This is a genomic window from Wocania arenilitoris, from assembly GCF_021728535.1.
Classification (GTDB): Bacteria; Bacteroidota; Bacteroidia; order Flavobacteriales; family Flavobacteriaceae; genus Wocania_A; species Wocania_A arenilitoris.
This window is the reverse complement of sequence record NZ_JAKKDU010000004.1, coordinates 90,524-148,194: the sequence shown is the minus strand read 5'-3', so window position 1 is coordinate 148,194 and position 57,671 is coordinate 90,524. Positions and strand designations below refer to the sequence as shown.

At 32.4% G+C, this 57,671-nt stretch carries 43 protein-coding genes and 1 tRNA gene (1 of these 44 cut by a window edge); 20 read left to right on the top strand and 24 right to left on the bottom strand.

Annotated elements, in window-relative coordinates; genetic code table 11:
- The first annotated feature begins 21 nt into the window (after positions 1-21).
- The 6 genes from L3X37_RS04565 to L3X37_RS04540 all read left to right on the top strand — a co-directional run bounded on the left by L3X37_RS04565 (position 22) and on the right by L3X37_RS04540 (position 13,011).
- Positions 22-1,602, top strand: coding sequence for an arylsulfatase (locus L3X37_RS04565; RefSeq protein WP_237238986.1), 1,581 nt, complete (start codon positions 22-24; stop codon positions 1,600-1,602).
- 30 nt (positions 1,603-1,632) lie between these two features.
- Complete coding sequence (locus L3X37_RS04560; RefSeq protein ID WP_237238985.1) at positions 1,633-3,342, top strand: DUF3472 domain-containing protein; 1,710 nt, start codon at positions 1,633-1,635, stop codon at positions 3,340-3,342.
- 55 nt (positions 3,343-3,397) lie between these two features.
- Positions 3,398-8,152, top strand: coding sequence for a PKD domain-containing protein (locus L3X37_RS04555; RefSeq protein ID WP_237238984.1), 4,755 nt, complete (start codon positions 3,398-3,400; stop codon positions 8,150-8,152).
- Complete coding sequence (locus tag L3X37_RS04550; RefSeq protein ID WP_237238983.1) at positions 8,149-8,859, top strand: fibronectin type III domain-containing protein; 711 nt, start codon at positions 8,149-8,151, stop codon at positions 8,857-8,859. The genes L3X37_RS04555 and L3X37_RS04550 overlap by 4 nt, the downstream gene beginning before the upstream one ends.
- A 52-nt stretch (positions 8,860-8,911) precedes the next feature.
- Complete coding sequence (locus tag L3X37_RS04545; protein ID WP_237238982.1) at positions 8,912-10,327, top strand: sulfatase; 1,416 nt, start codon at positions 8,912-8,914, stop codon at positions 10,325-10,327.
- A 71-nt stretch (positions 10,328-10,398) separates the two neighbouring features.
- Positions 10,399-13,011: a metallophosphoesterase family protein gene (locus L3X37_RS04540; RefSeq protein WP_237238981.1), complete on the top strand. Its 2,613-nt coding sequence runs from the start codon at positions 10,399-10,401 to the stop codon at positions 13,009-13,011.
- Positions 13,012-13,165: 154 nt separating this feature from the next.
- Here the strand turns inward: L3X37_RS04540 and L3X37_RS04535 are convergent.
- From L3X37_RS04535 to mraZ, 15 genes are all read right to left on the bottom strand, one after another.
- A tRNA-Arg gene (locus tag L3X37_RS04535) sits at positions 13,166-13,239 on the bottom strand.
- Positions 13,240-13,278: 39 nt separating this feature from the next.
- Positions 13,279-13,728: a GatB/YqeY domain-containing protein gene (locus L3X37_RS04530; protein WP_237238980.1), complete on the bottom strand. Its 450-nt coding sequence runs from the start codon at positions 13,726-13,728 to the stop codon at positions 13,279-13,281.
- 193 nt (positions 13,729-13,921) lie between these two features.
- Complete coding sequence (gene ftsZ / locus L3X37_RS04525) at positions 13,922-15,925, bottom strand: cell division protein FtsZ (RefSeq protein WP_237238979.1); 2,004 nt, start codon at positions 15,923-15,925, stop codon at positions 13,922-13,924.
- Positions 15,926-15,978: 53 nt separating this feature from the next.
- Positions 15,979-17,283 carry a cell division protein FtsA gene (gene ftsA, locus L3X37_RS04520; protein ID WP_237238978.1) on the bottom strand — a complete coding sequence of 435 codons (1,305 nt, stop codon included), beginning with the start codon at positions 17,281-17,283 and terminating at the stop codon, positions 15,979-15,981.
- Between the two features lie 3 nt (positions 17,284-17,286).
- Positions 17,287-17,979, bottom strand: coding sequence for a cell division protein FtsQ/DivIB (locus L3X37_RS04515; RefSeq protein WP_369409871.1), 693 nt, complete (start codon positions 17,977-17,979; stop codon positions 17,287-17,289).
- Positions 17,980-17,995: 16 nt separating this feature from the next.
- Positions 17,996-19,348, bottom strand: coding sequence for a UDP-N-acetylmuramate--L-alanine ligase (gene murC, locus L3X37_RS04510; RefSeq protein WP_237238976.1), 1,353 nt, complete (start codon positions 19,346-19,348; stop codon positions 17,996-17,998).
- Entirely contained in the window at positions 19,349-20,443 is a 1,095-nt protein-coding gene (murG, locus tag L3X37_RS04505) for an undecaprenyldiphospho-muramoylpentapeptide beta-N-acetylglucosaminyltransferase (protein WP_237238975.1), read from the bottom strand.
- On the bottom strand, positions 20,444-21,637 hold the full coding sequence (locus L3X37_RS04500; protein WP_237238974.1) for an FtsW/RodA/SpoVE family cell cycle protein: 1,194 nt from the start codon (positions 21,635-21,637) through the stop codon (positions 20,444-20,446).
- A 9-nt stretch (positions 21,638-21,646) separates the two neighbouring features.
- Positions 21,647-22,984, bottom strand: coding sequence for a UDP-N-acetylmuramoyl-L-alanine--D-glutamate ligase (murD, locus tag L3X37_RS04495; RefSeq protein WP_237238973.1), 1,338 nt, complete (start codon positions 22,982-22,984; stop codon positions 21,647-21,649).
- Positions 22,985-23,027: 43 nt separating this feature from the next.
- Positions 23,028-24,269, bottom strand: a complete 1,242-nt coding sequence (gene mraY / locus L3X37_RS04490; protein ID WP_237238972.1) for a phospho-N-acetylmuramoyl-pentapeptide-transferase — start codon at positions 24,267-24,269, stop codon at positions 23,028-23,030.
- Between the two features lie 23 nt (positions 24,270-24,292).
- Positions 24,293-25,756 (bottom strand): UDP-N-acetylmuramoyl-L-alanyl-D-glutamate--2,6-diaminopimelate ligase, encoded by a 1,464-nt coding sequence (locus L3X37_RS04485; protein ID WP_237238971.1) that lies wholly within the window; start codon positions 25,754-25,756, stop codon positions 24,293-24,295.
- The gene (locus L3X37_RS04480) at positions 25,753-27,714 is read right to left on the bottom strand and encodes a PASTA domain-containing penicillin-binding protein (protein ID WP_237239071.1); all 1,962 of its coding nucleotides are present in this window, start codon (positions 27,712-27,714) and stop codon (positions 25,753-25,755) included. The genes L3X37_RS04485 and L3X37_RS04480 overlap by 4 nt, the downstream gene beginning before the upstream one ends.
- A 63-nt stretch (positions 27,715-27,777) precedes the next feature.
- Positions 27,778-28,095 carry an FtsL-like putative cell division protein gene (locus tag L3X37_RS04475; RefSeq protein ID WP_237238970.1) on the bottom strand — a complete coding sequence of 106 codons (318 nt, stop codon included), beginning with the start codon at positions 28,093-28,095 and terminating at the stop codon, positions 27,778-27,780.
- Positions 28,096-28,101: 6 nt separating this feature from the next.
- Entirely contained in the window at positions 28,102-28,998 is an 897-nt protein-coding gene (gene rsmH / locus L3X37_RS04470) for a 16S rRNA (cytosine(1402)-N(4))-methyltransferase RsmH (protein WP_237238969.1), read from the bottom strand.
- Positions 28,985-29,455 (bottom strand): division/cell wall cluster transcriptional repressor MraZ, encoded by a 471-nt coding sequence (gene mraZ, locus L3X37_RS04465; protein ID WP_237238968.1) that lies wholly within the window; start codon positions 29,453-29,455, stop codon positions 28,985-28,987. The genes rsmH and mraZ overlap by 14 nt, the downstream gene beginning before the upstream one ends.
- 295 nt (positions 29,456-29,750) lie before the next feature.
- On the opposite strand from mraZ, the gene L3X37_RS04460 reads away from it, so the two are divergent.
- The 7 genes from L3X37_RS04460 (at position 29,751) to L3X37_RS04430 (ending at position 37,232) form a co-directional block, all read left to right on the top strand.
- Complete coding sequence (locus tag L3X37_RS04460) at positions 29,751-30,515, top strand: alpha/beta fold hydrolase (protein WP_237238967.1); 765 nt, start codon at positions 29,751-29,753, stop codon at positions 30,513-30,515.
- A gap of 31 nt (positions 30,516-30,546) precedes the next feature.
- Positions 30,547-31,158: a ribosome biogenesis GTP-binding protein YihA/YsxC gene (gene yihA / locus L3X37_RS04455; RefSeq protein ID WP_237238966.1), complete on the top strand. Its 612-nt coding sequence runs from the start codon at positions 30,547-30,549 to the stop codon at positions 31,156-31,158.
- A gap of 192 nt (positions 31,159-31,350) precedes the next feature.
- Positions 31,351-31,563, top strand: a complete 213-nt coding sequence (locus L3X37_RS04450) for a hypothetical protein (RefSeq protein WP_237238965.1) — start codon at positions 31,351-31,353, stop codon at positions 31,561-31,563.
- Between the two features lie 144 nt (positions 31,564-31,707).
- Positions 31,708-31,950, top strand: coding sequence for a hypothetical protein (locus tag L3X37_RS04445; RefSeq protein ID WP_237238964.1), 243 nt, complete (start codon positions 31,708-31,710; stop codon positions 31,948-31,950).
- Between the two features lie 819 nt (positions 31,951-32,769).
- Positions 32,770-33,726 (top strand): glycoside hydrolase family 2 protein, encoded by a 957-nt coding sequence (locus L3X37_RS04440; protein WP_237238963.1) that lies wholly within the window; start codon positions 32,770-32,772, stop codon positions 33,724-33,726.
- Between the two features lie 50 nt (positions 33,727-33,776).
- Positions 33,777-35,768, top strand: a complete 1,992-nt coding sequence (locus tag L3X37_RS04435) for a beta-galactosidase small subunit-related protein (RefSeq protein ID WP_237238962.1) — start codon at positions 33,777-33,779, stop codon at positions 35,766-35,768.
- A gap of 258 nt (positions 35,769-36,026) precedes the next feature.
- Positions 36,027-37,232 (top strand): C40 family peptidase, encoded by a 1,206-nt coding sequence (locus L3X37_RS04430; RefSeq protein ID WP_237238961.1) that lies wholly within the window; start codon positions 36,027-36,029, stop codon positions 37,230-37,232.
- Between the two features lie 76 nt (positions 37,233-37,308).
- Here the strand turns inward: L3X37_RS04430 and L3X37_RS04425 are convergent, their stop codons facing one another.
- Positions 37,309-39,444, bottom strand: coding sequence for a carboxy terminal-processing peptidase (locus L3X37_RS04425; RefSeq protein WP_237238960.1), 2,136 nt, complete (start codon positions 39,442-39,444; stop codon positions 37,309-37,311).
- A 197-nt stretch (positions 39,445-39,641) separates the two neighbouring features.
- Here L3X37_RS04425 and surE point away from each other — a divergent pair, with 197 nt between their 5' ends.
- The 5 genes from surE (at position 39,642) to L3X37_RS04400 (ending at position 44,543) form a co-directional block, all read left to right on the top strand.
- The gene (gene surE / locus L3X37_RS04420) at positions 39,642-40,412 is read left to right on the top strand and encodes a 5'/3'-nucleotidase SurE (protein WP_237238959.1); all 771 of its coding nucleotides are present in this window, start codon (positions 39,642-39,644) and stop codon (positions 40,410-40,412) included.
- 3 nt (positions 40,413-40,415) lie between these two features.
- Positions 40,416-40,697, top strand: coding sequence for a hypothetical protein (locus L3X37_RS04415; protein ID WP_237238958.1), 282 nt, complete (start codon positions 40,416-40,418; stop codon positions 40,695-40,697).
- Positions 40,698-41,813 (top strand): lipid-A-disaccharide synthase, encoded by a 1,116-nt coding sequence (gene lpxB / locus L3X37_RS04410; RefSeq protein ID WP_237238957.1) that lies wholly within the window; start codon positions 40,698-40,700, stop codon positions 41,811-41,813.
- A gap of 1 nt (position 41,814) precedes the next feature.
- Positions 41,815-42,315 (top strand): C40 family peptidase, encoded by a 501-nt coding sequence (locus tag L3X37_RS04405; RefSeq protein ID WP_237238956.1) that lies wholly within the window; start codon positions 41,815-41,817, stop codon positions 42,313-42,315.
- A 188-nt stretch (positions 42,316-42,503) separates the two neighbouring features.
- The gene (locus L3X37_RS04400; protein ID WP_237238955.1) at positions 42,504-44,543 is read left to right on the top strand and encodes a ComEC/Rec2 family competence protein; all 2,040 of its coding nucleotides are present in this window, start codon (positions 42,504-42,506) and stop codon (positions 44,541-44,543) included.
- 4 nt (positions 44,544-44,547) lie between these two features.
- Here the strand turns inward: L3X37_RS04400 and L3X37_RS04395 are convergent, their stop codons facing one another.
- The 4 genes from L3X37_RS04395 to L3X37_RS04380 all read right to left on the bottom strand — a co-directional run bounded on the left by L3X37_RS04395 (position 44,548) and on the right by L3X37_RS04380 (position 50,844).
- A complete protein-coding gene (locus L3X37_RS04395; protein WP_237238954.1) occupies positions 44,548-45,096 on the bottom strand; it encodes a thioredoxin family protein in 549 nt (182 codons plus the stop codon).
- A gap of 88 nt (positions 45,097-45,184) precedes the next feature.
- Positions 45,185-46,960 carry a peptide MFS transporter gene (locus L3X37_RS04390; RefSeq protein WP_237238953.1) on the bottom strand — a complete coding sequence of 592 codons (1,776 nt, stop codon included), beginning with the start codon at positions 46,958-46,960 and terminating at the stop codon, positions 45,185-45,187.
- 66 nt (positions 46,961-47,026) lie between these two features.
- A complete protein-coding gene (locus L3X37_RS04385; protein WP_237238952.1) occupies positions 47,027-48,583 on the bottom strand; it encodes a peptide MFS transporter in 1,557 nt (518 codons plus the stop codon).
- 29 nt (positions 48,584-48,612) lie between these two features.
- Positions 48,613-50,844, bottom strand: a complete 2,232-nt coding sequence (locus L3X37_RS04380; protein ID WP_237238951.1) for a S9 family peptidase — start codon at positions 50,842-50,844, stop codon at positions 48,613-48,615.
- Between the two features lie 149 nt (positions 50,845-50,993).
- On the opposite strand from L3X37_RS04380, the gene L3X37_RS04375 reads away from it, so the two are divergent.
- Positions 50,994-52,316, top strand: coding sequence for a hydroxymethylglutaryl-CoA reductase, degradative (locus L3X37_RS04375; RefSeq protein WP_237238950.1), 1,323 nt, complete (start codon positions 50,994-50,996; stop codon positions 52,314-52,316).
- Between the two features lies 1 nt (position 52,317).
- Complete coding sequence (locus L3X37_RS04370) at positions 52,318-53,253, top strand: GYDIA family GHMP kinase (protein ID WP_237238949.1); 936 nt, start codon at positions 52,318-52,320, stop codon at positions 53,251-53,253.
- A gap of 51 nt (positions 53,254-53,304) precedes the next feature.
- On the opposite strand, the gene L3X37_RS04365 is transcribed toward L3X37_RS04370, so the two are convergent.
- From L3X37_RS04365 to lptC, 4 genes are all read right to left on the bottom strand, one after another.
- On the bottom strand, positions 53,305-55,464 hold the full coding sequence (locus L3X37_RS04365; RefSeq protein ID WP_237238948.1) for a peptidylprolyl isomerase: 2,160 nt from the start codon (positions 55,462-55,464) through the stop codon (positions 53,305-53,307).
- Between the two features lie 247 nt (positions 55,465-55,711).
- Entirely contained in the window at positions 55,712-57,001 is a 1,290-nt protein-coding gene (locus L3X37_RS04360) for a hemolysin family protein (RefSeq protein WP_237238947.1), read from the bottom strand.
- Positions 57,002-57,196, bottom strand: a complete 195-nt coding sequence (locus tag L3X37_RS04355) for a hypothetical protein (protein WP_237238946.1) — start codon at positions 57,194-57,196, stop codon at positions 57,002-57,004.
- Between the two features lie 69 nt (positions 57,197-57,265).
- Positions 57,266-57,671, bottom strand: partial view of an LPS export ABC transporter periplasmic protein LptC gene (gene lptC, locus L3X37_RS04350; RefSeq protein ID WP_262910785.1) — the 3' portion only. 182 nt of this gene lie beyond the right edge of the window; the window shows 406 of its 588 coding nt (coding positions 183-588); its start codon lies beyond the right edge, outside the window; it ends in the stop codon at positions 57,266-57,268.

Genomic DNA, 57,671 nt, shown 5'->3' with positions numbered 1-57,671 from the left:
TTGGTATAGCACATTATTTTTATGAATACAAAAAACTACTTAATAAAAATCCTAATAATTGGTTTCGTGCTAGCACTTTCATTTTCATGTAAAGAACGTGCAGAAAAAAATAAAACCCAAACTAAGCCAAATAAACCAAACATCATCTACATTTTAGCTGATGATTTAGGTTATGCCGAAATTGGGGCTTACGGTCAGGAAAAAATAGAAACACCCAATATTGATGCACTAGCTAAAAATGGTGTTTTGTTTACACAACATTATACCGGTACACCCGTCTGTGCACCCGCACGATTTAATTTTTTAACAGGGAAACATTCTGGGCACTCCTATGTTAGAGGCAATGACGAATGGGCAGAAAGAGGTAATGTTTGGAACTACAAGGCTGCCATTAAAGATTCTACATTAGAAGGACAACGACCCATTCCATTAAAAACAATAACAGTAGCAAACAAGCTTAAAGAAAGTGGGTATGCTACGGCTATGGTTGGAAAATGGGGATTAGGTGCTCCACATACAACCTCCATTCCTAATAATTTTGGCTTTGATTACTTCTTTGGGTTTAATTGTCAGAGACAAGCTCATACCTATTATCCTGTTCATCTATATGAAAATGATAAGCGATACCCACTTGCTAATGATACAATTGCTCCTGGCACCAAGCTAGCAAAAGACGCTAACCCTAATGATGAAGCCAGTTATTCTAATTACAATTTAAAAGAATACGCATCAGAAGTGATGTTTGAAAAAATCACCCAATTTGTTGATACTAATAAAGACAAACCCTTCTTTATGTATTGGGCCGACCCAATACCACATGCTGCATTACAAGCACCTAAAAGATGGGTAGATTATTATATAAATAAATTTGGAGAAGAAGAACCTTATTTAGGAGACAAAGGATATTTCCCAACAAAAAACCCAAGAGCTACTTACGCAGCAATGGTTTCTTATTTAGATGAGAACGTAGGGAAATTAGTTGCTCAGTTAAAAAAAGAAGGCATTTATGAAAACACCATTATTATGTTTACCTCGGACAATGGACCAACTTACAATGGCGGTTCAGATTCTTCATGGTTTGATAGTGCCAAACCATTTAACAGTGAATATGGTTATGGAAAAGGCTTTTTAAACGAAGGAGGTATTCGCGTACCAATGATTGCTTCATGGCCAGACAAAATTAAAGCCGGTTTTAAAACCAATTTAATTTCTGCACATTACGATGTTATGGCAACTTTTTGTGATATCATCAATCAAAAAGCTCCCACTAGTACAGATGGTAATAGCTTCTTACCAACGCTTTTAAGTAAACCGGAAGAACAAAAAATACATGACTATTTATATTGGGAATACCCAGAATATAATGGACAAGTAGCTATTAGGATGGGCAAATGGAAAATACTCTGGAAAAACATCAAAAAAGGAAATAAAGAGATAGAGTTATACAATTTAGAAGAAGATTTAGCAGAAACCAGAAATATTGCCTCTCAGCATCCAGAAATAGTAGAAAAATTATTTGAAATAATAAAAAAAGAACATAGCACACCAGAAGTTGAAAGGTTTAAAATAGATGCTTTAGAAGAAATATATAATACAAAATAAAACAGTTTCTTAATTAGAATACCCCACATTATGATATTAAAAAAATATTTTATAAATCTAAGTTTATTATTACTATTTACTAATTCAATTGCCGCTTCTTGTTCAAAAAGTGACGCCCCGGTAACTCCACCTATTGAAACTGAGGAAGAAGAAAATGAACCCACAGAAAATGAAGACTATGAAACACTTGTTTTAACACCTAATGAAAGTTTCTTTTCCCCAACAGGTACCTTATTAGCTAATCTAAGAGATAAAACAACTGGAAATGAGTATAATAAAAATGAATACTACGATTATATAACTAATTGGGAAGTATTAACCGATACCATCGTTTTTGGTATAAACATAAAAACAGCCGGAAATTTAATTATTAAGCCAGAAATGGGAATTCCTGCAAATCAAGAAGGTTCCAAAATACTAATTTATTTAGACGATGTGAGTAAAGAATTACCTTTAACTTCAACAGGATCAGAGAATAACTATGTAGTTCAAGACGAAGTAATTTTTGAAAATGTTACAACAGGTTTTCATATAGTAAAACTGCAATTAAAATCGCTTACTAATCCAGGTTCGAGTGTAGGGCGCTTAAACAACCTTCATGTAACAGGTCCAGCTGCTAAAGATGCTGAAAGTGTAATGCGTCGCTATCGAGCTAAAGCAGTTCATTGTAAGTGGGCTACTGAAAGTACAAACCCTATCGAAATTAGTGTTCATGAACTTACTATTATAAGCAAATCACAGGATTTTTATCAACCCATAACAACACCGTTTGGGTACACAGGTTCAACATGGGATAAAGACACCCAAACATTTGGAGGTTATAATTTTTCGCTTTGGTCTTATGGTCAAAACGATCCTGTTCCACCATTCTACCAGGAAAGTCATCTCATTGCTGTCGGACCCGGGCTCGAATTTGGGTCTTATGGCCATGAAGGTACAGGTGTAAAACCAAGAGGCAATCACCCATATATAGGTATTGATACAAATGTTCAAACCATTGCCGTGCGTAAAGTTCCCGGAGAAACATATGACACATATTGGAGTTACTACTTAGACCCTGTAGATGGACATTGGAAATTGTACGGTTGTGGTAAAAAATTTAATAAGAATGGAAATATCGAATATTTAACTACAGGGGCATTTGTAGAAGTCCCAGGAGGTGCGCATAAGGTGAGAAATGGAAATGTAACAAGCGAAACACAATATAGAGGCTGGCAGATGGACACATCTGGGAATTGGTATCCTATAAACAAAATGATTGGAACAACTGGACAGAATAATCTAAGCTATAGAGATTGGAAAACAGTCAACAATAAATTTTCAATGCAAATGGGAGGCTGGGGAGAGCCTGGAATTGAAAAGAAGACACTCACACTTAACAACCCTGATCCTGTCCCTGACTATCTTAAAGGAGCTTATTTAGATGAACTTTATAAAATGCCTGCAAGCTTTGTAGATAACTCTCCAATAGAAATTTTAAGCACATCAGCAAAGCTTAGTTTTAATGTCTCAAATTTAGGCACAAATGCTTCAGCAGAACTTTTTTGGGGAACTGAAGAAGGGCTTACTAAAGAAAGCAAATGGCAAAATAGCATGTCTATCCCGATTAGTGCGGAGGCTAATACTATAACATTAAATGACCTTGAAAACGATACAAATTATTTTTACAGGATAAAAATAAAGAATGATGAAGGCATAACGTGGTCATTGGATACGCAGAAATTTAAGACATTAAATTAACACATAATAATATCAATATTCTGTATGCCTTTAAAATTATAATAACTAAGAAACAATGAAAAATAATAAATCAAAATTCATACTTCTAATAAGCATTTTATTGCTAGGCTTTATTTATAAAAGTATTGAGAAAAAAAGCCACTCAATAAATGAAGAAAATTATCCTGTTTGGATAGATATGATGGAACAACCATCTGTAAATTTAGAAGAAGCTCGAACAGCTTTTGATACTTATTGGCAGCATAACACACATTTTAAAGGAGATCGTTCTAAGCAATTTGAGCGTTGGTACACCAGAAACTCTAAGCGTTTGGATGCTTATGGAAATGTAGTGCCTTATACTCATATAATAAGTGAATTTCAAAAAATGCGCTCTTCCTTAGCTTTTGAACAAAAAGGACAATGGTATAATTATGGTCCAGTAAACGTAGGGCGAAAAACTAATGGAGACCCAAAAAATGGAGGTCGTGTAAAAGATATTGAGTTTCACCCAACAGACCCAAATACTTATTATGTTTCTACTTTCAAAGGGGGGCTATTTAAAACAACAGATGAAGGTAATACATGGATTCCTATAACAGATCATTTGCCAGAACAGGTTTTTATATCGAAAGTACTCCCATCTAACCCAACAACGATATTTATAGGAACAAACGCTGGTGTTTTAAAGTCTACTGATGCTGGTGCAAATTGGAGTTCAAACTTGTCGGGGTTACCATCAAATAGTACAAATGCTCTTTTAATAAAGCCTGACAATGAAAGTATAATTATTGCAGGGAATAATACTGGCATTTACAGATCCACTAATGGAGGAACTTCGTTTACACAAGTACAATCGGCAAGTAAAGTTTCAGAATTACGTGTGCATCCAACAAATCCAGATATTATGTATGCCGGTACAAACGGAACTACATCGCAGTTTTTTAGGTCAAGTGATGGAGGCATTACCTGGGTAGAAAATACTACTGATTTTGGGCAAGGCGCCTTTATGAAAATAGCTGTTACACCAGCACAACCAAATTATGTATATGTTATAAATTCTAGAGATCATCTAGATCAAGATTCTTTTGAAGGTGTTTACCAATCAACAGATTCTGGAGTAACTTTTACTAAACAATCTGGAGGAACACCATGTATAACAGGATATAGTGATAGTGGCTCTATTTCAAGAGGACAGCCAAATTATAATTTGTTTATAGTTGCAGATCCAAACAATGCAGATATACTCTATGCTGGCGGTGTAAAATCATGGAAGTCCATAGATGGTGGAGTAAATTGGACTCAAGTATTTAATAATGTTACTGCTGATGGGTATGGATTACATTTAGATCAATTAACTTGGGCATATTCTCCATTGACTGATAGACTATTTGCTGTAAATGACGGTGGTATTTGGTATTTAAATTCAGATGATAAATTTCAAAACATAACAGACGGTTTACCAATAGCCGAAGTCTGGGAATGTACCCAGAGCCAACAGAACCCTACTAATGTAGCCGGCGGGACTTTTCATTGCGGGGTAAAGTTAAATAGAGATGGTGTATGGTATTCACAATGGGGAGGCGATGAATCTACAGTATTATTTGATTATTCAGATGACACCTATGCATACCATTTTAAATATGAAAAAATAAGCAGATCTGTAAATGGAGGTCTTACCTTTCAAAGAATTAACTCATCCTCAGCAGATAGAGGCGAATATACTGGCACCGGTGTTTTAGATAAAAGCGATGTAAACACATTGTTTGTGGGCTTGTTTGAGGTAGAACGAATTAATAATGCCAGAACTGCTACTTCATCTACGGCTTGGACAAAAATTTCATCTTTTGGAGGTAGCACAAAAATTAAAAAGATTGAACAGAGTGATGCGAACCATAACATCCTATATGTATCTAGAGGAAGCGGATCTTTTTACAGATCGGACGATGTTAGAACCGCCTCTCCTTCTTTCATCAATTTAACATCTAACTTACAAGGTTCCGGAACAATTAACGATATAGCAACACATCCAACAGATGAAAATTTAGTCTATATTTTAAGAGGTAGTAAAGTTTATAAATCAACAGATAAAGGAGAAACTTGGACAGATATCTCTAATGGATTGCCAAGTATTCCATTACTAGAAATGGTATACGATAGCTCCAGCGATGAAGGGATTTATATAGGAACGGATTTAGGTGTTTATTATAAAGATGCAACCTTATCAAATTGGATAGATTACTCAAACGGATTACCAGCCATACGTGTTTCAGGAATGGATATTTATTATGGAGCAACTAGAGAAGATAGTTTTTTAACAGTTTCTACAGATGGTAGAGGATTCTGGAGAACGGCTCTAAATGATATTTCTTTGCCAGCACCTACTGTCAATTTTAACTCAGATAAAGCAGAGGTTTTTAAAGACGGGCAGGTTCAATTTACAAACGAATCTTCAAACGTTCCCGTTGGATCTTTTATATGGACTTTTGAAGGTGGTACCCCTGCGACAAGTTTAGAAGAAAACCCTATAGTAACATATAATACCGAAGGGACATTTGCTGTAACACTGTCTTATACAACAGATTCCGGTATAGAAACAAAATCTGTAGCTAATTATATAACAGTTATTCCATTACCTGCTCCTGTTGCAGATTTTACAGTAGATTCTCAAACTGTATCTGAAGGTAATTTGATTAATTTTACAGACTCATCTTTGAATGAGCCGGCTTCATGGAACTGGACTTTTGAAGGTGGCACTCCAGCTAATAGTACAGACCAAAATCCAAGCATAACATACAATACTATAGGAACTTACAAGGTTTCGTTAACTGTAACTAATAATACAGGATCTGATACGAAAGAGGTTGTTGATTATATAACAGTAACAGAAAATATGGGGTCGGGTACGTTACAAGCGCATTACAACTTTGATGAAAATTTGAATGATGACTCATCATATGGCAGAAACTTATCTGTAATTGGAGGTTTTACTCCAACTTATGTCGATGACCATAATGCCAATCCTAACAGTGCTTACCATAGTCCCGGGGCTTCAAATAATTATTTAACGAATGGTTATAAAAGTATTGGAGCTGATGGGGAACGTACAGTAACAGCATGGATAAAAACAACTGCTGCGGGTAGCAGGAAAACCATAGTTTCTTGGGGCACAAATTCTTCTGGACAAATGTTTAACGTTATGGTGGAGAATGGAAATATTAGAGTAGAAGGAGGAAGTTGTAATGTTCAAAATGATGACTCAAGTGTAGCAAGATTAGATGGTAATACATGGCGACATATAGCAGTAACCTATGATCCTGCAGATGGAGATAAAGCATCAGATGTGAAACTTTATATTGATGGTGTGTTTTATGCAAATCAACCAGATAGTGGCGATTCATTTAATTCGGAAGCTACAGTTATAAATACAGATAATACCATAAATAATTTACAAGTAGGTAATGCAAATTATAATGCAAATTATTATTGGCAAGGCGATTTAGACGACGTTCGAATTTATTCTGAAGCATTAACTGAACAAGAAATTCAGGATATTATGAATGATGCACCTCCTGTACCTCCTATAGCAGATTTTAGTGCAAATGTTACTACAATATTACAAGGAGATGAGGTTAGTTTTACTGATAATTCTTCTGGTAGCCCAACCACTTGGTCATGGATATTTATTGGTGCGGATACTGAAAGTTCTAATGAAGAAAATCCTACTATATCTTATTCTACAGCCGGAACTTATACAGTATCACTAACAGTAACTAATAGTGAGGGGTCTGACACTAAAACAATTACAGATTATATTACGGTAAACACACCTCCTCCTCCGGTTGCAAATTTCTCTGCTGATAAAACCATCATTTGGGAAGGAGAACAAGTTAGTTATACTGACACTTCAACGAATAACCCTACATCTTGGGCTTGGACTTTTGAAGGTGGAACACCAGACACAAGTACAGATCAAAATCCAACAATAACTTACAACACTGAAGGCTCTTATAAAGTAATACTGGAAGCTACCAATATACAAGGATCTGATAGTAAAGAAATAGTAGATTATATTACTGTAAAAAAACCTTTAGATGTTAACTTATCTATCGATAATTATACTGTTTCTAGCACAAGTGAAACATGTAGAAATAGTAATAATGGAAAAATTAATATAATACCAAAAGCAGATTACCCATATAATGCAATTATTACAGGGGAAGGTTTTAACCAAACAAGTAGTTTTAGCTTAGCTTCTCCTTTAAATTTAGAAAACCTATTAGCTGGTACATATAGTATTTGTATTACCATCGATGAAGCCCCTTATTATGAACAGTGCTTTACGGTAGTTATAAACGAACCAGAAAACTTATCCGTGTTTTCAAAGGTTAATAATTCTAAAAATACCGTATCATTAGAATTATCTGGTGCAAGCTCTTATACTATTAGTTTAAACAAAACAGAAATTGTAACAACAAAAAGTAAGGTAATACTCAACTTACAACCTAATATAGCAAATGATTTAAAAGTATCTACCAATAAAACTTGCCAGGGGCTATATCAAGAAACCATTATTTTAAGCGGAAAAGATTTGTTTTACCCTAATCCAACATCTAACGAACTTAATATCCTGTTAGGATCTATGATGGAAAATAATAAAGAAGCTAAAGTTTCTATCTATACTTCCTTAGGACGTTTAGTTCGTATTCAAAAATATCCAAGTGCTAATCAAAAAATCAAATTAGATACAAGTGATTTGCCTAAAGGGTCGTATATAGTTTCTGTTGAAGTTGGCGAAAATTTCATTAACCATAAAATGATTAAACAATGAAAAAGTTAATATTAAATATATCTGTTTTATTATTAATATTGGGTTGCAGTAGTGGAGGTAATGATGAACCAAATCCACCTGTAGTTGAACCACCTAAAAAGCCAGTGGCAGCAGCGCTTAGTTTTCCTAATCAGAACTCAGAATGTACAGAAGGCACTAATATAACAGATACAAATAGTACGGTTTTATTTAAATGGAATGCCAGTGCCAATACAGATTCCTATGAATTAGTTTTAAAAAACTTAGAAAGCGGTGTTAGTACAACTCATACAGCGGCTACAAATGAAAAAAGTATTGAGTTATTACGTGCTACCCCATACTCATGGTACATAATTTCAAAGTCCACTGAGGTTTCAGAAACTGCTATAAGTGCCACATGGAAATTTTATAACGCAGGCGCAGGCGTTGTGAATTACGCACCTTTTCCAGCGACTGTAGTAGCACCTGCTAATAGCACGAATATAGCAGCTACAACAAGTACAACTTTAGAGTGGAGTGCTAGTGATGTTGATGATGATATAGCAACTTACGACGTGTATTTTGCAATTTCTGGAGAGACATTAATTGAATTATCTAGTGGATTAACAAATACGAGTCTAGCTGGTGTAACAGTATCTTCTGGAACAAATTATAAGTGGTATGTTATTACTATAGATGCACATGGAAATAGCTCAACATCAGAGGTTTTTGAGTTTACAGTAGATTAAATTAAAACAGTTGTCTTTGTTTGGGAATGATCCTTAAAATATTAAAGTAAAAATGACAAAATCAAAAATTAAAATAGCATTGGTGTTGGCTTTCTGTATAACCCTTTTTGGATGCCTTACTAAAAGCGATAAAAAAGGGGGAGCGGTAACCAAACCAAATATTCTTTTCATTTTGGTAGACGACCTTGGTTGGAGTGATACCGGTTTTATGGGGAATCCAGTTTATGAAACCCCTCATTTAGATAAATTTTCTAGTGATGCTGTGATATTTAGTAATGCTTATGCGCCAGCGGCAAACTGTGCCCCAAGTAGAGCCTGCATCATGTCTGGTAAAAATACACCTAGACATGGTATTTATACGGTTGGTTCTTCTGAACGCGGTAAATCTAAAAATCGAAAATTAGTACCTACCCCAAATACAATAACCTTAAACGATAATTTTATTACACTCGCCGAAGCATTAAAAAGTAATGGTTATACTAATGCATCAATAGGAAAGTGGCATCTGGGGGAAAATCCTAAAACACAAGGTTTTGATGTAAACATTGCAGGGTCGCATGCAGGACATCCAAAGTCTTATTTTAGTCCATATAAAAATCCTGCTCTTGAAGATGGAAAAGAGGGCGAGTATTTAACCGACAGATTAACAAATGAAGCCATTAGTTATATTAATAAAAATAAAGCCCAGCCATTTTTTCTATACCTTCCATATTTCACAGTTCATACACCTTTACAAGGAAAAGATAGTCTCGTTCAAAAATATACCTTAAAATTAAATGGTGATGAACGATTTAACGCTAAATATGGTGCTATGGTTGAATCTATGGATACTAATATTGGAAAAATTTTAAAGACACTTGATAAACTCAATATTTCAGATAATACGTTAGTTATTTTTATGTCTGATAACGGAGGGTTGGCAAGTGTTTCTTCACAGTTTCCATTAAGAGGTGGTAAAGGGTCTTATTACGAAGGGGGGATACGAGTTCCTTGTATTATAAAATGGCCAAATAAAATAAAAACTTTTAGAAAAGACGATACACCTATTACAGGCTTGGATATATTTCCAACCATTATGGATGTTGTAAATGATAAAACAAACTATAATTTTGATGGCACTTCAATTTTGCCACTTTTAGTAGAAAACAAAAAGATAGAAGAACGCTCATTATTTTGGCACTTTCCTATTTATCTTCAAAGTGTTAAACCAAAAAAAGAAGAAGCTAGAGATCCTTTCTTTAGAACTAGACCAGGAAGTGTTATACGAAAAGGAAAATGGAAACTGCATGAATATTTTGAAGATGGTGATTTAGAACTTTACAATTTAGATACCGATTTAAGAGAACAAAATAATATTTCAAATGAAAACCCTAAGATTGTAAAGATGTTACATAAAGAACTTATAGATTGGAGAGCAAAAACCAATGCACCAGTTCCAACCGAATTAAATAAAGACTTTGTTAAATAAAGTCGAATAATCAATATATGATTAAACAAAACCCTGATTATAAAAAACTTTCTGAAAATTTTTTTCAATAAATGAATCGTAGAAATTATATAAAAACAGTCTTATTAGGCTCAGTAATCCCTGTAGCTTCTGGCTATGGCATTAAAAATATTTCGGCTATGGGGTTTACCAATCAAAAACCTTTGGCATTTAAAAGCAAATGGCATTTATGGCAAAACATGAAATGGATTGGACCTCAATATTGGGGTAATAGACTCCAAGATTGGGAATTAAAGAACGGACAAGCTATCTGTGTTGTAAAAGGTAAAAATAGAAACTTACATTTACTAACTGTACAAAACCCAAAAGGCAGTGCGGAATTTGAGACAAAAGTTACTATAAATATTTTAGACGATGACATTAAGAATTCTGAAAATAGTTTTTATGGTATTAGGCTTGGAGTCAAAGGAAGATTTGATGATTACAGATCATCTGCTGTATTTGGTAAAGGCTTAGATATAGGACTAAATTTGAAAGGCAATCTGGTTTTTGGTAATAAAATTCATAAAACCAATTTAAATAAAATACCAAAAAATTATACTTTACATGTTACTGTAAAAAATGCTGATACTAATAAGCAATTACTTAGCATTTCGATTATTGATACACTTAATAGTGTAATATTTAACTTAAACGACATAGAGGTTTCTAATAAAACCCTAAAAGGTGGTTTTGCTTTAATATCAAATATCGATACCAAAAGAAATAATAATTACAAACCCCTAGTGGGATTTGAAAATTGGAATATAAATTCAAAATCTTTGTATTCTAATGAAGAAAACATTTACGGTCCTATTTGCTTCTCTCAATACACCTTAAATCGTAAAAAGCTAAAAATAACAACTCAATTATCTCCAATTGAAGACATTAAAGGTCACAAAGTACTTTTACAATTTAAAAAAGATAATAATTGGAAGACTCAAGAAGAACAAGTGATTACACATGCAGGTCGCGCTATAAATTTTTCAGTAGATAATTGGAATGCTATTACAAATACGCCCTATAGAATTCGCTTGCAAATTCCTTTGGTAAACGAACTTCATCAATATGATTATAACGGTACTATTTTAGCAGAGCCAAAAACCAAAGATACACTTAAAGCAGCTGTGTTTAGCTGTAACTTCGACTATGGTTTTCCCGATTCGGATGTAAATGAAAATGTGTCAAAATTAAATCCTGATATTTGTTTATTCCTCGGAGATCAATTTTATGAAGCCACTGGTGGTTATGGAGTACAATTTTCTGGAGATTTCGATAAAATGTGTTTAGATTATCTAAGAAAATGGATGATGTTTGGTTGGTCTTATCGCGAATTATTCAGACACCGACCATGTGCTATCATTCCAGACGATCATGATGTTTACCATGGAAATATTTGGGGAGAAGAAGGGAAATTAGCAGACAATAGTGATGGATACGGAGCATCATCACAAGATAGCGGTGGTTATAAAATGACACCTGAATGGGTAAATATGGTGCAATTTACCCAAACTAGTCATTTGCCAGATCCATACGATACGACATCTGTAAAAAACAATATTGGGGTTTATTATACCCATTGGAACTATGCAGGTATTAGCTTTGCTATTTTAGAGGATAGAAAGTTTAAGTCGGCACCTTCACATGTCTTACCCAAACAAGCAAAAGTGTATAACGGATGGATTATGGCCGATAATTTTGATATTAAAAAATACAGAGATTTAGACGCCGAATTGTTAGGGTCTAGACAGGAAGATTTTTTAAAGTATTGGGTGCAAGATTGGTCTTATGGTGCACAGATGAAAGCAGTATTGTCTCAAACCAATTTTGCTACGGTTGCTACCTTGCCCGAAGAGGAAAAAACAGGTGCTGTTGTACCTAAACTTTATGTTCCAGAGATAGGAGAATACATTCAAGGAGACAAGCCTACAGTAGATATGGATTCTAACGGTTGGCCTGCAAAAAAAAGGGATAAGGCGGTTGAAATCATTAGAAAAGGATTTGCATTTCATATAGCTGGAGACCAACATTTAGGTTCTTTTATTCAATATGGTTTAGATGAATTTGAAGATAGTGGATTTGCCTTTGCTGGCCCAGCTTTAAATAACATTTGGCCTCGACGCTTTTGGCCACCCGTAGACAGTTCAAATCACAGCTATGATAACCCTGCTTATACTGGTAACCACATCGATGGGTTTGGTAATAAAATGACAGTGAAAGCAGTAGCAAACCCACATAACATGCATAAAGAACCTAAGGTTTTGCATAATAGAGCTGTGGGCTATGGTATAGTGACCTTTAATAAAAAAGATAGAACTATAAAAACAGAATGCTTTAAGCGTTTTATAGACCCTGAAGAAAAAGATGCCCAATATCCAGGTTGGCCTCAAACAATTACACAAGAAGATAATTATGGCCGTAAAGCTGTTGCATATTTGCCACAAATCAAAATTAAAGGGCTAAAAAAACCTGTGATTGAAATTATAAATGAATCAACTAAAAAAGTAGAATATACATTGCGTATTAATTCTAAAGTATACAAACCTAAAATATTTGAAAAATTAAATTATTATACAATAAGAGTTGGAGATCCAGATAAAAATATTTGGAAAGAAAAAAAAGGCGTTAGTATAAAAAGCAAGAAAATTACATTTAAATTCTATTAGTCTCACATACTTTCTTTTAATCAAGCACTATCAAATCAAAGAACAAATGCTATTGATAATTCAAATTATAGCTAAAATGACACAAAAGATATTAAAGCAAAACCCCACAGTCCCTAAAACTGCGGGGTAATGAATTTATTTGAAAGTATTCTAGTGACCGCGAAGGGATTCGAACCCCCAACCCTCAGAGCCGAAATCTGATATTCTATCCAGTTGAACTACGCAGCCATTTATTCCTACCAAGGCAGGTATCTCTTTATTTTGTTTTTAAGATAATTTCGCTTTTACAATATTAGAAATAGCTTTTCCATCGGCTCGTCCTGCTAACTCTTTACTAACAACACCCATAACTTTACCCATATCTTTCATACCTTCAGCACCAACAGATTCTATAGTCATAACTACAACTTTTTCAATTTCTTCTTCGCTTAAAGCTTCTGGCAAAAACTGAGAAATTACATCGGCTTCGGCAATTTCTGGAGCAGCTAAATCTTGTCGCCCTTGTTCTAAGTAAATTGCAGCACTATCTCTACGTTGTTTAACTTGCTTTTGAAGAATTTTAAGCTCTTGTTCCTCTGACAATTCTTCTTTCGCGCCACTTTCTGTTTGTGCTAATAAAATAGCAGATTTAACTGCACGTAAGGCGGTTAAAGCCGTTTGATCTTTAGCTTTCATCGCTTCTTTTAAAGCTATCATTACATTTTGTTGTAAACTCATGACTTATTTTTTGAGATGCGAAGATATAAAAAAGTATGCAGTCTTCAGTTTACAATCTCGGGTTAAAAATCATTTATAAAAAGAAATAAATAAATCTCTTTATTTGGGAGAAAAGAAAGTATAATAATAAAAAAGCCCAAAAAGCTGAGGGAACTTTTTGGGCGCACAAATAAGTAAGTTCAGTATATATAATTTAATCTACATTATCGTGTAAAAAAGAATTATTATTTCTTAATTGGATATCATCATTATCATCTAAACCAATTGCTGTTCTAGACATATCAGTTTCTGAAGAATGCTTTGCTTCTTCTAAATTAACGCCTTGTCGCTTGTAGGCTGGCTCTTTTTCGATATCGTCAATCTTAGCTGTATTAAATTTATAGTTAAACTCTTTCATTTTAAGCCTACGTTCTTCTGCACGCTCTTTCAAGAGTTCAGAAATTGGACTATACATTGGGTCTACTTCTTCAAGAGGTGTTTTTTCAATGTTTTCTTTTGATAAAACTTTCTTTTCAAAAACAATATCACTATCTAATTCTTTGACAGCCTCTTGAGGTTCTGATGCCTTTTTGTTCATTGCAGACTCAACTTCATAATAGTCATCTAAAGCGTAACGAATATCTCCTTTTTCACTAGTTTCTGTTACAGGTATTACCTCAATAAAATCATTAACTGAAATATCCTTAGTATCTTCTGTTAATTGATGAGAAATAACATTGTCCTCTTTTACTTCTTCATTAGTATTGGTAGATAAAGGTAAATCGAACGTTAATGTAATTTGTTGTTCCTCTTCTATATAATCTGAGATAACTTCTACATCAGTTATATCTTCAACATCCTCAGACATTCTTGTTACAGGTTTGATTATAAAATCTTCGTCTTCAACTATATTAGCTTTAACCTCATCATAAACTACTTCTATATTTTTTATAATTTCTGATGTTGGAATTAGATTTATATCTTTTGAAAAATCATCAACAAAATTATCTTCAACATCTTCTTTTACAATTGTTCCTATTTCGGCTTGATTAACTGATTCTTCTATAGATTCAATATCTAAAGTATGCCTAACGATTGGTGTTTCTTTCTTTTCTTCTAATTCAACAATAGGCTCAATAATAACTGGCTCTTTTGCTTTTAAAGTAACGTCCTCCTCTTCACTTAAAGAATGTACTACTTTCTTGGTTTCTGTATTAGAAATTTCGTCTTGTTGTTCTACATTAAATCCTGTAGCAATAATAGTAACTGCTATAGATTCTTCTAAAGCCTCATCTTCTCCAACACCCATAATAATATTTGCACCATGACCTGCTTCAGTTTGAATATGATCATTAATTTCTCCTATTTCATCAATAGTTATTTCATGCGAACCAGAAACAATTAACAGCAATACATTTTTAGCTCCAGTGATTTTATTATCGTTTAGTAATGGAGAATCTAAGGCTTTACGAATAGCATCTTGAGCTCGGTTTTGACCAGAAGCTAATGCAGACCCCATAATAGCTGTCCCGCTATTACTTAATACTGTTTTTGCATCACGTAAATCGATGTTTTGCGTGTAGTGGTGTGTAATAACTTCGGCTATACCACGAGCAGCAGTGGATAGCACTTCGTCTGCTTTTGAAAAACCTGCTTTAAAACCAAGATTCCCATAAACTTCGCGAAGTTTATTATTATTTATTACGATAAGAGAATCTACAACATCTCTTAATTTTTCAATTCCTTTTTGAGATTGTTCAATACGCATTTTACCTTCAAAAGCAAATGGCATTGTAACGATACCAACAGTTAAAATGTCTAAATCTTTAGCCATTTTAGCAATAATTGGAGCAGCTCCAGTTCCTGTTCCACCACCCATTCCGGCAGTAATAAATACCATTTTGGTATTGGTATCGAGCATTGTTGAAATATCATCGAAACTTTCGACTGCAGATTGCTCACCAATATCTGGGTTAGCCCCAGCTCCTAATCCTTCTGTTAGATTAACACCTAGCTGAATTTTGTTTGGAACACCACTATTTTGGAGTGCTTGCGCATCGGTATTACAAACGTAAAAATCGACTCCTTTTATACCTTGTTGAAACATGTGGTTAATGGCATTACTGCCGCCACCGCCAACACCAATAACTTTAATAACATTTGATTGGTTTTTTGGCAAATCAAATGCAATGCTTTCGAATTCTTTTTTGCTGCTCATAAATTCTGTTTTACCGGGGTTTTATACTTTTTATTTTTTATTTCTATGGATTATCACTCTGCGTTATCTAAAAAATCTTTAACACGCTCTGTTAATTTATCAAGAAATGATCGTCGCTCTTTTACAGGTTTTTCCTTTATCTCTTCTTGTTTTTCTTGTTCTTCAGCTTCATTTTGCTGTTCCTCTACTTTCTTTCTTTCTTGGCGCTTTAAACCATCTAAAACCAAACCAACTGCTGTTGCGTATAGTGGGCTTGTAATATCCTCATCACTATCGCCAGCTAAATGCTCGTTTGGATACCCAATTCTAGTATCCATTCCTGTAATGTATTCTACTAATTGCTTTAAATGTTTTAATTGACTCCCTCCTCCTGTTAAAACAATACCTGCTATGAGTTTTTTCTTTTGCTCTTCGTGACCATAATTTTTAATTTCTACATAAACTTGCTCAACAATTTCAACCACACGGGCATGAATTATTTTAGACAGATTTTTTAGAGTAATTTCTTTTGGCTCTCTACCACGTAACCCCGGAATAGACACTATTTCGTTATCTTTATTTTCTCCTGGCCATGCTGAACCAAATTTTATTTTTAAAAGTTCTGCTTGTTTTTCTATAATGGAGCAACCCTCTTTTATATCTTCAGTAATCACATTTCCTCCGAAAGGAATTACTGCTGTATGGCGTATAATACCATCTCTAAAAATCGCTAAATCGGTTGTTCCGCCACCTATATCAATTAATGCCACTCCAGCTTCTTTTTCTTCTTGACTCAACACTGCATTTGCTGATGCCAAAGGCTCTAACGTGATGCCTTCTAAATTTAAACCTGCACTTTGTACACAACGTCCAATATTTCTTATAGATGACACTTGCCCAACAACGACATGAAAATTAGCCTCTAGCCTACCGCCGTACATGCCAATAGGTTCTTTTATTTCGGCTTGTCCATCAACCTTATACTCTTGAGGTAATACATGAATAATTTCTTCTCCTGGAAGCATTACCAATTTATGTACTTGATTAATAAGCCTATCAATATCATTATCATCAATAACCGTTTCTGAATTCGATCTTGTGATATAATCACTGTGTTGAAGGCTACGTATATGCTGCCCTGCGATACCTACAGTTACACCAATAATTTTCATATCGGCAGCAACCTCTGCCTCTTGAACAGCTTGTTGTATAGATTGAATTGTTTGTGTAATATTATTTACCACACCGCGATGCACCCCTAAACTTTTAGATTTGCCAATACCCAAAATTTCTACTTTGCCGTATTCGTTTTCACGACCAATCATAGCCACAATTTTTGTGGTTCCTATGTCTAATCCTACTGCTAAATTATGTTCCATAGTTTAAATTTTGGTACATACTACTTGGTTTTCAAATTGCAAATTGACTTTGCTGTAATTATTTAGTGTTTTTTCTTTTTGACTTTTTTTATAAAACGCCTTTAGGTTATTAATTTTCTTATCTAAAAAACTAACATGACCTAATTGAACTAAAAATTTACACTGCCTAAGCTTTAAGTGTATTTTTTTATTAGCACTTTGATGAATTTCTATAACATTCTTTTTTAGAAAATTGTCTTCACTAATTTTAAGTGCTACTTTATAGACATTTTTTAAATTATTTTTTTCAATATAACCAGTAACTAAAGGTACTCGCACTGAATAATTATTTGACAACGGCATGTACAAACCTTCATCATCTATATAATAAGACGCATTAGTACTTACTCTTGCGATAGGTGTTTTTTGTTCAATTTCTGCACTAAGTATACCATTTACAGCAACATACACTTCTGCAGCTTTTATCATTGGATTAGATTTTAGGGCATTTTCTAATTCATTCAAAACTAAAGTTTCTTTATGTACATTTTTAGCTCCTTTAGAATTTTGTATTAACAATTTACTAACAGTTTCGTTTGTAATAAAAAGGTTGTTATCACCAATAAATTTTACTTGCGGTTTAGTAATGGCTCTTTGCTTATTTTTACTTGATGAAAAGGCAAATAAAAAGACTACTAAGCTTAGTAGAAATATCATTTTTATGTAACTCCAGTTAACTCGCAAAACGCAATCCTTTTTTAATATGTTTTACTTCTTCTCCTATATCGCCAGCACCAATGGTTAAGACCACTTGTGCATCGCTTTTTAGTATTTTTGAAACAATTTCAGACTTACTTATAAGCTGTTTATTTTGGTTGTTTATTTTTTCTAATAGCCAACTCGATGTCACGCCTTCAATAGGTAATTCTCTTGCTGGATATATATCTAATAAAATAATTTGATCAAATTCTGATAAGCTTTTAGCGAAATCATCTATAAAATCACGTGTTCTAGTATATAAGTGAGGCTGAAAAATTGCCAACACGTTTTTATCTGGATACATTTCTCTAACCGCTTGGTGTACTGCATTAATTTCTTCTGGATGATGTGCATAATCGTCAATAAAAACCAAATCATCAGTTTTTATATGATACGTAAATCGTCTTCTCACACCTTTATAAGATGTTAAAGCATTGGCGAGCTGCTGGTTAGAACAACCATATTCTACAGCCATCGCCAAGGCTATTAATGCATTCAACAAATTATGTCTCCCAGGTAAGTTAAATTGTAAATTTTCTAATACTGTTTTTGGTGTTTTCACATCAAAAATATAAGTACCGTTTTCTATTTTTATATTTTGAATGGTATAATCTGAATTATCTTCAATACCATAGGTAATACCCTTTAGTGGCAGTCCATTTTTAACAAATAACTTTCCATTAGGTTTTATTTTTTTTGAAAATTCTTTAAAAGAATTTATTAATTCTGAAGCCTGTCCATAAATATCTAAATGATCAGCATCCATTGAGGTTATACACGCTAAATCTGGAGACAGTGTTAAAAATGAACGATCAAATTCATCAGCTTCAACAACTGAAACTTTTGTTCCTTTTAATATTAAATTAGAATTGTAATTTTCGCTAATTCCTCCTAAAAAGGCTGTTAATTCTACACCACATTCATACAATAAATGCCCAAGAATACTTGTTGTTGTTGTTTTACCATGTGTACCTGCAACTGCTAAACAAAATGTATTCTCTGTTATTAAGCCTAAAACTTTAGATCGTTTTAAAACCTGAAAACCGTTTGCTTTAAAGTAATTAAATTCTGTATGACCTTCTGGAATAGCTGGTGTATAAACGACCAGTGTGTTTTTAGGATTTAAAAAATTAACATCTATCTTTTCAATTGAATCTTCAAAATGAATATCAACACCTAGGGCTATTAACTCATTAGTAATTGAAGTTTTGGTTTTATCATAGCCAGAAACCTTTTTATTATTAATATTAAAATAACGCGCCAAAGCACTCATACCTATGCCACCAATGCCTATTAAATATATGTTATGTATCTTGCTTAAATCCATTTATTTTTTTAATAGTTTTTCTACTTCGTCTACTATTTCTTTTGTGGCATTAATCAATGCCTGTTTTTTTATATTTCTTCCTAATTCTTTTTGTTTGTCTTGTGAAGCTATGAGCTGAGAAAATGTGTTCTCAAAATCTACATCCAAATCTTCTTCTTTAATCAATAATGCAGCATTTTCATTAACTACGGCTAAAGCATTTTTAGTTTGATGATCTTCGGCAACATTTGGTGATGGAATAAAAATTACGGGCTTACCTACAATGCATAGTTCAGAAACCGAAATAGCACCGGCCCTAGAAATAACAATATCTGCTGCTGCATAGGCAAAATCCATATTATTTAAAAACTCGTAAACTTGTATACCGTCTGTATTATTATAAATCTTGTATTGTTGATAATATAACTTACCACATTGCCAAATTATTTCTACATTTTGGGTGTCTAAAAAATCTAGTTCCTTTTCAATAAGTTCGTTTATTCGTCTTGACCCCAAGCTCCCTCCAATAACTAATAACGTGTATTTTCCATGTTTTAAATTGAAGTGGTTTTTAGCCTCAACTGTTTTAGTATCAATATCTAATAAATCTTGACGTACAGGATTTCCTGTTTTAATCATTTTTTCTTTTGGGAAAAACCGTTCTAAATTATCATAAGCCACACATATTTTATCTGCTTTTTTTGCTAATAACTTATTGGTAATCCCTGGATACGAATTTTGTTCTTGAATTAAACTTGGTATTTTATTTAAAGTTGCTACATGTAATAATGGTCCACTAGCAAAACCACCCGTACCAATAGCTACATTAGGTTTAAATTGTTTTACTATTTTTCTCGAATTCCACAAACTACTTATTAGTTTAAACGGAAACATTACGTTTTTTAAAGATAGTTTTCGCTGTATTCCAGATATCCACAAACCTTTAATATTATATCCCGCCTGTGGCACTTTTTCCATTTCCATTCTATCCTTAGCTCCAACAAATAAAAATTCTGCATCTGGAAAACGAGATTTTATTTCGTTTGCAATAGCAATGGCAGGATATATATGACCTCCTGTTCCTCCTCCAGATAATATGATTTTGTATTTGCTCATCTAAATTGTTTCAGATAAAATTTCTAACGGGTTATCTTCACTACTTTCTTGTTCTTTTATTTCTTCTCGTTTTGCACTAACACTTAGTATAATTCCAATAGCTAAACAAGTCATCCAAATAGATGTTCCTCCACTACTAATTAGTGGCAATGTTTGCCCTGTAACTGGAAATAACTCTACTGCAACCGCCATATTAATTAAAGCTTGAAAAACAATGGGCAACCCCACACCAAGCACTAAAAGTTTACCAAAAATAGTATCGGATTTTTGTGCAGCAATAACGATTCGAAACAGCAACCACATATACAAAATCATTATTGTGAAACCACCCAACAATCCATATTCTTCAATAATAATGGCAAAAATAAAATCGGATGACGACTGTGGTAAAAAATTCTTTTGTATGCTTTTTCCTGGACCAACACCTTGAATTCCTCCAGAAGCGATAGCTATTTTAGCTTTTTCAATTTGATAATCGGCTTTTGTATCCTCAGGATCTGAAAAGTTTTCAATTCTACTCATCCAAGTATCAATTCTATTAGGCATCATATCTGGAAATGCTTTTGCTACCAAAACAAATAACACTAAAACCAATATGCCTGAACCTATAATTACAGCTAAATATCGAATTGGATATCCTCCTAAAAAAACCAACATTACAACCATTAAAAACATAATAGCTGAAGTTGAAAAATTAGCTGGAAGAATAAGAACCAATATGAGAAAAACAGGAACCCAAAGCGGTAATATAGACTCTTTAAAGGTTACTGTTTTGTCTTTTATTTTAGACATATACCTAGCTACATAAACCATTAGCACCACAGATGCTAAAGTTGATGTTTGAAACGACATTCCTACTATAGGTATTTGAATCCATCTACTAGCATTTGCCCCTTCGATAGTTGTTCCTTGCAACATGGTAACACTCAATAATACCAAAACTATCGGAATCATTATTAATGATAAACCCCTAAAATATCTGTACGGAATTTTATGCACACCATACATTATGGCAAACCCTAAAAACAGATGCATAAAATGCTTTACAAAAAAGGCAAAAGTATTACCATTGCCTCCTCTATATGCCAAATTACTTGCAGCACTATAAACTGGCAAAAATGATAGAATAGCTAATAAAGCTACAATTGCCCAAATTAAACGATCTCCTTTTATGTTTTTAAATAGTGTTTGCACTTTTTCTTCTTATAAATTTCTTACGGCGTTTTTAAATTGACGCCCTCTATCTTCGTAATTTTCAAACAAATCGAAACTAGCGCATGCAGGTGACAACAATACATTATCTCCAGCTTCTGCTAGTTTGTAAGCTATCTTTACAGCTTCACTAACAAATTGAGTTTCAATTATAACATCTACCATTCTTCCAAACGTATTAATAAGTTTTTCGTTATCTACACCCAAACAAATAATAGCTTTAACTTTTTCATTTACAAACTGAAATAACTCTTCGTAGTTATTACCTTTATCTACACCACCAACAATCCAAACGGTTGGTGCATCCATACTTTCTAAAGCAAAATATGTAGCGTTAACATTAGTTGCCTTAGAGTCGTTTATATACTGTACTTTATTAATTTTTAATACGTGCTCTAAACGATGTTCTACACCCTGAAAGTTCTCTAAACTCTCTCGAATAGTTTGTTTTCTAATTTTTAATAAATGCGCAACAGTAGAGGCCGCCATTGCATTTTTTATGTTATGTTTTCCTTCTAATGTTAGGTTTGTTGTTGGCATAATTATTTGGTTGTTATCTATTGTTATTTTTATTTTATCGTTATCTAAATACGCGCCATTTTCAATAGTTCTTCTTAATGAAAACGGTAATAATGTAGATTGAACTGGATGATTCATTAAATAATTTGTTATAACCTTATCATCGGCATCATAAATCAAGTAATCGCTTTTTGTTTGATTCATGGCTATTCTAAATTTAGAAGCGACATAATTTTTAAATTGATGATTATATCTATCTAAATGATCTGGTGTTATATTAGTAATAATCGCTATTTCAGGTTTAAAATCAACAATATCATCTAATTGAAAACTGCTAATTTCTAGCACGTAATTTTCAAAATCATCTTCTAAAACCTGTTTCGCAAAACTATCTCCAATATTTCCAGCTAACCCAACATTCAATTCTTGCTTTAAGATGTGATGTGTTAAGGTTGCCGTAGTTGTTTTACCATTACTTCCTGTAATCCCAACAATGCAAGCTTTGGTAAATTTTGATGCAAATTCAATTTCAGAAACTACAGTAATTCCTTGCTTACGAATTTGTTTTACCAGTGGCACATTATCTGGAATTCCAGGGCTTTTCATAACGATGTTTGCATTTAGAATTTTATTTTCAGAATGCTTCTCATCCTCCCATTCAATCTCATTATGTATAAGAACTTGTTTATATTTTTCTTTTATTTTTTGGTTGTCCGAAACAAAAACTTCGTATCCTTTCGCATTTCCTAAAAGCGCTGTACCTATTCCGCTTTCTCCTCCGCCTAATATGACTAGTCTTTGTTTTGTCATGTTATATTTTGAGATGCTTCGACTAAACCAAGCATAACAACTATTATCTAATCTTCAATGTTACAATTGATAGTATTGCAAGCAAAATCCCAACAATCCAAAATCGAGTAACTATTTTACTTTCGTGATATCCTAATTTTTGATAGTGATGATGTAATGGTGACATTTTAAAAATGCGGCGTCCTTCTCCATACTTCTTTTTGGTATATTTAAACCAACTGACTTGCATAACCACTGATAAATTTTCCGCTAAAAAAATACCACACAGCACAGGGATTAACCATTCTTTACGAACTGCAATAGCTATTACCGCTATTATTCCACCAATGGTTAAACTACCTGTATCTCCCATAAAAACTTGTGCTGGATACGTGTTGTACCATAAAAACCCAATAAGTGCACCAACAAATGCAGCGATATAAATTGTTATTTCCTCAACCCTTGGTATATACATTATATTAAGGTATTCTGAGAAAATAATGTTACCCGAAACCCATGCAAAAATCCCTAAAGTGAGTACTATTATTGCTGATGTTCCCGCAGCTAAACCATCAATTCCATCCGATAAATTAGCACCATTTGAAACTGCTGTAATGATGAAAATTGAAATCAATATGAAAATAATCCAAGCGTATTTTTCTAAACTAGGACTTATCCAAGTAATTAATTTTGCATAGTCAAATTCGTTTCCTTTTACAAAAGGAATGGTTGTTTTAGTTGATTTTATTTCGTCTTGAAATAGCTTTGAAGCTTCTATATTTGGATTTGCAGCCAACAAAACACGTTGCTCTTCAATTGGTAACTTCTCTTTCATAGTGACATCATTATGAAAAAATAAAGTTGCGCCAACAATAATTCCTAAACCTACTTGACCTAAAACTTTAAAACGCCCTTTTAAGCCTTCTTTATCATTTTTAAACTTCTTTAAATAATCATCAATAAAACCAATAACTCCCATCCAGAGGGTGGTAACAATTAATAAAACAACATATATGTTTTCTAGTTTAGCAAGTAATAACACTGGAATTAACGTAGCAAGAATAATAATAATTCCTCCCATAGTTGGTGTTCCTGCCTTTTGCGCTTGTCCTTCTAATCCTAAATCTCTAATAGTTTCTCCCATTTGTTTTTTCTGAAGAAAACGTATTATTCTTTTTCCATAAATAGTAGAAATAAGTAATGATAAAATCATAGCCAAAGCCGCTCGAAATGTTAAGAATCCGAAAAGTGTTGCCCCTGGAACTTGGAATTGTTTTTCTAAATATTCAAATAGATAATACAGCATTTATAGTGTTTTTTGCTTATTCTTTATTTCTGTAATTGTTTTAAAAACTCTTGTACTATTTTATAATCATCAAAATCAAAGCGTTCTCCTTTAATTTCTTGATAGGTTTCATGCCCTTTTCCTGCTATTAAAATAATGTCGTTAGGTTGCGCCAACTGACATGCCATTTTAATTGCTTGTTTTCTATCTGAAATGGTTACTATTTTTTTAAAGTTTTGAGGCTCGACACCTTTTTCAATCTCTTCAAGAATAGCCTCTGGTTTTTCGCTTCGTGGATTATCACTTGTAAAAATTACTTTTGTACTTAACGCTGATGCGATATGCCCCATTTTAGGGCGTTTTATTTTATCTCTATCTCCACCACAACCTACCACGGTTATTAATTCTTCGTTTTTAGTACGAATACTATTAATGGTTTCTAGCACATTTTTTAAAGCATCAGGTGTATGAGCATAGTCAACTATTGCCGTTATTTTTTCATCTGAAATGGTGTATTGAAACCTTCCACTTACGCTTTCTAACTCGCTAATCATTCTTAAAATTTCAACTTTTTCTAATCCTAACAACTCTGCAGTAGCGTAAATCGCTAACACATTATAGGCATTGAAATTCCCAACAAGACGTGTCCAAACCTCACTATTATTTAGCTTTAACAACAAACCTCCGAATTGATTTTCTAAAATTTGTGCTTTATAATCGGCATAGCCTTTTAGTGCATAGGTGTATTTTTTTGCCTTTGTATTTTGCAGCATTACCAATCCGTTTTTATCATCGGTATTTACAAGCGCAAAAGCTTTAGCTGAAAGCCCATCAAAAAACGCTTTTTTCACATCTCGATATTCTGCAAATGTGTTATGATAATCTAAATGATCGTGAGACAGATTGGTAAAAATACTACCTTCAAAACACAATCCTTCAATTCTGTTTTGGTGAATACCATGCGAGCTAACCTCCATAAAACAGAACTCAACACCAGCCTCATTCATTTCCTTTAAATACTTATTTATAGTTAAAGAATCTGGTGTTGTATGCGTTGCTTTATGTTCTGTATTATCAACAATTATTTTAACTGTTGAAAGCAACCCAACTTTATATCCTGCTTTTTTAAATAATTGCCATAATAGGCTTGCTATAGTGGTTTTCCCGTTTGTTCCTGTAACCCCAACTAGCTTTAAATTTTCTGATGGTGAACCGTAAAAATTTGATGCGATTATTGCCAAAGCTTTAGTAGAGCTATCAACCTCAATATAAGAAACACCTTCGACTAAGTTTTTTGGTAATGTTTCACAAATAATTCCTGTTGCTCCACTTTTTATAGCTACATCAATGAACTTATGACCATCAACCACACTACCTGTAACAGCTACAAACAAATCGGCTTTTTTAATGTTTCTAGAATCAAAATGAATATTATTAATAGACACGCCAGTACTTCCAACAACAGTGTTGAGAGTTACTTTATATAATATGTCTTTTAATATCATCATGATGCTTTTAAAACAATGGTTTGATTGTTTTTAAGTTTTACATTTTTATTAATTGATTGCTCTTTTATAATACCTCTGCCATCAAGTTTTACTTTTACATTTACATCCATATTTTCTAACAATACTAAGGCATCCATTGCTGGTAAGCCTACCACATTTGGCATAATAGTTTTGTATGTTTGTGCTATTTTATAAAAGCTTTCGTATTCTTTTTCAGTTGATACTCTTTTAACTTTTAATGATTCAACCTCATCAATAATGGGTGTATCTGTAAATATTTTTTGAGCTATTTTTTTAAATACTGGACCAGATACATCGGCACCATAATAACCAATACCTTTTTCCGGCTCATGTATTACAACAATGCAAGAATATTTGGGGTTATCAGCTGGGAAATATCCAGCGAAAGATGAAATATAATTTAGCTTTTCTTTATCTCGATAATCTTTTTGACAAGTTCCTGTTTTACCTGCCATCGAAAAGTTTTCAGAATACAACCTATGTCCTGTTCCATGTTTCTTTTCAACTACATTTTTAAGTAATTGCTGCACTTTTGCAACGGTTTCTTTAGAGCATACTTGTTTGTTTATTACTTCTACTTTATAAGGCTTAACAACTCTATCAAATTCTTTTACTTCTTTTAAAAATTGAGGCTTTACCATAACACCATCATTTGCAATAGCATTATAAAATGTTAAGGTTTGCAGAGGCGTAAATGAGACACCGTAACCAAACGCCATCCATTGCAATGCAATACCGCTCCAACGTTTATTTTTTATTCTTGGGTCTGGAATAATTGGACTTGATTCACCAATAATTGGTAATCCCAACTTTTCATTCAAACTCATATCATAAAGCCTATCAACAAACTTGCTAGGCTTTTCTTTATAAGCATGATCTATAGCCGTTACTATACCAGTATTAGAAGATAACTCAAAAGCTTTAGACACGGTTATTTTCCCATAACCTTTATGATTCGAATCGTCTACATGTTTACCGTAAAAAGTTAATCTTCCTTTTTTTGTATCTACTACATCACTTGTATCTATAACTTTATCTTCAAGAGCTGCCGCAAGCGCCATTAACTTAAAAGTAGATCCTGGTTCATGCGATTCCCATACAGCATAGTTTCTCCTTTCATAATAATTACCAAGTGAATTTCTACCTAAATTTGCAATCGCTTTTACCTCACCTGTTTTAGTTTCCATAACCACTACACAACCGTGGTCTGCTTTGTATTTTTCTAACTGCTCTAAAAGTGCATGATGCGCTATATCTTGAATATTTACATTAATAGTTGTGTAAACATCCTTACCATCTTTGGGTTCAACTTCGTTTGCATCACTTAAAGGTTTCCATTGCCCTTTTCCTATTTGTTGTTTTTTTCGTTTACCTGGTTTACCACGTAAATATTTTTCACCAAATGCCCCATCAATTCCTGGACGTGTTACATTCCCTTTTTCATCAAAACGTTCATAACCAATTGTTCGTTGCGCTATTCCACCCATAGGGTGTTCTCGCTTTGTGGTTTGCTCTTCTATCAATCCACCTTTAAAAGCGCCAAGATTTAACAATGGAAAGTTTCTAATCCTGATATAATCTGAATAGCCAATATTTCTAGCCAACAAATAGTATCTGTTTTTATTTGCTCTAGCTTTTCTGATTTCTTTTTGATAATAACTCGAAGATTTTCCTGAGTATTTTGAAAGGGAATCGCTTAGTGGCTTTAAATATTTCTCGAAGGTTTTTAAGGTTGGCGTAATAGCATCAATCCTAATATCATATTTAGGAACGGATGTTGCCAATAAATTACCATTAGCAGAATACACATTACCTCTGTTAGCAGGAATAACAACATCTTTAACAATGCGCTCCTGTGCCATAGCCCTATACTTGTCGCCTTGCAAAAATTGAATACTCAACAATTTAAATACCACAGCAACGCCGAAGATGAACATACATCCTGCTATAAAATACAATCGGTTTAATATGCCTTTCTCGTTTACTGCCAAGGTCTACCTTTAATTTTGAGATTTAACTTTTATTTTTTTTGGTGGAATCACCGATGGCGACAATCCTTTTTCTTTCATTTTACCAACTACAGCAGACTCCATTTTTAGTTGCATCAGTTTCGATCTACCATCAATAAATGCTGAACGCATTTCGTTAACTTCATTTTTTAATCGTGCAGTTTCATATACTTTTTTATCGGCACTATGCGAACTTGCAATCATTACTATAGCTAATCCAGATATAAAAAGAATCATGCGCCAATTTTTAAACGAATCGTCGCTCACTAAAAATGTTCCTTTTAATATGCTATAGATGTTTTTTCTCAACTTTAATTATAACTTTTCAGCAATTCGAAGTTTTGCACTTCTTGCTCTATTGTTCACTGCTATCTCTTCTTTTGTTGGCACAATTAGTCCGCTTACTTTTTCTAGTGGCACTTCAAAATTCCCAAACATATCTCGCTCTGGTTCACCTTCAAACAATCCATTTCTTATAAAGCGCTTTACTAATCTATCTTCTAGTGAGTGATAGGATATAAAACTTAAACGACCGCCTACTTTTAATATATCTGGTGTTTGCTGTAAAAACTCTTTTAACACCTCTATTTCTTGGTTCACTTCAATCCGAATAGCCTGATAAATTTGTGCAAGCACTTTATTTTCGTGTCTTGGTGGCAAAAACTTTTTTAACACTTTTTTCAGCTGTTCGCTGGTTTTAATTGTTTCAGTTTCTCTGTACTCAACAATTAATCTTGCCATAGCTGGTGCAGCTCTTAACTCACCGTACTGTAAAAACACTTGTTTTAATTGTTCTTCTTCATATTCATTAACCACATGAAATGCAGATAAATCATTTTCTTGATTCATTCGCATATCTAAATCTGCTTCAAAACGAGTAGAAAACCCTCGCTCAGCTACATCAAATTGATGCGATGAAACACCAAAATCTGCCAATACACCATCAACTTGCTTAACACCATGAAATCTTAAGAATCGTTTTACGTACCTAAAATTCTCATGAATTAGTGTAAACCTGTCATCATCAATTGTATTTTTAAGAGCGTCTAAATCTTGATCAAAAGCAAACAGCCTTCCGTTTTTACCGAGACGTTTTAATATTTCTTTACTATGCCCTCCTCCACCAAAAGTCACATCAACATAAACACCATCTTCTTTAATATTTAAACCGTCAACGGTTTCTTTTAATAAAACAGGATTATGATATGCCATGGTCTTCATCATCTTGTCCCATAACTTCTTCAGCTAAATCTGCAAAATCAATAGCAGCATCATCAATAGCCTGCTCATACATGTCTTTATCCCAAATTTCAATAATATTTACAGCTGGAGAAATCACTATGTTTTTCGAAATACCTGCAAAACCAATAAGATCTTTCGGGATTAATAATCGGCCACTTCCATCAATATCAACCATTCTAGCACCTGCATTAAAACGTCGAATAAAATCGTTGTTCTTCTTTTTAAACCTGTTTAGCTTATTTACTTTTTGCATTACTGTTTGCCACTCGCTCATTGGATACAACTCTAAACAAGGTTGAAAAACAGAACGTCTTAGCACAAACCCATCTTCTAAAATAGCTGCCAATTGCTTTTTCATGCCAGCAGGCATCATCAGCCTGCCTTTCGCATCTACTTTACAATCGTATGTTCCTATTAATGAGTTCAAAGCGAATAATACTCGTTTTTCGGTTTAAGTTTCAAATATATTGAAAAATATCCCACATTTTACCACTTTACTACACTTTGTTAATAAATTTCCGACTAAACGCACTTTTAAATAGATTATAAATGATTGAAAATACTTTAACAACTCGCTATCAGACTATTACATAAAAATCAAATTCTATAAACACATTGTTAACATCTTGATTAGAAAACAATTATTTTAGACTTTAATTAAAATGACCGAAATATGAATGAAATAACTATATTTGTTTTTAACGAAAAAGACTAACTAATTAATGACGCATCGTTTAAAAAAAGAAAAGGATTATAGTTATATTGAAGTTGGAGAAGGCAAACCCATTATTATTTTACATGGTTTAATGGGAGGATTAAGTAATTTTGATTCTGTAACTACATTTTTTAGCGACAAAGGATATAAAGTTATTATTCCTGAATTGCCAATTTATACTATGTCTTTACTTAAAACCAACGTAAAAAGTTTTGCTAAATATTTGCACGATTTTATTGATTTTAAAGGTTTTAAAGATGTAATTTTATTAGGTAATTCTCTTGGTGGACATATTGCTTTATACCACACCAAATTATTTCCTGAGAAAGTTGAAGCATTAGTAATTACAGGAAGTTCTGGTCTTTACGAAAGCGCCATGGGAGGAGGCTACACAAAACGTAGTGATTATGAAGTGATTAAAAAGAAAGCACAAGATGTATTTTACGATCCTGCAATTGCTACAAAAGAAATAGTAGACGAGGTTTACGAAACCGTTAACGACCGTAACAAACTTATAAAAACATTAGCCATTGCAAAAAGTGCCATTAGACACAATATGGCTAAAGATTTACCAAAAATGCAAACTCCAACCTGCATTATTTGGGGAAGGAACGATACTGTTACACCACCTGAAGTTGCTGAAGAATTTAACGAACTTTTACCAGATTCTGAGTTATTTTGGATTGATAAATGTGGGCATGCAGCTATGATGGAACACCCTGATGAGTTTAACCAAATTCTTAGTGGCTGGTTAACTAAAAGGAATATCTAAAAAATTAAGACCACCATTTTTTACATCGTAAATGAAAATTAAATCTGCCGAATTTGTAATGAGCAATTCTGATGCTGCAAAATGCCCAAAAAGCATGTTACCAGAATATGCATTTATTGGTAGAAGTAACGTTGGTAAATCGTCGTTAATTAATATGCTAACTAGCCGAAAAAGTTTAGCTAAAACTTCTGGAAGACCTGGAAAAACACAACTTATTAATCATTTTTTAATTAATAAAAACTGGCATTTAGTTGATTTACCGGGTTATGGTTATGCGCGCGTTTCAAAAAGCGCAAAAAAGGTTTTTCAAAAATTTATAACTCAATATTTTGCCTTACGTGAGCAATTAGTTACCGCTTTTGTTTTAGTTGATATTAGACACAAACCACAACCTATCGATTTAGAATTTATGCAATGGCTTGGAGAAAATGGCATACCGTTTTCAATCATTTTTACTAAAGCCGATAAGCTAAAACCCAAAGCTATACAGAGGCATATTGAAGCCTATAAAAATACACTTTTAGAAACTTGGGAAGTAATGCCTAATTACTTTATAACCTCATCATCTACAGCGATTGGAAAAGATGAAGTTTTAAGATATATTGAGGATTTGAATTGGAATATGGATTTGTCTTCTAATTAATTTTTCCATAATATATTAATTAATACATATTTTATTTTGTCAGAAAAAATGTCAAATTTCGTTTAACAGCTAATATAAATACCTGTACCAAGCGCAGTCGAAGTGTTAAAACGGGTGCATATCTGTTGAGCACTATACTCTACAAAATCAGAAACGAATATGATAAAAAATGGGTAAAATAGTTAACACAATTTGTGTAATACTGTTTTTTATACCAAATTAATTTTTGGTCAGCCGGTGTCCAAAGATATTGTTAGTGACGATAGAATAAAGTTAACTGCAAACGATACAATAAGATACTTGAATATTCCTGAGCGATCAAAAAATGCTATCGGCGGATCTGAATTTGCAAACCAAGTTAGTGGTTTGAGTATAACAGAAAGAGAAAAAGCTGCTATCAAATAAATATTATCAGGAAACATACCATCTTTATCGCGTAAATTAAAATCTTTAAAAACCACAAAAGTAGTTAATGAGAAAAATTATGAATTAATATTTTTTACTACACACGATTACATAGCTATTGGATAAAATGAAGATTATTTGTACATGCCATTGATACCTTCAACTGCTCAATACATAGCTGATAAATTAAATTGTTCACTTCCAACAAGAAAGATTATAGATATTATTTACAATCAAGCAGAAGTTAAACTGAAACCTCAACCCATACCACCACCAAAACTAGACAATCCATCCTTATTTAAACAGCATACAAATTCAATTAAACAACAACTTACACAAATGAAACTTGACAGATCATCTAATAATATTATTTCTGGACATAAATAAGGATGTAATAATATCTAATAAAATATACAGTGTGGATAAAACATCGATTAGAGTAGTAATCTATGGCTGGCATTTAGAAAAAAACAATCCTATTTAGCCTGTATATAATGGTCATAATGCAATGTATGTATATTACTCTCATGGTATAAGATTAATATCTAAATCAGCTTTCATCAACGGGAAATCTATTCTTATTGATAATATTCTCAAGAATGGAAAGTTGTCGACACTATTGAGTAGTGAAGGTGTGATAAGTATACCAAACTATCTAGAAAGTGATATTTTTACTACTATACAGAAGCGACATTGAGCTAATCTAAAATTATTTCATCCCATTCAATCCCATTACAAAATCAATTTTCATTTTTCTAAAGTGTCTAATATTTAACTAAAACATAATAATAATAATATAGGTAATGGCAGATAGTGGGAAAGATACTGTTTAAAAAAAACAGAGAATTTGAATAAGTATTTGTCTTTTAACAAATTTTCAACAATATATTAAGTAACATATAGTTGACTTTGTTAGAAAAAAACGATAACTTCGTTTAACAACCGATAAATTTCATTGAAACGGAAACTTATCTTTGCATTAGCATTCATGCTGACCCGTCCTAAAATATTGACATCAGAAAAAAAAATCCAATTTTATTTTTTGTATGCATACTCTTTTATTCAAATGTATTAAGTCAGGTTCCTAGTGAAATTCAGGATCCACTAACAATTGGAATAAAAAAACTGCCTCCTCGTACCGCTATTTGGCCTTCAGACAACGCGGAAAATTCGAAACAAGCAACTTATAAAGAGCATACTACATGGATGCAATCATTAAATGGAGGTTGGAACTTTAAATGGTCACCTGATCCCGACTCAAGGCCTATTGATTTTTATAAGGTTGACTTTAATCGGAAAAATTGGAAAACCGTCCCAGTTCCATCAACAATGGAGAGACAAGGTTATGGTACCCCTCTATATGTAAATACCTTGTATCCTTTTAAAGTTAATCCACCTAGAGTAATGGATGTGCCAGATTCTTCCTTTACAAACTTTAAAAGCAGAAATCCTGTAGGTTCATACATCAGAACTTTTAATGTTCCTGATGACTGGCGCGACAAACAAGTTATTATCCATTTCGCAGGAATAAGTTCGGCGGCTTTTGTTTGGGTGAATGGCAATAAAGTGGGATATACACAAGGCTCCAGATTACCAGCAGAATTTGATATTACTCAATATTTAATCGAAGGTGAAAACTTACTAGCGGTAGAGGTTTATAAATATTGTGATGGTTCCTATCTCGAAGATCAAGATTTTTGGCGCTTAAGCGGAATCTTTCGTGATGTTTTTATAAGAGCTGTTCCAAAAGTTACTTTATGGGATGTATATGCACAACCGATTGTAAACCTGCAAAATAAAGAAGGAAAAATAGCTTTACATTATTCATCTGTCAACTTCACAAAAGGAATAAATAAATACAATTCGATTTCAGTCTCTGTTTTATCGCCTACTGGAGAAGCATTAATTAAGGATAGAATATATAAGGTTGAGCCCTTTCCTGTGGGCTTCAATGATGAGATTATATTGCCGGAAATTACAATCCCAAATATTCAGTTATGGTTTCATGAAAACCCAATTCAATATACTGTAAAAGTAGCATTACTAAACAAACAGAAAGTTGTTGAGGTATATAATTTACCACTTGGATTTCGAAAAGTAGAAGTGCTTGGTAATAAAATATTTTTTAATGGTATGCTTCTGAAAATAAGGGGGGGGGGGTAAACAGACACGAATTTTCTCCCGACCAAGGATATGTTGTTTCTAAAGAACAAATGATTAGTGAAATAAAATTGATGAAGAAAGCCAATATTAATTTTGTTCGCACTGCTCACTATCCTAACGAGCCGGAATGGTATGAACTATGCAATAAATACGGCATGATGATAATGGATGAAGCGAATGTGGAATCGCATGGGCTTAGTTATCACCAAAGGGTTTTGCCCGGAGATAAGTCAGAATGGGCTTATGGCTGTATAGATCGTATGAAACGAATGGTGATTAGAGACAGACAAAATCCTTGTGTTGTTATGTGGTCTTTAGGCAATGAGGCAGGATTTGGCAATGCTTTTATGAAAATGAGAGACGTAACACTTAATAACGATCCGGAAAAAAGATTGATTCAGTATGCTGATATGAATCTTGCTGCAGATTTTGATAGTCAGACTTACCCAACCATCAAATGGATGGAACAACATTTAAATGGTAACGCCAAACGAAAAGGAGAGCAAGGACAGGTGTCACATGAGCACCAACATGGAAAATATCCATCGGGAAAACCATTTGTATTAAACGAATATTGTCATGCTATGGGAAATAGCTTAGGAAATTTTAGTGACTACTGGGATTTGATGTATAAACACGATATGTTTGCTGGAGGCTTTGTATGGGATTGGATTGATCAGGCATTGTGGAAAGACCTAGACGATCATAGTGCAGGTTTTCTTTATGGTGGCGATTTTGGAGATTCTCCCAATAACAACAATTTTTGTATTAATGGATTGATTGGAGCTGATCTGTTGCCACATCCGCATTACGAAGAATTAAAAAAAGTATATCAGCCCATCAATTTTAAATTGATAAAAAAGCAAGCACTTACAATAAAAATAAAAAATCATAGTTTGAATTTAAATACCAATGAATATAATTTTAGCTATCAAATTATCGAAAATGGTATTGTAACTCAAAAGGAATCATTGCCTGAACTAAGCTGTAATCCTAACGAAGAAACACTAACAATCATTAAAAACATTAATTTCAATGAAAATAAAGAGACATTCATTACGTTTCGTTTTTCATTAAAAGACAGCTTGTTATGGGCTGATAAAGATCATGTTGTAGCTTGGAAACAATTTAAGCTTTCTGATGGTGTTTGTACTGATACAGAATCTTTGTCAGAAGGTAAATTGTCTTTGAAAGAGAATACGAATGAATATTCAATACATGGTAATCATTTTAAAGCAGCAGTTGGTAAATCTTCGGGTCTTATTTCTAGTTTAGAATATAACGAATTAGAGGTTATTTCTGAAGATGTGAAATTTAATTTCTGGCGAGCGTTAACAGATAATGATAAAGACTGGAGGGTAAATGAAATAATGGGTGTATGGAAAAATGAAGCAAACAATTATTCACTAAAGAATATCGAAATTGAAAAGATTGAAAATAAAAAGATAATAATAGAAAGTAACTACGTTTTTAATAATACCCAAACCATAGCCAAAGTAAAACACACGTTTTATTCTGATGGAAAAATACAATTTTATATTGATTTTAAAATTCCTGAATACGCTCCTAGTATTCCAAGAATAGGATTACAATTTAATTTAAATAAGAACTTGCAAGATATTGAATGGTATGGTAGAGGACCTCACGAAAACTATTTTGACAGAAAAACAGCAGCTGCTGTTGGAATTTATAAGTCGACAATTAGTAAGTGGATCACGCCTTATGTGAGACCTCAGAAAAATAGTAATCGATGCGATGTGCGATGGATTGCATTTGGAAATATAAATAAAAACAGGATTGAGTTTGTAACTAATTCCAATCATCTATTTTCAGTAAGTGCATGGCCATATAATCAAGAAACTTTGGATAAATCGACTCATAATTTTGAATTAAAGGCAGGCAATAATTTAGTTGTAAATATAGATTATAAACAAATGGGAGTAGGCGGTGATAATTCATGGGGACAGCCGGTACTCCATAAGTATTTAATTAATCCGGGGCAATACTGTTATAGTTTTATATTACAGCCCATAAATAAATAACCTCATAAATTATTAGAATACAAAAGCACGAAATGCTAAGAATAAATATAGGTCATTTGGTGAATAGTGCTAAATTTGAAAATGAGTATTTTTAATAAAATATTTAGAGAATTGGTAGTTTGGAGCCCTGAAGTGCCCAACGCCCCATATTCTTAACGTTAAACAAACCATTCCAATTTTCTCCAAACCACACATGAAAATAACCTCATTTTTATTTAACCTCTTTTCGTATTTTAGCTTTCACAAATCAAATCCAGCATGAAACATTACGTTGTTATACTTGTTCTACTCTTTTTGATTTCTTGTAATAAGCGAGACGCTAACTATCAAAACAATTTTGAAACCGTAAAAGACAGCTTAAAAACCATATATGCACCAGATACTCGTGTTGAAGTTTTTAATATTAACTTGAGTAAAAAAGATAAAAACTTAACCATTACTGGCGAAACTACCAACCCTGAAGTTGTTTCAGTTTTTAATGACAAACTCACAACTCTAATTGATAAATCTGGTACATTTAATGTTGATTACAGCATAGATTTACTACCCAATAAATCTGTTGGAAAAACCAAATACGCTGTTGTTAATAACTCGGTGGCTAACATTCGTTCTAAACCCAAACACTCAGCAGAATTAGCAACACAAGCCATTTTAGGAACAGTTTTAAATGTTTTAAAAATTGATGGTGACTTTTATTTAATACAAACTCCAGATCGTTATATTTCTTGGGTAGACCACGGCGGTGTTACTTTAATGACTGATGCAGACATAACAAAATGGCAAGCTGCCACTAAAATAATTTATACCAAAACTGTAGGACATGTGTATCAATCTGAAAGCGCAAATGCACCTATTGTTTCGGATATTGTTTTAGGTGCTCAACTAGCCCTTTTAGAAACTACTAAAAAATTTTATAAGGTAGCTTATCCTGATAATCGTATGGGTTATATTAGCAAAAAAGAAGCGGTTATTTTTAACGATTGGATTAATACTTTACAACCTTCAGGCTATTTAATAGAACAAACTGCTAATCAATTTTTAGGATCGCCATACTTATGGGGAGGAACATCAACTAAAGGAATGGATTGTAGCGGATTTACCAAAACCGTTTATTTAATGAATGGATTTATTATTCCTCGAGATGCTTCGCAACAAATTAACGCGGGCGAAGTAATAGACACAGATTTAACTTTTGAAAATTTAAAAAAAGGCGATTTACTATTTTTTGGTAAAAAAGCAACTGATAGCACTAAGCAACGCACCACACATGTTGGTATTTGGTTAGGAAATGGTAAAGGAGAATTTATTCATTCTGCTAGTAAAGTTAGAATTAACTCTGTAAATGCTAATGCAGATAATTACGACGAATTTAACACAAATAGGTATTTAGGTGCAAGACGGTATTTAGGTGTTGACGACTCAATGATTGTTGATTTAAAAAAACAAACAACTCTAAAACTTTAATTTTAGATAAACCAAAAACGCACTAAAAGTTAATGATTTATAGAGCGTTTTATATTTTTTAAGCTATTGAAAATACTTAATCTTTTACCTTCGCTACTTTTTTAATAGCGTAAGACATTTTTAAATCTTCAAGAACATTTAAAGCTTCTTCAATGTAAACATCTTTACTTAGGCTTTCGTGCCATCTTTTGCGTTTTTCTCTTAAATCGGTTGTATCACTTTCAAAAAGATTTCTTTCAAAAGCATGAGAAGTAAATGTTAGATTTGTTTTGTATTTTGAAATGGCATCAAAACGCTCAGATTCCTTTTCATTCAAATCATTTGTAGCTTTATACTTTTCGTAATTCAATGGCACTACTGTATCATCAATTTTAGTCTTAACCCATCTCGCATTGTCTTCAATAAGCTTTAATTGCTCATTATTACGCATTCTTTCTTTGCTTTTTTCAATGGTTTTATCGTAATCAAAATAATTATCCCAAACCGTATAATAAGCAGCATCAATTTCGTCCCAAGGTAATGGGTTTTCTTTATCTTTTTCGCCTACATCTATAAAGCTAAATCTTCCAGGAACTGTAACATCACTTTTAACACCTTCTAACTGAACCGAGCCTCCATTAATTCTATAATATTTTTGAGTAGTTAAAGCTAATGAACCTAAATCTCCACTAGAACTATTTCTAACCACATTGTTTAAATTTACTACATTCTGAACTGTTCCTTTACCATAAGTTTGTTTACTACCAATAACAATGGCACGTTTGTAATCTTGCATAGCAGCTGCCATAATTTCTGATGCTGAAGCAGATATTTCGTTAACCAAAATAACTAGTGGTCCATCCCAAGTGATTGATTTATCTTTATCTTTTAAAACTTCTTTTGGTCTACCTGTTGATCGTACTTGTACTATTGGACCATCTTCTATAAATAAACCTGCCATATCTACAACAGCTGGCAACGATCCGCCACCATTATTACGTAAATCAAGCACTAAACCTTCCATTCCTTCAGCTTTTAAACGCTCAATTTCTTTCTTAACATCTGCCGCTGCGTTTAACTTTTTATAATCATTAAAATCTAGATAAAATGATGGTAAATTAATAACTCCAAACTTTTTATTGTTTTTTTCTACTAGTGATGATTTAGCATAAGTTTCACCTAACTCTACAATATCTCTAGTAATTGTAATATCTTTAATAGTACCATCTACTTTTTTAATGGTTAATGTTACATTAGTGCCTTTTGGCCCCTTAATTAATTTAATAGCATCATCTATTCGCATACCAACAATACTAACAGGCACGTCTTCATCTTCTTGTTTTACCTTTAAAATAACATCGTCCATTTCTAACTCTTTACCACGCCACGCTGGACCACCAGATACTAAATAAGTAACTTTAATATAATCCATACGTTTTTGTAATCCTGCACCAATACCTTCTAGTTTTCCAGACATACGCTGATCGAAAACTTCTCTACTTCGCGGTGCTAGATAATAGGTATGCGGATCGAATTCTTCTACAATTGCATTTACATAAACAGCAAAATAATCTTCACGTTTTAAATCATCAATATTATCATTAAAGTAAATATCAAGCGATTTTAGCGTAGCTTCTCTTGCTTCTTTTTCTATTTCCTCCTCAGTTTTCATTACATAAGACACATCCTTTTCTTTTGCTTGTTTTTCTTGAATATAGATATCATCATAATTTGTAAGTGTAGAAAACTTAAGTTGCTGCCTCCAACGCTCTTTTAGTTCTTTTTTATTTTTAGCATAAGTGATATTCTCAGAATTCGTATTAAAAACCTCATCTTTAGTATAATCAAAGGGTTGAGATAACACCTCTTTGTAAATTAATTTAGCCTCATCAATACGCTTCAGCATACGCTCGTGAGTTACATTAAAAAATGTAATGTCTGATACTTTTAATTGATCATCAATTACTAATTTGAATTTCTCGAAATCTTTATAATCCGATTCGTAGAAATAACGTTTTAAAGGATCCATAGTCTCTACATAATCTGAAAATAATTCAGCTGAAAAATCATCATTTATTGCTATGGGATCGAAATGAAGTTGCTCTAAAACACTTTTAATAATATGAATTAGCAATTTGTCCCTATCAGAATCGTCAAATGTTTTGGTTGTAAAACTACACGATGCAAAAGCTAGTAGCACCATTAATAATAAAGCTTTATAATTCCTCTTCATAATATTTTTCATATTTTAATCTTTCCTTTAAACATTAAAAATAATTATCATTAAATACAATCAATAATTATTTTCTACTAAAATAAAGAAAAAACCATGCCAATAAAGGCAATTGCTACTAATTTTTTGTTAAAGCAAAGAAATTAAGTGTTTACTGACTAAATTATGTATTTTAGCGATGTTTTTAAACACAAAACATGACAGAAAAACCACTTATTTTAGTAACAAACGACGATGGCATTAATGCGCCAGGAATTAGAACCTTAATAGAGGTTTTAAATACTATTGGAGAAGTTGTTGTGGTTGCACCAGATAGTCCGCAAAGTGGTATGGGACATGCCATTACCATAAATTCTACACTTTATGTAAGACAAATTAGCACTAAAAACGAGTCACAATTAGAGTATAGTTGCTCTGGAACACCCGCAGATTGTGTAAAACTTGGCATTAGAGAAATATTAAAAAGAAAACCCGATTTATGTGTTTCGGGTATTAACCATGGTTCTAACGCATCTATAAATGTTATTTACTCTGGCACCATGAGTGCAGCTATTGAAGCTGGTATTGAAGGTATTCCTGCCATTGGGTTTTCGTTGTTAGATTATAATTGGAAAGCCAACTTTGAAGCCTGTAAACCCTTTGTAAAAACCATTACCGAAAACGCCTTAAAAAATGGTATTCCTAATGATGTGGTTTTAAATGTTAACATTCCTAATGTTTCTAAAGAAAATATAAAAGGTATTAAAATATGTAGGCAAGCAAAGGCTAATTGGGTTGAAGCTTTTGACAAACGAAAAAACCCTCAAGGCAGAGATTATTATTGGCTTTCTGGTGAATTTATCAATCTTGATAGTGGCGAAGATACTGATGAATGGGCTTTAGAAAATAATTATGTTTCTGTAGTGCCTACACAGTTCGATTTAACAGCACATAAACATATAGAAACATTAAATAACTGGAATTTATAATACATGAAGAAAGATATTTTTATTGGCATATTTGTTGGATTAATTGCAAACATAACAGGACTAATTTTAGCAGCCACACTTTTAGGTGGCGGAGACGATTTTACAACCGTAATAAAAAAGGCCTCTGCTGAAGGGTTTTTAGGTAAATTAATAAGTTTAGGTGCTATTTTAAATCTTGCAGCATTTTTTATATTTATAAAAAAGAAACAAGACTATAGAGCAAGAGGTGTTTTATTAATTACTGTTTTTATTGCAGTTTTTACCTTTGTTTTTAAACTTTTTTAAATGAAGTACTATATTATTGCTGGTGAAGCATCAGGTGATTTACACGCTTCTAACTTAATGAAAGCATTGCAAAAAGAAGACAGCAACGCTAACTTTAGGTTTTGGGGTGGCGACCTTATGCAAAATGTTGGCGGTACTTTAGTAAAACATTATAAAGAACGTGCCTTTATGGGCTTTGTTGAAGTTATTTTAAACCTCAATAAAATATTTAAACACATTTCGTTTTGTAAAAAAGATATTGAAGCTTTTAGACCCGATGTTATTATTTTTATAGATAATTCAGGCTTTAACCTACGTATTGCAAAGTGGGCAAAACAAAAGGGGTTTAAAACCAATTATTATATTTCGCCACAGGTTTGGGCATCAAGAGCTAATAGAGTGCATGCTATTAAAAGAGATATTGATGCCATGTATGTTATACTACCTTTTGAAAAAGACTTTTATAAAGACAAATTTAACTACAATGTTACTTTTGTTGGGCATCCTTTAATTGATGGTATAGCAGATAGAACTCCCATTAATTTATTTGAGTTTAGAAAAACCTTCAAATTAAGCGACAAACCTATTATTGCTCTTTTACCTGGAAGCAGGAAACAAGAAATTACCAAAATGCTATCAGTAATGTTAAGTTTAGTTGACGATTTTTCAAATTATCAATTTGTTATAGCAGGTGCTCCAAGTCAGGATTTTGAGTTTTACAAAACCTTTATTAAAAACTCAAACGTGAGTTTTGTTGATAATAAAACTTATGATTTATTAAGCGTTTCTTATGCAGCATTAGTTACTTCTGGAACTGCAACCCTTGAAGCTGCATTATTTAAAGTACCACAGGTGGTTTGCTATAAAGGCAGTAACTTATCATATCAAATAGCTAAACGTATAATAACTTTAAAATTTATTTCGTTGGTTAATTTAATAATGGATAAAGAAGTGGTTACTGAGTTAATTCAAAACGATTTTAACAAAAAAAGATTAAAACAAGAGCTAAATTTAATACTCGACTCTAAAAAACGAGAGCAATTGTTTTTGGATTATTACGATTTAGAAAAAAAGCTTGGTGGCAAAGGGGCTAGCGAAAAAACAGCGAAACTGATTTATAAGTCTATTCAAGCATAATATGAAAAAGTTTCTTTTTATATTTTTACTAATTGCAAGTTTCAACAGCTGTAAATCTTCAAAATCAACACAAAAAAAAGAAAAAATAGTTGTTAAGAAAAACGAATCAAATCCATTACCTAAGGCAAACAACATTATTGACTACGCCAAAAAATTTGAAGGTGTACGTTATAAATACGGTGGCACTACAAAAAAAGGAATGGATTGTTCTGGTTTAATTTATACAGCGTTTAAAAGTGAAGCAATTTCACTTCCCAGAACTACAAAAGACTTGGCTATTACTGGTGATTGGATAGATTTAAAAAACGTTAAAAAAGGTGATTTACTCTTTTTTGCTACCAAAAAAAATAGTAGAAAAGTAAATCATGTTGGTATTGTAACCGCTTCTCAAGTTGGTCGTGTGGAGTTTATACACTCTACAACAAGTAAAGGTGTTATAACTTCTGAACTATCAGAACGCTATTGGTATTTTGCTTTTGTACAAGCACGTCGTGTTCTTTAAAAAATAGATTTTAGACCGCTGCGCTTCTAGAATCAAGAATCTAGACTTGTCTTTAACTAACAAACAATAGCAACACTAAATTAACTTAATAAAATCTGTTCTTTCTCGATAATAAACAATTTTACTCGGTCATTATTGATTTTAAAATTCATTTGGTATTATAGTTTTTTTAGTAACTTTCGGTTTATATGAAGTTATTTAATTTCACAATTATTAAATTAACATGTTTCTTAATTATAGGCATTATAATTTCATACTTTTACCCTATCCCAATTTCTTTAAATTTATATTTATGCTTTACGCTTTTAGTTTTATTATTCATTAGCATTTTAATCGCCAGAAAACAGTTTATTAAATCCATTTGGTTTGGAATAATCGCTTATGTTTTAATGATTTTTGTTGGTGTTTTAACAACTTCCTTTCACAATCAAAAAAACGCCTGGAACCACTATTCTAAATGTATTTCAATTGAAAAGGATTCTTTAAAAACGGTAACATTTAGAATTAGAGAAGTTTTAAAACCCGGAAATTATTACGACAAATATGTTATTGATGTTTTAAAAATTAATAATGAAACGGTTTCAGGAAAATCGCTATTAAACATTCAAAAAGACTCTACACAATCGACTTTAAAAGTAGATGAAATTATTGTAGGTAATTTAGGATTTCAGAATCTTATTCATCCTTTAAATCCACATCAATTTGATTATAAAAAATATCTAGAAAAAAAGTACATCTATCATCAAATATTTACTAAAAATGAGTACCTTTTAAAACTAAGTTCTGATACACATACACTAATTGGAATTGCTAATGATATTCGAGAATATATCAATTTAAAACTTAAGCCTTATCATTTTAAACCTGATGAACTCGCTATAATTAATGCTTTATTACTTGGGCAACGACAAGATATTAGTAAAGAAGTTTACACGAGTTATACCAATGCGGGCGCGATACATATTTTAGCTGTTTCTGGGCTACATGTTGGTATTATTTTACTCATTTTAACACAAGTTTTTAAACCCATAGAACGCTTTAAACACGGAAAACTTATAAAAGCCATTTTATTAGTTTCATGTTTATGGAGTTTTGCCTTAATTGCTGGTTTATCAGCATCAGTTACTAGAGCAGTAACCATGTTTAGTATTGTTGCCATCGCTATGAATTTAAAGCGACCAACAAATGTTTACAACACGTTGGCAATTTCAATGTTTGTAATATTACTTTTTAAGCCATTATTTTTATTTGATGTTGGTTTTCAACTTAGCTATTTAGCAGTTTTTGCCATTGTTGCTATAGACCCTTTATTGTATAATTTATGGCGACCAAAAAACTGGTTTTTAGACAAATACTGGCATACCCTAACTATTACTGTTTCTGCTCAATTTGGTATTATTCCTATTAGTTTATATTATTTTCATCAGTTTCCTGGTTTATTTTTTATTTCAAATTTGGTTATTATTCCTTTTTTAGGACTCATTTTAGGCTTAGGCATTCTTGTTATTTTACTAGCAACAATAAACTTACTCCCAAGTTTTTTTGCAGAATTTTACGGATATATTATTAGTGGTATGAATAGTTTTGTTGCTTGGGTTTCTAAACAGGAAACCTTTCTTTTAAAGGATATTGCTTTTAATTTACTATATGTATTTGTTTCCTATTTACTTATTATTACACTTATAAAATTTTTAAAGAAAAGAAGTTTTGTCAATTTAAAACTCCTGCTAATTGCTGTATTGATATTTCAATGTGCTTTTATTTATACAGCTTACAAAACACCTACAAATCAATTTATAGTTTTTCATAAAAGCAGAAATACACTATTAGGAAATCACACCAATAAAAACCTTTTAGTAGCACATGATTTTGATAGTATAACCCAGTCTTCAAACAAAATAATTAGAGATTTTACTGTTGGAAATTATATAAAAACCATTAAAAAAGACACACTAAAATCTATTTATATTTTAAACAATAAAAAACTTTTAGTTATTGATAGTTTGGGCGTTTATAATATAAAATCGTTTCATCCTGATTATGTATTATTAAGACAATCGCCAAAAATAAATTTGAATAGATTGATTGATTCTATTAAACCAAAACACATAATTGCAGATGGTAGCAATTACAAATCTTATGTTGAAGGGTGGGAAGCAATTTGTTTAAAACGAAAACTCCCTTTTCACCAAACCAGCAAAAAGGGAGCCTTTATTATAAATTATTAATTTTTTAATCTTTAAAATTAGAGACAAAAGCCTTGTAATAAGCGTTAAATTCCTCTTGAGTTTTAATGTTTTTATGGTGGTCTTGTTTAAACATTTTTAAATATAACTCTAATTGAGATGGTTTTTGATACCCTCTAATAGGTGCAATAACATCGCCTTTATCATCGAAAAAGACAATTGTAGGATAAGCGCTAACTTGTAAATACCTTGTTAATTCATGAGCCGAATTACGCCTGTTTGCATTTGCAGGGTTATAATTAGGATTGGTGAAAGAATTGGTTTTATAATCAACAACATCATCTCCTTCACCATTAAACTTAACAGCGTAATAATGCTCATTAATATAATCTACCACTTCTTTATTTTGAAAAGTGTTCTTATCTAACATTTTACAAGGTCCACACCAATTGGTATAAACATCCATCATGATTTTTTTTGGATTTTTCTTTTGAAGCGCTAGTGCCTGTTCAAAATCAACCCAGTTAATTTTCTGCGCGTTAATACTAACCGATGTAAAAACGGCTATTAGTAATATAAATATTGTTTTTTTCATAATAATTTGAGTTGCAAAATTTGTTCCGAACTTACAAAAAAAGCTCCTAATTAAGAGCTTTTTGAATATTTTTTAACACTTTTTTCGATTAACGAACACCGTGCATTAGTTTTTTAAGCAATGGGTGTAGCAATAGTGAAATAAGTCCTAAACCTATTGGGATAAATGTGAAAATTAAAAAGAAAAAAGAAAGACCGTGGTCATTAGTAATCTTTTCAATGTCTCCACCAACATAATGAGCTAACTTATTACCAATGGCTATTGCTAGGTAATAAACACCAAACATAAAAGCCACCATACGACCAGGAACTAGCTTACTTAAGTAAGATAGCCCCATAGGGCTTAAGCACATTTCTCCTAATGTATGGAACAAATATGCAAAAACTAACCACGCCATACTTAAACTAGCTGTTTGAGCACCTAATGGAACATCTTTAGCACCAAAAGCCAAAAAACCAAAGCCAATTCCTAATAACGCAAGTCCTAGAAAATATTTAACCGAAGCTGGTGGATTATATTTACTGTCCCACCACTTAGTAAACAACGGAGCAAACATGATTATGAAAAGTGAGTTCAATATAGCAAACCAAGTAATTGGAACTTCAGTTTCAGTTGATTGAAATTCAATATATAATTTATATAAAACAATAGCCCAAACTATTATAAAACTAAAACCGAGAATAATGTTAGATAATCCAATTCTATTAAAGGTTTTTCTGAATAATCTTAAAAGCACATAGGTTATAACACATAGCGGAACTACTGTAACTATTAAATCAACAACTTTAAAAGTGGTTGCGGCTCCACCTGCTAAAATTCTGTTTGTGTAATCTCTTGTATATATAGGTAAAGACCCAGCAGCTTGCTCAAAAGCAGCCCAGAAAAATATAGTGAATAAACAAAATATTGAAAATGCTATCATTCTATCTCTTTCTATAGTAACATATCTAGGTATTCTGACAATTAGTAGTAAAATAAATGATATAGCAGCAAGTAGTGCAAAAAACAAAGAATCCGTCATTCCAGCGACTGTGAAATTAAAAGTATAAATATTCCCGATTTTACTTAACGGGTCATTTATAATAAAAATCATAGCAGAAATAATAAATACTCCTATTAAAATATAATCAATAGTTAAAAACCTGTTTAATTTTACGCCACTACTTGAAACTGTTGCTGAATTATTTACTAAATCATCTATTAAATCGACATTTTCATTTTTTGGTTTATCACCGATATTCCCAAAAAGAGGTTGTGCGTAGTAAAACTGAAGCATTCCTAAAAGCATGAATATTCCAGCAAGACCAAAACCATAACTCCAACCTATTTTCTCTCCAACCCAACCACAAAGCATAATACCTATAAATGCTCCTGCGTTAACACCCATGTAAAAAATATTATAAGCACCATCTTTTTTCTCATCATGACCTTCATACATTTTAGAAATTATGGATGTCATATTAGGTTTGAAGAATCCATTTCCAACAATTAAAAACGCAATACCAATATATAAGAAAGTTGGTGTTTCAACAGCCATAGAAGCATGTCCTAAGGTCATTAAAAGAGCTCCTATTACAACTGCCATTCTATATCCAATCTTATTATCTGCTAACCAACCACCAACTAAGGGGGTTAAATAAACAAGCATTGCATAAGTACCAAGTAGCGAAAGTGCCGCTTCTGAAGTCCACTCCCATCCAGGATTATCTCCAATAAGTGCTCCTGTTAAAAATATAACTAAGATGGCTCGCATGCCATAATAAGAAAAGCGTTCCCACATTTCGGTAAAGAAGAGAACAAATAAACCCGAAGGATGCCCTAAGACTTTATCCTTAAAAAAATGATCGGTTGAGTTTTCTGCCATATTAAGAATATTAAAAAGTTAAAAAAAGAAAACCTCATAATAAGCTTTATGAGGTTTATATAATTATTAATTATCTGCTAATTCGAAGCCTTCAGTTTCGTCTGTATGCATCTCACGTTCATTATCTTCTGCACCATGCGTTAATCGTTTTAAAGGTTTTAAAATCATAATAAATAATGAGCCAATAATTACAGTAAATATTAAGATTCCTAAGAAAATAGCATATTCACCAAAATCACTTGCAGCTTCTCCAACTATTCCAGCAACTTTACTTCCTAAGCCAGTAGCTGCAAAATATACACCCATCATTAATGATGCATATTTAACAGGTGTTAGCTTGGTAATAAATGAGAGTGCAACGGGCGATAAACATAGTTCCCCAATAGTATGAAATAAATACGCTAATACCAGCCAAATCATACTAGATGTACCAGATTTTTCAAACTCCATAGCTGCAAACACCATAAAAAGGAATCCAAACCCCATGATTATGATACCAATTGCCATTTTAAAAATGGAAGAACCTTCTTTGCCTTTCAACTTACGCTTAGCCCAAATAGAAGCTATAAGGGTAGCAAATATAATTATAAATCCAGCATTTAAACTTTGAAACATTACAGTTGGAATTTCCCATCCAAATAGCACTCTATCAACTTTTGATTCTGTATATAAATTCATTAATCCTCCTGCTTGTTCAAAAGCTCCCCAAAATACAATTACCATAATAAAAGATAAGAGTAATACCATAAAACGATCTTTATAAACTTGAGAATTTAACTCTTTATAAATCATCATTAATAAAGAAGTAACAGCCGTTAAGAACACAAATAAGAGACCGTAACCCCACTCTAAAGCATACCATCCATATAACGAAGCAGCTAATAAAATAAATGTAAAAACTAACTGCATTGGCGACTTAAATAATTTACCGTAAAGCTTACCATAAGATATCTCATTAGTATCATCTTTTTTTGGTGGCTCAAAATTACCAACTTGTGTTAAGTACTTTTGACCAATTATATAATTAATTAATCCAAGTAGCATTACAACTCCAGCGAGTCCAAAACCTGCGTGCCAACCCCATTCAGCCACAACTAATCCAACAATCATGGTAGCCAATAAAGACCCTAAATTAATACCAATATAAAATATACTAAAACCTTTATCTCGCCGGATATCTCCTTCTTTATATAAACCGCCAACCATTGTAGAAATGTTAGGTTTTAATAATCCAACACCTAGGATTACTAGTCCTAAACCTGTATAAAAAGCCCAAATATCAGTGAGAACCAATACACCATGTCCAAGACATAATACAATGGCTCCAAGTAATACAGCTTTTTTCTGTCCAATAAGTTTATCAGCTATCATACCTCCAGGAATCGACATCACATACACTAACATGGTATACCAACCGTAAAGCGCTAAAGCTTCTTGATCGCTCCAACCTAATCCAGCACCTCTATCATCTCCAATAGTTTGAGTTGTCATATACAACACTAAAAGTGCACGCATTCCATAGTAGGAAAAACGCTCCCACATTTCAGTTAAAAATAAAATATATAAACCAATAGGTTGACCCCAAAGTTCTTTTTGATGCGGTTGTAATGCCGTTGCTGTCATAAATATGTTGTTAGTTAGTAATTAGTTTATTATCCTTTAATTTCTATTTTTTTCGATTCGCTCTCTTTGCCTTTTTCTCTCTTATCTCCAAGATTTGCATTGATGAAGTTAGTCATTTTTTTATAAAGATGTAATCTTGTGTTTCCACCATAAATCCCATGATTTTTATCTGGATAAATCATCCAATCAAATTGCTTATCAGCCTGTATTAAAGCTTCAACCAATCGCATGGTGTTTTGTAAATGCACATTATCGTCTGCCGACCCATGAATTAATAAATAGTCTCCTTTTAACTTATCTACATGGTTTATTGGTGAGTTGTCATCATAACCACTGGCATTTTCTTGTGGTGTCGTCATATAACGTTCGGTATAAATGGTATCGTAAAAACGCCAGCTACTAACAGGTGCTACTGCAATTGCCATTTTAAACACATCATTACCTTTAAATAGAGCATTACTGCTCATAAACCCACCATAACTCCAGCCCCAAATACCAATCCTACTAGCATCAATATATGGCAATGCGCCTAATTGTTTTGCTGCTTGTATTTGATCTTCTACCTCATATTTCCCCAACTCATTCTGCGTTACTTTTTTAAACGCAGCACCTTTAAATCCTGTTCCACGACCATCAACACATGCAATAACATAGTCTTGCTGTGCTAAGTGTTGATACCAATAATCGTTTGAGTTATTCCATTGGTTAGCTACTTGTTGAGACCCTGGTCCAGAATATTGATACATTAGCAAAGGGTACTGTTTTGTAGCATCAAAATAAGCAGGTTTAATCATCCACATATTCAAATCGTTGCCATTTACATTAATGGTGCTAAATTCTTTTTTTGAAGTTTTATAATAAGAAAGGTTTTTAGACAACACATCGTTATCCTTAATACTTTTTATAACATTTCCTGAAGCAGAACTATTTAAAGTATATTCTGGCGGCGTTGTAGCACTAGAAAATGTATTTATAAAATAAGAGAAATCTGCACTAAATGAAGCGTTATTAGTGCCTTCGCTTTTTGTTAAGCGTTTTTTATCGCGCCCATTTAATTTAATGGAATAAACATCACGGTTTATTGAACCGTTTTCTACAGATTGATAAAAAATCCTATTTGTGTTTTCGTCAAAGCCATAATAATTAGTGACTTCCCAATTACCTTTAGTAATTTGGTTTATTAGTTTACCTGTATTTGAATAGTGATAAATATGATTGTATCCATCTTTTTCGCTAGTCCAAATAAAACTATTATCTTTTAAAAAAGTTAAATTATCAGTAATATCAACATAAGCATCATCCTTTTCTGCTAATACTAGATTTGATGTGTTTGTTTTAGCATTAATCATCCATAAGTCCAATTCATTTTGGTGACGATTAATATATTGTGCACTTAAAATATTGGGGTTATTGGTCCATTTAATTCTTGGAATATAAAAATCACTATACGCTTTATTAACTTTTACTTTATTAGTTTTTTCTGTCTCTAAATTATAAATATGAAGCGATACTAAAGCGTTTTTTTCACCTGCTTTTGGGTATTTAAATACCTGCTGAGTTTGGTACAATGCAGTGCCATAAACATCCATTGAAAATTCTGGAACATCAGTTTCATTAAACCTAATAAAAGCTATTTTATCGCTATCAGCATTCCATTCAAAAGCACAAACAAATGCAAATTCTTCTTCGTAAACCCAATCGGTAATACCATTAATTATTTTATTTTTTTCGCCATCAAAAGTAATTTGCGTGGTCGTATTAGCAGTTAAATCTTTTGTGTACAAATTATTTTGATACCCGAAGGCTACTTTATTTCCATCGGGAGAAAATGTTGGTTCTTGAATTCTATTTTCAGAAATTAAACTTATCGATTTCTTAGCAGTATCATAAACATAATAATTTCCTAATGTTGACCTACGGTAAATAGATTCTTCGTTTGTGGCTAAAATAATTTTGCTTTCATCATCACTAAAAGTATAATCTGTAAAATATTCAAGTTCGCTAATATCTAAAGAACTTACTAAGGTTTTTATCTTTTTTAGTGTTTTGTAATCGTAAATATCTATTGAAGTCGACCTCGTATTTCTGTTAAAATTTAATACCGAATATTGCTGACCATTTTTCATAGAATGAAGCACTTCTAATCGTTCAGTTCTAAAGGTATCATCCCAAATTTCTTCAAGGGAAATTTGCTTAGTTTGAGCCGATAAAACTGTGGAAATAAAAAAACAAATAAATAATGGTAATCTTAATAATTTCATTTAAAATTATTTTTTTAATAAAATGATGTCAAGTTTACTAAAAATTATGCAAAAAACCGACACTATTAACAGTTAAATAAGCGAATGCATCAACTACTTTTCCAAATTTCATACCAAGATTGGTATATTTGCTATGTAAATAGTTAATAATGAGTAAAACAATTTCTGGGTTTTCTAAGCTTTCAAAATCTAAAAAAATCGATTGGATTGTAAACACCTATTTTTCCAATACAGAAGAAGCAAAACGTATTTTAAAACAATATTGGAATTCTAATGATAAACTACAACAACTACACGATGAGTTTATAGAAAATACAATTTCTAATTACTATTTACCTCTTGGTGTTGCTCCTAATTTTTTAATTAACAATAGGCTTTATACTATACCCATGGCTATTGAAGAAAGCTCTGTTGTAGCTGCCGCAAGTAAAGCTGCAAAATTTTGGTTAGATAGAGGCGGCTTTAAAACAACCGTTATTTCTACTACTAAAATAGGACAAGTACACTTTATGTACCATGGTGAATTGAATAAACTAAAAAGCTTTTTTAATGATGTAAAACCAAAACTTATAGAAGAAGCTAAACCCATTACCAAAAATATGGAATCGCGTGGTGGCGGCATTATTGATATTGAATTACGCGACAAAACTAGCGGCATAAATGGTTATTACCAACTGCATGCATCGTTTGAAACCCTAGATGCTATGGGTGCAAATTTTATAAATTCCTGCTTAGAACAGTTTGCTAAAACTTTTAAAAATGAAGCTTTGCTATTTAAAAGTTTTTCTGAAGAAGAAAGGCAAATTCAAGTTGTGATGAGTATTTTATCAAACTATGTACCTGATTGTTTAGTACGCGCAGAAGTAAGTTGCCCTATTGAAGTTTTAAATGACAATGATTTAATTGTTGGTAAAGACTTTGCAACTAAATTTGTGCAAGCAGTAAACATTGCTGAGATTGAACCTTATCGTGCAGTAACGCACAACAAAGGTATAATGAACGGCATTGATGCGGTTGTTTTAGCAACTGGCAACGATTTTAGAGCAGTTGAAGCTGGCGTACACGCTTATGCGTCTCGACATGGTAAATATAGTAGTTTAACCCATGCAAAAATTGAAGATGGTATTTTTACATTTTGGATTGAAATTCCTTTAGCTTTAGGTACTGTTGGCGGGCTTACTAATTTACATCCATTAGTAAAATTAGCATTAGAGTTACTACATAAACCATCAGCTAAAGAGTTAATGCAAATAGTAGCAGTTGCTGGTTTAGCACAAAATTTTGCAGCACTACGTTCGTTAATCACTACAGGAATTCAAGAAGGCCATATGAAAATGCATTTAATGAACATCCTTAATCAATTTGAAGCTAACGGTAAAGAAAAACGTTTATTAACCGAACATTTTAAAACCAATTCCGTTACGCATAATGCGGTTGTTGATGCTTTAAATAAATTAAGAGTTAACAACTAAAATGGAACGTTTTTACAGCAACGGAAAATTATTATTAACTGGAGAATATGTTGTGCTTGATGGTGCTTTATCTTTGGCCATCCCAACAAAATACGGGCAATCTTTAGAAATTGAACCTTTTGATACACCAAAAATTATTTGGACAAGTTTTGATGAAAAAGAAACTATTTGGTTTGAATGTCAGTTTTTAATTTTTAGAGAGATGCTGAAACAAGCTGAACATGACGAAACATCAGATAAATTAATTAAAATATTAAATATTGCTAAAAAACTAAACCCTAAGTTTTTAAGTTCTGTAAAAGGGTTTAAAGTTACTACCAAACTCGATTTTCCAAGACATTGGGGGTTAGGCACATCATCGACATTAATAAATAATATAGCAAAATGGGCAAAAGTTGATGCTTACCTGCTTTTAAATAAAACTTTTGGTGGTAGTGGTTACGATATTGCTTGTGCACAACATAATAAACCTATTACTTATCAATTAATTAATAGTGATATGCTGAAACAAGTTCAGCATGACAAAACCAGAATTATTAAAGAAGTAAATTTTAATCCTTCATTTAAAAATCAGTTATACTTTGTTTACCTAAATCAAAAGCAAAATAGTCGGGATGGCATTGCACAGTATAAAAAGAATACTTCAAATTTATCACAATCTATTTCAGAAATAAATACAATCACTCAAAATATAATCACTTGTAAAACACTTGCAGATTTTGTTTTTCTTATAGAAAAACATGAAATTATCATTTCAAAAATCATTAAGCAGAAACCCGTAAAAGAGCGTTTATTTAACGATTTCAATGGTGGTATAAAAAGCCTTGGTGCTTGGGGTGGAGATTTTGTTTTAGTCGCATCAAAAGACAATCCTGAAACATATTTTAAAAAGAAAGGGTTTAACACTATTATTCCGTATCAAGACATGATATTATAGCGCACAAAAAAGCCTCAAATTAATGAGGCTTAGCTTTTGTTTTTACAAGTTTTATTGAATTTGAGTCTTAGCTCTGTTATCTTCAATGTCGGCAGCTTCTTTTAAAGCGTTATATAACTTTGCTGTTACCACACTTACTTTTTTTGTTTCTACTTGATTTGCAAACGATTGGTAATTATCAAGCTCAACCGCTGGAGTAACTTTAGTAACTTGAAGCATGTAAACACCATTAGCACCATCTATTAATTTAGAGGTTTCACCTTCATTCAATCCAAAAGCAGCCCCAACAATAATTGGTTCTCTTCCAGCACCTGAAAGCGTTGGCGATTTCATAGTAACCGCAGAAGCAGTTCTAACAGTAGTGCTTTCTGCTGCTGCTAAATCTTCTAAAGTACTAACTGTAACTCTATCTCTTATAATTTTAGCCTTTTTCTCTTTACGTATCTCAGGAATTGCAATTGCTGATGCATCTTCAACACTTTGCAGTCCTTCTTTATGTTTTGCAACTAATTGCGCTATAGCATAACCCTTTGGGATATTAAAACGTTTAATATCACCCACTTCTGCGTCATCTTCAAAAGCCCAACGCACTATTGGTCTTTGGTTACCAATACCTGGAATATTTTCGTCTAATGCCTTAATTCCATTTACAGGTCTTACTGTGTATTTGTTTTCGGTTGCAAATTCTTGAAAGTCGTTTTTTTCCATCACTTTTCTTTCAAAGTTTGCTGCATCTCTAAATACTTTTGATACTGTTGCTTCAGATGGTTCTATCTTTCTAGCAATAGTTGCTAATTGAATGGCTTTCTTTTTATTTTTCTGACCTTCAACCTCAATAATATGAAAACCAAAAACTGTTTTTACAACTCCTAAATCTCCTACTTTACCTTCAAATTCAAAATCATTAAATTCTGGAACCATAGTATTATATGGATGCCAATCATAGCGCCCGCCATTTTCAACACTTCCTTTGTCTGAAGAAAAATCTTTAACAAACGCTTCAAATTTAGATTTGTTAGATTTTAAAATGGTTAAAAGACTATCAGCCGTTACTTTTGCTTGTGCTTCGGTTTGCGTTACGTCTGGTGTAGCTGATTGTGCACCTATAAACGGAATTAATATGTGGCGTACTTTTGCTGAGTCTGGTATTTGCTTAACAGCAGCAACTTTTGATACTTTAAAATAACCATTGTCTTTATATGGTCCATAAATTTCACCTTGGTTAAGGTTATAAATACTATCTGCAACTGCTGTTGGTAAAGATGATTTAAAAACAAAACGATCATCAAATTTTATATCAGAATTAGAATTCACAAACTCTTCGTTATTAGTAGTTTTAGAAAAGCCAATAATAGTTTCATTAGCTTTTAAACCATCGTTATACTCTTCTCTATCGTTTAACAATTTTTCTAATTCTGCTTTAATAGCGTTTTCATCTTCAACAGTAGCAACTTCTTTAAACTCTACATATCTAATATCTCTCGAAGCTTCAACCTGAAACTGCTTTTTGTTTCTGTTTATATATTCTGAAATATCAGATTTTGAAACCTTTACTATACTATCAGGAACAGAAGAATATGGTACCTGTACGTACTTAATATCTACTTTATTACCTTGTAACTTATGCTCTAACTCGCCTTCGGCTAGTGTACCAGTTAATCCAGCCTTAACCAAATTAAAGTAATTTTGATTTAAAGCATTGTCTGCTAATTGCTTTTCGTAATTAACCCAATCGGCATAAGTTAATGGTTGGCCTGCAATAAAACCTGGTTGTGGAAATAACTCTTTAAGGTTAGCAATAAACTCATTTAACTTGTTTTCATCAAACAATCCAGCTTCGTTTAAAAATTCTGGATTAGTTGCCATTGCCGATTTAAGCAAATCTCTCATTTGGTCTTTCTCAATAGAAATACCTAAGTGTTCGTATTGCGTTTCCATAACAGCTTGCCTTACCTCTTGCTCCCAAATACGGTTTATTACTTGTGTATTTGTAGCACTTGCACCAGCACGTTTTTGAGCTACTTCTACCTTTTGTAAAAAGTCTTCGCGCGTAATATCTTTTCCATTAATTGTAGCAACAATATTTTGCGATTTTGAGGTTAGTGCATCGCTATTTTTAAATAAATCTGCTAATACAAAAGAGAATAACGCTAATGCTATAATTAATATTAAAAATAGTGAGCGTTGTCTAATCTTATTTAAAACTGCCATTTTGTAATTATAAATTTTAAAAAATCCGTTTTATAGGATTTAGCTTATTAATTTGTTTATATTTCTTAATCTGTTTTTTGAAGAAATACAGTGCGCGAAAATACCATTTTCTATTTAATAATAAAAGCGTTATTCGGGTTTTGTTTACTGAGTAATGCGGAATAAAAAAATCTCTCGAACTAAAGACCGAATACTGAAGACTGGTGACTGAAGACCGATGACTGGATACTGAAGACTGTCAACTAAATTAATCTACTTCTAAAAGCTTAAGTTCTACCAAATCTATTTTGGTGTTTGATACTTCTAAAACTGTAAACTGAAATTCTTCAATAATAACAATCTCATCTTGTGCTGGAATTTCTTCAGTGTGATTAACAATTAATCCTCCTAAAGTCTCATAATTTTCGTTTTCAGGAAGATTTAATTTATAAGCTTCATTTAAATAATCTACCTCTAAACGTGCTGAAAAAGTAAAGGTGTCTTCATCTATTTTTTCTTCAATTAAATCTACTGTATCGTGTTCGTCTTCAATCTCTCCAAAAAGCTCTTCAACAATGTCTTCAACGGTCATAATACCTGATGTCCCACCGTATTCATCTAAAACAACCGCTATACTTTTATGCTTTTTAGTAAGTACATTTAGCACGTCTTTAATGAGTACCGTTTCAGGAATATACTCAACAGGTAGCATTGCAGATTTTATAGTTTTTGGTTTTTTAAAAAGCTCGAACGCATGTACGTAACCTAAAATATCGTCAACCGTTTCTTGGTAAACTAAAATTTTAGTACAACCAGTTTCGGTAAAAAGTGCGTTAAGCGTTTTTATGGATTCGTTAATTTCAACAGCAATAATTTCGGTTCTAGGCACCATCACTTCTCGTGCTTTAACCTCAGAAAACTCTAAAGCATTTTGAAATATTTGGATCTCGGAATCTACATGGTCATGTTCTTCAACCGATTCCATTTGTTCACTTATATAATTTCCCAATTCTACTTTTGTAAAGGCAAGTTGAATTTGGTCGCCTTCGGTTTTAAAAAAATATTTAAGCACAAAGTCTGAAATCCAAATCACAAAATCTGATATAAAACTAAATAACACATAAAATATATAGGCTGGAACTGCCAATGCTTTTATGAGTGTATTTGAATATATTTGAAAAAATACTTTTGGTAAAAATTCGGCTGTAATTAAAATAACAAATGTTGAAATAACCGTTTGTGATAATAAACTTAAATCGGTTAATAAATAATTTACAAAAACCGACGAAGTTGGTAACATGGATCGAAACCAGTTAACCAATAAATCGCCCATAAAAAAGCCGTAAATTACTAATGCTATATTGTTTCCAATTAGCATGGTTGTAATAAATTTTGATGGTTTTGCGGTAAGCCTGCCTAATATTTTTGCAAGAATACCGTCTTGTTTTTTTTCAATTTCGATATGAATTTTGTTTGAAGACACATAAGCAATCTCCATACCCGAAAAAAAGGCCGATAGTATTAACGAGACAATTATAATAACAACATAAATGCTCATTTATTTTGAATTGTTTCTGTCTTCAAATTTTTTAGTAAATTTTCTTCTGAAGAAAAACATAAAAATAGCAAGTGCTACTAATAAAATTGAGGCATAAGCAATTTCGCCATTATTTATATATTTTGATAAAGCATCATATAAAAATAATATACCAAATACTAAATAAGCGTATTGAAAAAACTTAGAATATTTCATTATTTAAATTGTGAATTTAAGTTATCACAAAGATAATTAAAATAGAGAAACGCAGTTTGAAGATTTAAATTAATCTTCAAGTGTCATATAGCCAGTTACTTCAAGCACTTCGGCTAGACTAAAATCCTTATTGGCATCGAAACCAATCCCGTTAGTAACAGCTTCGGCTTGTTTATATTTAACAGGTTTATTTGTAAACAACCATTCTTTTTCCTGATCAAAAAATAATTGTTCGGCAAACAAGGTGTCGTTTGCACTTGTTATTATCTTTACATTACCTTGTAAATCTATAAGTTTTGTTTCGTTATAAATAATGGCATAATCTGATACTACAATGTTTTTTTTGTTTTCATTATCATATATATCCAGCGTAATACCTTCTGGGAATTCATTAAACGGAAAATCTCTATTTGAATAATCCAACATTTTAGGGCTAATAAGAATAGCCTTAACCTTACCAGAGTCTGTATGTACT

What these genes read in the sequence shown, in the direction of transcription:
- L3X37_RS04365 (WP_237238948.1), bottom strand. Translation starts at nt 55,464, where the DNA reads ATGGCAGTTTTAAATAAGATTAGACAACGCTCACTATTTTTAATATTA.
- ftsA (WP_237238978.1), bottom strand. Translation starts at nt 17,283, where the DNA reads ATGGAACATAATTTAGCAGTAGGATTAGACATAGGAACCACAAAAATT.
- L3X37_RS04430 (WP_237238961.1), top strand. Translation starts at nt 36,027, where the DNA reads ATGAAACATTACGTTGTTATACTTGTTCTACTCTTTTTGATTTCTTGT.
- L3X37_RS04385 (WP_237238952.1), bottom strand. Translation starts at nt 48,583, where the DNA reads ATGACAGCAACGGCATTACAACCGCATCAAAAAGAACTTTGGGGTCAA.
- L3X37_RS04560 (WP_237238985.1), top strand. Translation starts at nt 1,633, where the DNA reads ATGATATTAAAAAAATATTTTATAAATCTAAGTTTATTATTACTATTT.
- rsmH (WP_237238969.1), bottom strand. Translation starts at nt 28,998, where the DNA reads ATGGCATATCATAATCCTGTTTTATTAAAAGAAACCGTTGACGGTTTA.
- L3X37_RS04540 (WP_237238981.1), top strand. Translation starts at nt 10,399, where the DNA reads ATGAATCGTAGAAATTATATAAAAACAGTCTTATTAGGCTCAGTAATC.
- yihA (WP_237238966.1), top strand. Translation starts at nt 30,547, where the DNA reads ATGAAAATTAAATCTGCCGAATTTGTAATGAGCAATTCTGATGCTGCA.
- L3X37_RS04515 (WP_369409871.1), bottom strand. Translation starts at nt 17,979, where the DNA reads ATGATATTTCTACTAAGCTTAGTAGTCTTTTTATTTGCCTTTTCATCA.
- L3X37_RS04395 (WP_237238954.1), bottom strand. Translation starts at nt 45,096, where the DNA reads ATGAAAAAAACAATATTTATATTACTAATAGCCGTTTTTACATCGGTT.
- L3X37_RS04425 (WP_237238960.1), bottom strand. Translation starts at nt 39,444, where the DNA reads ATGAAGAGGAATTATAAAGCTTTATTATTAATGGTGCTACTAGCTTTT.
- L3X37_RS04390 (WP_237238953.1), bottom strand. Translation starts at nt 46,960, where the DNA reads ATGGCAGAAAACTCAACCGATCATTTTTTTAAGGATAAAGTCTTAGGG.
- L3X37_RS04460 (WP_237238967.1), top strand. Translation starts at nt 29,751, where the DNA reads ATGACGCATCGTTTAAAAAAAGAAAAGGATTATAGTTATATTGAAGTT.
- L3X37_RS04380 (WP_237238951.1), bottom strand. Translation starts at nt 50,844, where the DNA reads ATGAAATTATTAAGATTACCATTATTTATTTGTTTTTTTATTTCCACA.
- murD (WP_237238973.1), bottom strand. Translation starts at nt 22,984, where the DNA reads ATGACAAAACAAAGACTAGTCATATTAGGCGGAGGAGAAAGCGGAATA.
- L3X37_RS04415 (WP_237238958.1), top strand. Translation starts at nt 40,416, where the DNA reads ATGAAGAAAGATATTTTTATTGGCATATTTGTTGGATTAATTGCAAAC.
- L3X37_RS04550 (WP_237238983.1), top strand. Translation starts at nt 8,149, where the DNA reads ATGAAAAAGTTAATATTAAATATATCTGTTTTATTATTAATATTGGGT.
- murC (WP_237238976.1), bottom strand. Translation starts at nt 19,348, where the DNA reads ATGGATTTAAGCAAGATACATAACATATATTTAATAGGCATTGGTGGC.
- L3X37_RS04375 (WP_237238950.1), top strand. Translation starts at nt 50,994, where the DNA reads ATGAGTAAAACAATTTCTGGGTTTTCTAAGCTTTCAAAATCTAAAAAA.
- L3X37_RS04355 (WP_237238946.1), bottom strand. Translation starts at nt 57,196, where the DNA reads ATGAAATATTCTAAGTTTTTTCAATACGCTTATTTAGTATTTGGTATA.
- murG (WP_237238975.1), bottom strand. Translation starts at nt 20,443, where the DNA reads ATGAGCAAATACAAAATCATATTATCTGGAGGAGGAACAGGAGGTCAT.
- surE (WP_237238959.1), top strand. Translation starts at nt 39,642, where the DNA reads ATGACAGAAAAACCACTTATTTTAGTAACAAACGACGATGGCATTAAT.
- L3X37_RS04360 (WP_237238947.1), bottom strand. Translation starts at nt 57,001, where the DNA reads ATGAGCATTTATGTTGTTATTATAATTGTCTCGTTAATACTATCGGCC.
- mraY (WP_237238972.1), bottom strand. Translation starts at nt 24,269, where the DNA reads ATGCTGTATTATCTATTTGAATATTTAGAAAAACAATTCCAAGTTCCA.
- L3X37_RS04485 (WP_237238971.1), bottom strand. Translation starts at nt 25,756, where the DNA reads ATGATGATATTAAAAGACATATTATATAAAGTAACTCTCAACACTGTT.
- L3X37_RS04555 (WP_237238984.1), top strand. Translation starts at nt 3,398, where the DNA reads ATGAAAAATAATAAATCAAAATTCATACTTCTAATAAGCATTTTATTG.
- L3X37_RS04565 (WP_237238986.1), top strand. Translation starts at nt 22, where the DNA reads ATGAATACAAAAAACTACTTAATAAAAATCCTAATAATTGGTTTCGTG.
- L3X37_RS04480 (WP_237239071.1), bottom strand. Translation starts at nt 27,714, where the DNA reads ATGTTCATCTTCGGCGTTGCTGTGGTATTTAAATTGTTGAGTATTCAA.
- L3X37_RS04445 (WP_237238964.1), top strand. Translation starts at nt 31,708, where the DNA reads ATGCCATTGATACCTTCAACTGCTCAATACATAGCTGATAAATTAAAT.
- lpxB (WP_237238957.1), top strand. Translation starts at nt 40,698, where the DNA reads ATGAAGTACTATATTATTGCTGGTGAAGCATCAGGTGATTTACACGCT.
- L3X37_RS04545 (WP_237238982.1), top strand. Translation starts at nt 8,912, where the DNA reads ATGACAAAATCAAAAATTAAAATAGCATTGGTGTTGGCTTTCTGTATA.
- L3X37_RS04435 (WP_237238962.1), top strand. Translation starts at nt 33,777, where the DNA reads ATGATTAGTGAAATAAAATTGATGAAGAAAGCCAATATTAATTTTGTT.
- L3X37_RS04405 (WP_237238956.1), top strand. Translation starts at nt 41,815, where the DNA reads ATGAAAAAGTTTCTTTTTATATTTTTACTAATTGCAAGTTTCAACAGC.
- L3X37_RS04530 (WP_237238980.1), bottom strand. Translation starts at nt 13,728, where the DNA reads ATGAGTTTACAACAAAATGTAATGATAGCTTTAAAAGAAGCGATGAAA.
- L3X37_RS04370 (WP_237238949.1), top strand. Translation starts at nt 52,318, where the DNA reads ATGGAACGTTTTTACAGCAACGGAAAATTATTATTAACTGGAGAATAT.
- L3X37_RS04400 (WP_237238955.1), top strand. Translation starts at nt 42,504, where the DNA reads ATGAAGTTATTTAATTTCACAATTATTAAATTAACATGTTTCTTAATT.
- ftsZ (WP_237238979.1), bottom strand. Translation starts at nt 15,925, where the DNA reads ATGAGCAGCAAAAAAGAATTCGAAAGCATTGCATTTGATTTGCCAAAA.
- L3X37_RS04440 (WP_237238963.1), top strand. Translation starts at nt 32,770, where the DNA reads ATGCAATCATTAAATGGAGGTTGGAACTTTAAATGGTCACCTGATCCC.